The sequence below is a fragment of the Microbulbifer maximicatervae (SeqCode) genome (assembly GCF_052467325.1).
In genome coordinates this window covers 2,884,616-2,942,286 of sequence record NZ_CP174310.1, presented here as the reverse complement: position 1 = coordinate 2,942,286, position 57,671 = coordinate 2,884,616, and the positions used below count along the sequence as shown (strand labels likewise).

Here is a 57,671-nt window from a genome sequence, read left to right as displayed (position 1 = left end):
ACCTCGATAATGGAAACCAGTGAAGTAATGGCGGCAACCAGCACCAGGAAGAAGAAGACAGCTGCTACAGCGCTGGCGCCTATGTAACCGATTCCATCTTGCAAAGCGAGGAAAATCTTCGGCAGGAACAGGAAGATCATACCGGCGGAGGAGTCGCTGAGTTCTGCCGGATCAATTTGTGGATTAAAGTGGAAAATACTCGGCAAAATCAGTAGGCCAGCAGTAAAGGCTACCAATGTGTCAGTAATCGCTACGGCGCGGGAAGAGCCGGGAATGGAGTCCTTCTTCTTCATATAGGAGCCGTAGGTAATCATGATGCCCATTCCCAGAGACAGGGAGAAGAAGGCCTGGGCCATGGCTTTACTGATTACGTTGCCATCAATCTTGCTGAAGTCGGGTACCAGGTAGTACTGCAAACCGAGGGCGGCGTTATCCAAAGTCAGTACAAAGAACACCAGTCCCAGTAACATCACAAACAGCATGGGCATCAGGGTTTTTGCGGCCCGCTCAATACCGTCTTTAACACCCATAGCGAGAATGGCATTAATGATCAGCATCAGGATGACCAGGTAAATAAATACCGTGGGAGTATTGATAAAGTGGATAAAGAAATCCGGGGTGGCGAGCTTATCCAGGTTGCCGGAGAAGATTTCTACCAGGTATCCCATTACCCAAACGGTGACTACCAGATAAAAAACCGCGATCATAAATGGCGTGATCAGGGCCAGCCAACCGGGAATACTCCACAGCGTGGAGCCCTTGGAAATCTCGCGATAGGCCCCGACAGGGTCTTTGTCTGAGCGGCGACCCATAGCGAGTTCAGCCATCATCACCGGCAGGCAGATCAGGAATACGAAGAGAGCGTAGACCAGTAAGAAGGCGCCGCCCCCGCTTTTGGTGGCTGCTACAGGGAATGCGACCAGGTTGCCAATACCGACGGCGGAACCTGCGGCGGCCAGGATAAAGCCCAGCCTTGACCCAAAATGCTCTCTCACTGCGGTCATAAGTACTCTCGCTATTATTTTTTGAATGCTTGTAGTTTTGTTACTGCGGCTGGGGCTAAGTGTGGCCCACCGGTAAAAAATGCGATTGTTACAGGAATTGTCTTGCTTGAGTAGCGCCGACTGGCAAAATTAGCCGTTCAACGGTAATCCCAGGTAATTTTGCCTGATGGACTGGATTAGACAGTAGGAATGACTGAAATAGAACGCAGTGCGCTGGTGATGTACAGCGCAGAACAAATGTTTGATCTGGTCAACGATGTGGCCAGCTACCCGCAATTTTTGCCCGGCTGTCGCGCTGCGGAGATTATTCACAGCGATGACACCACTTTAGAGGCGCGCCTGGATTTGTCGCGCGCGGGTATAAAGCAGAGCTTTGTGACTCGAAATCAGTTGGTGCGTCCCAAGTCGATGACACTCAAACTGGTGGATGGCCCCTTCGAGCAGTTTGAAGGGCTGTGGGAATTTACTCCACTGGCTGAAAATGCCTGTAAGGTGAGTTTCACCCTTTCGTTTTCGATGAAAAATCGATTGATCGCGGCGGCTGCGGGAAAAATTTTCAGTGACCTGGCTAACCAGATGGTTGCAGTTATGTGTGAGCGCGCTGAAGAAGTTTATGGGAAACCCCAATGACAGAAGAGAAAACAATCTCGGTGGAGGTGGTGTACGCACTGCCCCATGAACAGCGATTGATGCGTTTGTTGGTGTCTGAGGGCACCACTGCGCGGGAGGCGCTAATTCGCTCGGGAATTCCCAAGGAGTATCCTGAAGTTGATCCGGATACTGCAAAGATGGGCATTTTTGCCCAGGTGCTGGGGAGTAAGGGGCTGCCGCCGGCAGAAAGTTATGTCCTGCAACCCGGGGACCGGGTTGAGGTGTATCGCCCTTTGATCGCCGATCCCAAAGAGGCGCGCAAGCAGCGCGCCGAGAAAGCCAAGCGTATGGCTGAGAAGAAGAAAGGCGCCGCGGGGGCGTCCTCTTAGGGCCAGCCTGTGGGCTGCCAGTCGCCGCTGGTGGCTACCAGGGAGTCTTCGTCAAAGTAAACGCTAAAGGTCTTTTGGGTGATATTGCCTTTCTTGTCGCGAAGGCGATTGACGTAATCCCAGCGGTTGGGATTGTAGGTATCTTCCAGCAGCGGAGTGCCCAAGACAAACTGTACCTGGCGTCGAGTCATCCCTGGCTTCAGCTGATCCACCATCTCCTGGGTAATGATATTGCCCTGCTGCACTTCAATACGGTGTACGCCGGGGAATTTTACGAGTGTGCAGGCTCCCAGCAAGCTGCAGAAGAAGGCGATGGTGAGAAATCTCAGACTAGGCGGCATTCATTGCTCCATTATTCGGTTTCAAACGGCAGCGCTCACGCTGATTTCTTACAAACAGTCAGTTTAGTCCCAAGTGGAGAAAAAAAGTTCCTCCACCCACCAGTTCTGCCCTAAGTGAGCAGTACGGGGTTTCTCTGACTCCGTAGGGCATGGGATAATACCTGAAGAGTTGGCTCGCTGACAGACGGGACTCCAGGGTCGGAATCCTTTATAAATGGCCGCTGTGGGTTTGGGCAACTTCGGATAACTTTTAAAATCCTGCCGGGAAATATTGATACATGTCGAATGAAAACCAGGAATTGCGCAAGGCTGGCCTCAAGGTCACTCTGCCGCGGGTAAAAATTCTGCAATTGCTCGAAAGCACCAGTGAGCAGCATTTGAGTGCTGAGGATGTCTATAAGCTATTGCTGGAAGCGGGAGAGGATGTTGGCCTAGCTACTGTGTACCGGGTGTTAACCCAGTTTGAGAGCGCGGGCCTGGTTGTGCGCCACAATTTCGATGGTGGCCACTCTGTATTTGAGTTGGACCGTGGTGATCACCACGATCACATGGTGTGCACCGATACCGGTAAGGTTATCGAGTTCCACAATGAAGAGATTGAGGAGCTACAACGCCAGATCGCTGAAGAGCACGGCTATGAGCTGACTGGCCACAGCCTGGTTCTGTATGTGACAGAAAAAGAGAAGTAATTCTTCCGGGTGCGGTATTCACCGCACCCTTCAAATGCTTATCCTGAGTGTTACGACTGGCAGGGTGGAGTGTAAAGCTCTGGGAACTTGCCAATTTTATCCGCGTAAAATTCCTTGAGCTTCAACAGCTCGGCTTCCAGGTTTTCACCGAATTGAGCTATCGGGCCGATGCCCACTTCTTTTTTGGGGAAGCTGATATAGCCCAGTACCACCGGGACCCTGGCGTTGCGGGCGATATGGTAAAAGCCGGTCTTCCAGCGTTCCGCCAAACCGCGAGTGCCCTCGGGGGGGATAGCGATAACCAGTTCTTTGCGCAGTTTGAATTGCCTGGCGGTGGCATCCACCAGGTTGTTGGCTTTGCTGCGGTCTACGGCGATACCGCCGAACCAGCGCATGGGGCCACCCAGGGGGAAAGTAAATAGCTTGTCTTTGCCCATCCACTGCGGGGTCATCTTCAGTTTGAGTGCGGCGAGGATAAAGTAATAGCCATCCCAGTTAGTGGTATGGGGGGCGCCGATCAAAACATACTGCTTTAGTTTGAGAGACTGCTCGTCAGCTTTGACACGCCAGCCGTGCAACTTCAGTAGCACCCGTGCAACCAAGCGGAGGATTGGGGTGACAATGGGGGTGTTGAAAATCGTTCTCTGCATAACCTCGGCCGGGACTACTCATACATCGAAAAATAAGCCGCCAAGTATATGGTGACTTTACCTGCCACTCCCAGTCATATTTGTTCGTTTGTCCTAAATCGGCACATATATCCGACGAAAGGGGTGGTTTACCGGATTGTGTGGCGGTCAATTATTGATCTACGGTATAAGATTGCTTACCAAAATGCACCATTTTTGACCTTTGGTGACGCTTGGTGCTGGTACCGTATGGAGGGAGCGAGGCTGACTCTATAGCCAGCCCGAGAGAGGAATTTGGAGAGTTAAATTCTCCCCAGCATTTCCTCGGCATGGGCCAGGGATTGGGCGGTGGGAGCGCCGCCGAGCATGCGCGCCACTTCTTCGCGGCGCTCGCCGTTGGTGAGTTCGCGCAGGGCCACAAAAACACTTTCCCCATCGCTGTGCTTCTCCACCAGGTATTGTCGGTGAGCTCGCGCCGCTACCTGGGCCAGGTGAGTCACACAGATCACCTGGCCGCTGCAGCCATTGCGGGTTTCCCCCAGTTGGCGCAGCAGGCGGCCCACCACATCACCGGTGGCACCGCCAATACCCACATCCACCTCGTCGAATACCAGGGTGGGGGTGCGGGAGGTTTGCGCAGTTACCACCTGGATTGCCAGGCTGACCCGGGAGAGCTCACCGCCGGAGGCAATCTTGCCTAGGGGGCGAGGCGGTTGGCCTGGGTTGGTGGATATTAAAATTTCCGCTTCCTCGAGTCCCTGGCTATTAGGGGTATCCAGCTTTTGAAGTGATAGCTCTACTCGAGCGTGAGGCATGGCCAAATCGGCCAGCTGGTCGTTCACGGCTTCTGCCAGTGAAGTTGCTGCTTTGCTGCGCAGTTTGCTGAGCTTGCCGGCAACTTTTCTGTACTGCCTTTCCAGTTCTTCACAATCTGCGGCTAGGCGCTCCAGGGCATCTGGGCTGCCGATATCGTCCAGCTCTGCCTGTAACTGTTGCTGTAGTGCCGGCAGCTCCTGCGGTTGGACTCGGTGTTTGCGCGCCGCCTGGTAGATGGCGCTGAGCCTGTCTTCAACCTCGGAGAGTCGCTCCGGGTCCATCTCGAAGCGGTCGATATGTCGGGAGAGGGTGGCTGCGGCTTCATCCACCTGGATGCGCGCGCTGTCGAGCATCTGCGCCACTTCCACTAACGCCGGAGCCTGCCCGGGCATGGAGGACAGCAGTTGCAGGGCGCGGTGCAGCTGTTCGGCGATATCGCCCTCACCGCCGGACAGAAAAGCGGCCAGCTGGTAGCTGCCGCTGAGGATTTCCCCGGCATTGGCCAGCTGTTGCTGCTCGCTCTCGAGGGACTCTATTTCCCCTTCGCTCAAGCCCAGCTGGTCCAGCTCTTTAAGCTGGTATTCCAGCAAGTGGCGGCGGGCTTCGGCTTCCTCAGCGCTGTCGGCCAGGGTGCGATAACGGCGATAGTGATCCCGCCAGGTTTTGAAGCGGCTGCGGGTCTCTGCGGCGAGTTCCTGGGCCTGGGCGTATTCATCCAGCAGGCGCAGGTGCGTTTCTCTCTTCAGCAGGGATTGGTGTTCGTGCTGGCTGTGGATATCGATTAGCTGCTCGCCCAGAGCGCGTAGCTGCAGAAGGGTGACCGGTTGGCCGTTGATATAGGCGCGGGAGCGGCCGTCGGCGCCGATGGTGCGGCGCAGAATGACTTCCTGCCCGGCGTCCAGCTCCTGGGACTCGAGCCAACTGGCGGCGCTGGGGTGCTCGGCGATATCAAATGTGGCGCTGATATCGGCGCGATTGGCGCCGGTGCGCACAAGCTCAGCGCTGCCGCGACCGCCCAGCGCCAGGCCGAGGGCATCCAGGGTGATTGACTTACCCGCGCCGGTCTCACCGGTCAGGGTGCTGGTACCGGGACCAAACTCCAACTCCAGTTGGTCCACCAGGGTGAATTGGCTGATAGACAGATGCAGCAGCATAGAGATCGCTTGTGTCCTTGCTAATCGGCGGGCGCCCGGCCCAATTAGTGGTTATTTATACAGTATTCGCTCCCGCTTAGCTATAGGGGTGGGGCCACATTACTCTGAGGATGTGCGCTAGCGCGAAAAACCACTTGAACTGTGCGGGGATGTCCCCATATAGGCTCCAGTGCCCGCGAGACGGGCTCAACTCACATTACTGACAGAGTCGACGCGACGGAGAAAGCAGTGGCCAGAGAGCGCAGCGAAGAAGATCAGATTAAAGAGGGGGCGGAGCACGCACCAGCTACAGACGAGGGTGTTTCAGCAGAGATTGAAGATCCTTCCTCTATAGAAAGCGAACTTGCCGAGGAAGCCCTGCGGGAAGAGGCCGAAGGTGCCGATGCCCTGCACGAGGAAATTATCAAGTTGCAGGAGCAACTGGCAGCGCACAAGGATATGGCCCTGCGCGCCCAGGCGGAAGAGCAGAATGCCCGCCGCCGCGCGCAACAGGATATCGAACGCGCGCGCAAATTTGCGGTAGAGAAGTTGCTGCAGGACTTGCTGCCTGTAGTGGACAACCTCGAGCGCGCACTGGCGACGATCGATACGGCTGACGAAGCCAACAAGGCCTTGGTAGAGGGTATCGAGCTGACTCACAAATCTTTCGTTGAAACCCTGACGAAAAATGCTGTGGAAGTTGTCGATCCAGCGGGAGAGCCCTTCGATCCGGAATTGCACCAGGCCATGACCCAGGTGCCCAACGGCGAGGTGGAGCCGAACACGGTTCTGGATGTGTTTCAGAAAGGTTATCGCCTCAATGGCCGCCTGGTTCGCCCGGCCATGGTGGTGGTCAGCAAAGCGCCGTAACGGCAGAAGTGTAAAGCGGCCTTGAAATTTTTCGGCCGGCACCAATATAGCTGACATCAAGAATTATTCGCGCGATGCAAATAGAACAGAGCTGGCAGCGCGCATCAAAAGAGGATTTTACAGATGGGAAAAATTATCGGCATCGACCTGGGTACCACTAACAGCTGTGTAGCGGTACTGGATGGTGACAAAGCGCGTGTAATCGAAAACGCCGAAGGCGATCGCACTACACCTTCTATTGTTGCCTTCACTGACGACAACGAAATTCTGGTAGGTCAGTCTGCCAAGCGTCAGGCGGTGACCAATCCCCAAAATACTCTGTTTGCGGTTAAGCGTTTGATCGGCCGTAAATTCAAAGACGACGTTGTCCAGAAAGATATCAAGATGGTTCCTTACACCATCACTGAAGCTGACAACGGCGACGCTTGGGTAGAAGTGAAAGGCGATAAAAAAGCTCCGCCGCAGATCTCTGCCGAAGTCCTGAAGAAAATGAAAAAGACTGCAGAAGATTTCCTCGGTGAGAAAGTTGAAGCTGCAGTAATTACCGTACCGGCTTACTTCAACGACTCCCAGCGTCAGGCCACTAAAGACGCCGGCCGCATCGCGGGCCTGGACGTTAAGCGTATTATCAACGAGCCGACTGCCGCTGCACTGGCATACGGCCTGGACAAGCAGGGCGGTGACCGCACTGTAGCGGTATACGACCTGGGTGGTGGTACCTTCGATATCTCCATCATCGAAATTGCCGACGTCGATGGCGAGAAGCAGTTCGAAGTACTGTCCACCAACGGTGACACTTTCCTCGGTGGTGAAGACTTCGACCTGCGCCTGATCGAATACCTCGCAGACGAGTTCAAGAAAGACCAGGGCATCGACCTGAAAGGTGACCCCCTGGCAATGCAGCGCCTGAAAGAAGCTGCAGAAAAAGCCAAGATCGAGCTGTCCTCCAGCCAGCAGACCGAAGTCAACCTGCCGTACATCACTGCAGACGCTACAGGTCCCAAGCACTTAGTGGTTAAACTGACCCGCGCCAAGCTGGAAAGCCTGGTAGAAGAGCTGGTTACCCGTTCCCTGGAGCCGGTAAAAATCGCTCTGCAAGACGCTGACCTGTCCGCTTCCGGTGTAGACGAAGTGATCCTGGTAGGCGGTCAGACCCGTATGCCAATGGTTCAACAGAAAGTCACCGAGTTCTTCGGCAAAGAGCCGCGCAAAGACGTTAACCCCGACGAAGCCGTTGCCATGGGTGCTGCTATCCAGGGCGCCGTACTGTCCGGTGACGTTAAAGACGTACTGCTGCTGGACGTAACTCCTCTGACCCTGGGTATCGAAACCATGGGTGGCGTTGCGACTCCGCTGATCGACAAGAACACCACTATCCCCACCAAGAAGTCCCAGGTTTTCTCCACTGCGGATGACAACCAGACAGCGGTAACCATTCACGTGGTTCAGGGTGAGCGCAAGCAGGCTGCACAGAACAAATCCCTGGGTCGTTTCGACCTGGCCGATATCCCACCGGCACCGCGCGGCATGCCGCAGATCGAAGTAACCTTCGACATCGATGCCAACGGTATCCTGCACGTACACGCGAAGGACAAGGCCACTGGTAAAGAGCAGTCCATCGTGATCCAGGCTTCCTCCGGTCTGTCCGAGGACGAGATCGATAAGATGGTTCAGGACGCTGAGGCCAATGCCGAAGCGGACAAGCAGTTCGAAGAGCTGGTGCAGACTCGCAACACGCTCGACGGCCTGATTTCTGCGACCAAGAAGACTCTGGAAGAAGCTGGCGACAAAGCTACCGCTGAAGAGAAAGCAGCTATTGAAGCGGCTGTTACCGAAGCGGAAGAAGCCGTTAAAGGCAATGACAAGGCCGCTATGGAAGCTGCAACTACCAAGCTGACTGAGGCTTCCGGTCCGGTTGCTCAGAAGATGTACGCCGAGCAGGCTCAAGCCGCTGGTGCTGAAGGTGCCGCTGGCGCTGGTGCCCAGGGCGAGCAGCAGTCCTCCGCTGGCGACGACGCGGTAGACGCAGAGTTCGAAGAAGTTAAGGACGACAAAAAAGAAGGTAAGTAAGCGTTCGCTTGCAATTCCGGTGGCAGCTTTTAAAGTGGCCGCCGGAGAACTTCAGGGGCGCGGCGCCTTACTTTCAGAGGCCCGCGCCCTGTGTTGTTTCAGGTATCTGCCAATATTTGCCGAGTTTTCGCAGTTTTGGTGGTGCTCCGTTCGCGGGGCTTAGTTAGAAACCGAGAAGTAGAAAGAGAGTTTGGCCGTTCTTGATGCCGGACCAGAGAACATAGTTTTATGTCGAAACGCGATTATTACGAAGTCCTCGGCGTCGAGCGCGGCGCTTCGGATGCAGAGCTGAAAAAAGCTTACCGCCGGGTGGCAATGAAGTTTCACCCGGACCGTAACCCCGATGACAAGGAATCTGAGAACAAATTCAAGGAGGCCAATGAGGCCTACGAGGTTTTGTCGGATTCCGAGAAGCGCGCAGCTTATGACCAGTTTGGCCACGCCGGTGTGGAAGGCCAGATGGGCGGTGGCGGCGCCGGTGGATTCGGTGGCTTCTCCGATATTTTCGGCGATGTGTTCGGTGATATCTTCGGTGGTGGCGGCGGTGGCCGTCGCGGCGGCCCTGCTCGCGGTTCCGATCTGCGCTATGACCTGGAATTGGACCTGGAAGACGCAGTGCGCGGCACCACGGTCAAGATTCGCGTTCCGACTCTGGCAGCCTGTGGTACCTGTAGCGGTTCCGGTGCCAAGCCCGGTTCCTCTCCGCAAACCTGTGGCACCTGTGGTGGTGCTGGCCAGGTGCGTATGCAGCAGGGTTTCTTCTCTGTTCAGCAAACCTGCCCCAACTGTCGCGGTCGCGGTACCACTATCTCCGATCCCTGTGGCAGCTGTCACGGTCGCGGTCGCGTAGAGGAAACCAAAACTCTGTCCGTTAAGGTACCGCCCGGTGTGGATACCGGCGATCGCATTCGTCTGTCCGGTGAAGGTGAAGCCGGGCCCGACGGCGGCCCCGCTGGTGACCTCTATGTACAGGTAGTGGTGAAAGAGCACGACCTGTTCCAGCGCGATGGCAAGAACCTTTACTGCGAAGTGCCGATCAGCTTTGTTTCCGCTGCCCTCGGTGGCGAGCTGGAAGTGCCGACTCTCGACGGTAAAGTGAAGCTGAAGATTCCTGCGGAAAGCCAGACCGGCAAACTGTTCCGCCTGCGCGGCAAAGGTGTTTCCCCGGTTCGCGGTGGAGCAACCGGCGACCTGCTGTGTCGCGTTGTGGTAGAAACTCCAGTGAACCTGTCCGGCAAGCAAAAAGACTTGCTGCAAGAGTTCTCTAATACCCTCAGCGAAAAGAAAAATTCACCGCGTCAGACCGGTTGGTTTGAAGGGGTGAAAAACTTCTTTGGTGATATGAAGCTTTAATCGCTGTTAGCACCGGCAAAACTTTAAATTGTTTTGCGGGTTGCCTATTTAAAAAGGCTCGGGAGCATTAGCTTTCGAGCCTTTTTTATTTCCAGGCGAGTATTATTCCTTCAATAGAACGCCTTCTATTGGGAAGTTTTGGTTCTCAAGCGGGCTGCGAATTCACTCAGGAATTCCTGTTGGATTTTTTGCGCTTTGCGCAGTTGCTCCTTATTTAAAATACCTTCCAATTCTTTGTGTGTTTCCAGACTGATAGCTGCGAATTGAGCGCCAATTTCGCCGCGTTGCTTGGGGGTTAGGGCGACCTTTTCACCACTGAGTAAACCGTATTTTTCCAGCACCGCTTTTTTCTCTGCGAAGCTTTTTTGCATAATGGGTAATACGGTTTTTTCCTGTCCCGGGGTGAGCTGCAAACGCAGCGTCACCCAATCGGTAATATCATCATATTTCTCCCAAAAGTCTGGATTGGCATTTTGCTGCTGGGCAGATGCCGGCGTGCTGCCAAAAGCCAGGCTCAGAGAGATCACTACCACCATGATGTGTGGTAGATGGTTGGACAGGATCATCAGTCGCATATTGGCGCTCCATTTACCCCTCACAGTAAAGCGTAGCAGTGGCCGCTGATATCGCGTTTTGCGCAAGTATCCTCTTGGCAATTTAAAAATATGTGGATATTTCTTTTTGTTTTACTTTTGCGGAGTGACTAGCGATTTTTAGACACGCTAATACTGGCTTACTGGTATCTATGCGCTCTACCGGGTGCGTTGTAGAATCCAGAACCTTATAGATTTGGACTGGAGTACTGTGATGGCGGTAAAAGTGGCGGTGACGGGATTTGGTGGTCGAATGGGGCGAGCGTTGGCGGAGGCTTTGTCCCTGTCTGATAAGGCCGAACTGTCAGCGGCTATAGTGCGGCCTGGCTCCAGCTTGGTCGGCGCCGATGCCGGCGAAGTTGCCGGTCTGGGCCGCAGCGGCCTCGCTATTGTGGACAGCCTCGATAAGGCAGACTTTGATGTACTTATTGATTTCACTGCTCCTAAAGCGACCGTGGAAAATACTGCCTATTGTGCGGAGAAAAACCTCCCCATTGTAATCGGCACCACGGGCTTCGATAGCGAGCAAAAAAATAAAGTATTGGCTTATGCGGATCAGGTGCCGCTGTGCCTCGCCAGTAATTTTTCCACCGGGGTAAACCTGTGCTTTAAATTGTTGGAAACTGCTGCGCGGGTAATGGCGGAAGAGGCTGATATCGAGATTGTCGAAGCCCATCATCGCCACAAAGTGGATGCACCTTCCGGCACGGCACTGAGTATGGGAGAAGTGATCGCGGAAACTCTGGGGCGCGACCTGGATAAAGTGGCAGTTTACGGCCGCGAAGGTCAAACCGGTGCCCGCGATCGGGATACTATCGGTTTTGCCACAGTGCGCGGTGGTGATGTGGTAGGTGAACATTCGGTGATGTTCCTGGCGGAAGGTGAGCGGGTCGAAATTAGTCATCGAGCCAGCAGCAGGCTCTCTTTTGCTCGCGGTGCTGTGCGCGCGGCACTGTGGATGATGGGAGAGGAAGGGAGTGCGCGGGCACCGGGGCACTACGATATGCGCGATGTGCTCGGCCTTAACTAATCTTACTTAGAGTAAATAAATTCAGCGCCTGCAGGGGCGCTGTGAAAGAAATTTTCGATTTTCATTTGCCCGCCATTTTTGCGGGTAAAACTAAAAGGCCGGCAACATTCGTTCGACCGGTCACCCTGTAACCTTCCTTTGAGGAATCTCGATTGGAAAGAAAGTTGATTGTCGGCAGCGAAGAGTGGTGCGGACTTCCCGCACTCGGCGTCCCGGCGATTAAGGTGCGTGTGGACTCCGGGGCTAAAACTTCCTGTTTGCACGCTTACAACATCCATACCTTCAAGCGCGATGGCGAACCCTGGGTGAGTTTTGAGGCGCATCCATTGCAGCACCAGCGCCGCCCTTCAGTGCGCTGTGAGGCGCGGCTTTTGGATAAAAGGCTGGTGCGTAGCTCCTCCGGAGAAAGCGAAAAACGCCCGGTAATTCGTACCTCTATTTCCATTGGTGGCAGTGTCTGGGATATCGAACTGACCCTGACCAATCGGGACAGCATGGGCTATCGCATGTTGTTGGGGCGCGAAGCCATGATTGGGCGAATGCTGGTGGATCCGGCTGAGAGCTTCTGTATTGGCGATATCCCGAAAAGCCAGTTGGATGAATATTATCGGGATGAGCACCATATTGCCGGTACCGGTCTGCGCATCGGGCTGCTGGCATCGAACCCGGATCTCTATAGCAACCGGCGCATTATGGAAGCGGGGGCCGAGCGCGGACATCGCATGAGTTTTCTCGATATCCGCCAGTGCTACATGAAGCTCGACCCTGATGAGCCGGAAGTACACTACCGGGATGGCCGCATACTCAATAGCCTGGATGCGGTGATTCCCCGTATTCGCCCCAGCCAGACTTTTTACGGTTGTGCGCTGACGCGGCACTTTGAGAGCCTGGATATTTTTGCCCTGAATGGCTCTGCCGCTATCAGTCAGTCGCGGGATAAATTATTTTCCCTGCAGTTGCTGCAACAAAGTGGACTAAATATCCCAACCTCTGGGTTTGCCAATTCCCCAGTGGATACCAATGAGCTGATCGAAATGGTGGGCGGTGCGCCACTGGTGGTGAAGTTGCTGGAGGGAACCCAGGGGCGCGGTGTCGTTCTGGCGGAAACCCGTAAGGCTGGGGAATCGGTGATTAATGCGTTTAAGTCCCTCAAGGCCAATCTTCTGGTGCAGGAGTTTATTCGCGAAGCGGAGGGAAAGGATCTTCGTTTGTTTGTTATCGATGGTCGTGTGGTGGCCTCGATTCAGCGCGAGGCGGCACCGGGGGAATTTCGTGCCAATATTCACCAGGGCGGTACGGCTTCAGTAGTGAAGGTCACCGCCGAGGAGAAGCGCCTGGCGGTCAAGGCTGCCAAGGTGTTGGGGCTCAAGGTGGCGGGTGTGGATATTATTCGCTCCCGCAAGGGGCCGCTGTTATTGGAGGTCAATTCCTCGCCGGGACTTGAAGGCATCGAGAGCGCTACGCGCAAGGATGTGGCGGGGGCCATGATCATATCTATCGAAAAGGCGTTGAAGTGGCGCCCGATATTGCCGGGGGAGGATCTTTAGGCGCTGTAACTCTGGTCCCGGCGGGGGCCTTTGCGTTGGGCTAACCTGAGTAGGTGGCCGGGCTTTTCGCTGGCGCGCAAATAGAGCCGCAGCGAGCTTTGGCCGCTGCGGGTAACAGCCCACCGCAGCTTCCTTTCGGGAGGTGCAAACCGCAGGGTTTGAGCTTCTATGACGATATCCAGCCCAGGTTCACTTCACACTATTCCCGCCCTGATACTTCTCCTGACCGTACTTTTCACCGGTGTGGGTGCCCAGGCTGCGGTGCAGCTCTCCGATACGCCTTTGGGGCGGCGGGTAATGGTGGATTACATAGTGCACTTCGCCTACCACCTGCAGTGGCCGGTCAATGCCTTTGCCAACAGCGGTGCCCCGTTCAAGGTGTGCCTGATGGGTGGGGATTCTCTCGGTGAGCCACTGGCGGCCCGGTTCAAGAATCAGCGTATTGATGGGCGGGATGTGGAGCTTGAAAAGATCGAAGTCAAGGAGATGCTGCGGGCGCGCAAGTGCCAGATTGTGGTGCTGAGTACCCTGGATCGCCCCACACTGCTCAAGGCGTTGGTGGCACTGGAGTTTTTCCCGGTACTGACGGTTAGCGATGCCGAGCGCTTTGCCGCCACTGGCGGTATGATCGAGTTTGCCGACAGCGGCCGGGAGGTGGCCCTGCGTATGAATAAGACCATGCTGGAGAAGGCGGAGCTGAAAATGGGCAGCAGTCTTTTCCGGTTGGGACGCAAGCCGGAGTGAGATTTTCAGGGAAAGTAGCCTGGCGTATTTTTGCACTAGCGTCCAGAGGTGAATTCGCGTAGAATCTGCGCCCGATTTGGGCCGGTGCCGCGAAGCTGAATCGCGCAGCGTGAGCCTACTAAAAAGCTGGCGGCAACCGTCGGCCACTTTGTGAGAATCACGCGTGAACAGATTTTTAAAGCGAGATGAAGCTGCGATGTTTCATCTCGCTTTTTTATGCGCGCACCAGTCAGGAGCCCGCGTGCTCCGAAGCCCGCAAACCCCGCCCGGAAGCAGTTCTGAAGATTGGAGTTCAATTTGACTAAAGCTGTCCCTACGTCGGAGGCTTTCATGCCCCACAACTTTATGCAGAGTACAACTCCCGCGCTGCTGGTGCTCGCAGATGGTAGTGTCTTTGAAGGACGCGCAATCGGTGCCCATGGCAGTTCTGTTGGCGAGGTCGTGTTCAACACATCCATGACCGGCTACCAGGAGATCCTCACCGATCCCTCCTACGCCCGCCAGATTGTGACTCTGACCTACCCGCACATCGGCAACACTGGCACCAACCAGGAAGACGAAGAGTGCGCTGATATCTGGGCCGCCGGCCTGGTAATCCGCGACCTGCCGCTGCTGGCCAGCAGCTTCCGCAACGAGCAGTCCCTGGAGGACTACCTGCGCGAGCGCAATATCGTTGGTATCGCCGATATCGACACTCGTCGCCTGACCCGTCTGCTGCGCGACAAAGGTGCGCAGAGCGGTTGCATCGTTGCCGGTGACAATATTGACCGCGAAGAAGCCCTGGCCAAGGCCAAGGAATTTGCCGGTCTGAAAGGGATGGACCTGGCCAAGGTCGTGAGCACCAAGGAAGCCTATCCCTTTAGCGAGGGTACCTGGGAACTGGGCGAAGGCCACAAGGCTGCGCCGGAACAGCCCTTCAAAGTAGTGGCTTACGACTTCGGTGTGAAGCGCAATATCCTGCGTATGCTGGTGGATCGCGGCTGTGACATCACCGTAGTACCGGCGGAGACTCCGGCTTCCGAAGTACTGGCGATGAATCCCAACGGTGTATTCCTGTCCAATGGCCCCGGCGACCCCGAGCCCTGTGAATACGCGATCGCCGCTATTCGCGAAATCCTGGACGCTGGCATCCCCACCTACGGCATCTGCCTGGGCCACCAGTTGTTGGGCCTGGCGGTGGGCGGTAAAACTGCCAAGATGAAGTTCGGTCACCACGGTGGTAACCACCCGGTACAAGACCTGAACAGCACCAAGGTGATGATCACCGCGCAGAACCACGGTTTCGAAGTGGACGCCGACAGCCTGCCGGACAATGTGGAAGTTACCCACAAGTCCCTGTTCGACGGTACCTTGCAGGGTATTCACCTGAAGGACAAGCCGGCCTTCAGCTTCCAGGGACACCCGGAAGCAAGCCCGGGCCCACACGATGTGGCGCCGTTGTTCGACCACTTTATCGATTTGATGAAAGAGCGCGCCTAAGGGCGTAGCCGCCCAGGGTAGGGCAATTAACCGCCGCTTTTGCGGCGGTTTTAAGGAGACTCTGAATAACGCCGTAATACCTCTGCGGGTCCTTGAAGGCTGCAGATGTTAGGCGCAGCTCGCCGCGAATGGCCATAGTCCTTGGCAAGAGCTGCAACGCAGCAGCTGTGGCCTTCAAGGACCGCCCTTCGGGGCTTGCAGAGCGATTCACACTCCGCGTTGCGACTTCTTGAAAGGTCTAGACATTCCTGCGAAGCCGCGCCTTGATTGTGAACCGCTCTGCAAGCCAGAGGCATCACGGAGTTGTTTAGAGTCTCCTTAACAAAAAACGAATGAAATTTAGCGCAGCCGGCCTTTGCCGGTAGTAGAACGGAAGAAAGATGCCAAAACGCACAGATATCCAAAGCATTCTGATTATCGGCGCAGGCCCCATCGTGATCGGCCAGGCGTGCGAATTTGACTACTCCGGCGCCCAGGCCTGTAAGGCGCTGCGCGAAGAGGGTTACCGGGTGATCCTGGTGAACTCCAACCCGGCCACCATCATGACCGACCCGGCCATGGCCGATGCCACTTACATCGAGCCGGTGGAGTGGCGTACCGTTGCCAAGATTATTGAGCAGGAGCGTCCCGACGCCATCCTGCCCACCATGGGTGGCCAGACAGCACTGAACTGCGCCCTGGACCTGGACAAGCACGGTGTCCTGAAGGAGTTCAATGTCGAGCTGATCGGTGCAGACAAAGACGCTATCGAGAAAGCGGAAGACCGCGACCTGTTCGACAAGGCGATGAAGGCGATCGGCCTGGAAACTCCGCGCGCCAAGATCGTCCACTCCATGGAAGAGGCGAAGAAAGTACCGGAAGAGTTCGGCTTCCCGGTAATTATCCGTCCGTCCTTCACCATGGGTGGTTCCGGTGGTGGTGTGGCCTACAACTGGCCGGAGTTTGAAGAGATCTGTAAGCGCGGACTCGACCTCTCCCCCACCAACGAGTTGCTGATCGACGAATCCCTGCTCGGCTGGAAAGAGTACGAGATGGAAGTGGTTCGCGATAAGAACGACAACTGCATCATCGTATGTTCCATCGAGAACTTCGACCCGATGGGCGTACACACCGGTGACTCCATCACCGTTGCCCCGGCGCAGACGCTGACCGACAAGGAATACCAGCTGATGCGCAACGCTTCTATCGCGGTACTGCGCGAGATCGGCGTTGAGACTGGCGGCTCCAACGTACAGTTCGGCGTCTGTCCGAAGACGGGCCGCGTGGTTGTGATCGAGATGAACCCCCGCGTATCCCGCTCCTCCGCACTGGCCTCCAAGGCCACCGGTTTCCCGATCGCCAAGGTCGCGGCCAAGCTGGCAGTGGGTTACACCCTGGACGAGCTGCAAAACGATATCACCGGCGGTGCGACCCCGGCGTCCTTCGAGCCGTCCATCGACTATGTTGTCACCAAGATTCCGCGCTTCACTTTTGAGAAATTTGGTGAAGCCGATGCGCGCCTGACCACCCAGATGAAGTCTGTGGGTGAAGTGATGGCGATCGGCCGTACCTTCCAGGAGTCCATGCAGAAAGCCCTGCGCGGTCTGGAAGTGGGCAGCTTCGGCCTGGAAAGCAAGATTGACCCGAGCAAAGACGGCGCTGAGACCCGCCTGCGCAGCGAACTCTCCGTTCCAGGTGCCGAGCGCATCTGGTACGTGGGCGACGCCTTCCGTATGGGCATGAGCGTCGGCGAAGTTTACGACCTGTCCGGTATCGATCCCTGGTTCCTGGTACAGATCGAAGAGCTGATCAAAATCGAAGAGCCGCTCAAGTCACTGCCTACCTCGGCGCTGACTACTGAGCAAATGCGCTTCCTCAAGCGCAAAGGCTTCTCCGATCGCCGCCTGGCGGACCTGCTGGGGGTGAGCCAGAAGACTGTGCGCGAATTCCGCCACAAGCTGGGCGTATTCCCGTCTTACAAGCGCGTGGATACCTGTGCTGCTGAGTTCAGCACCTCCACTGCTTACATGTACTCCACCTACGATGAGGAGTGCGAAGCGCAGCCGTCCGACAAGAAGAAAATCATGGTACTCGGCGGTGGCCCCAACCGTATCGGCCAGGGCATCGAATTCGATTACTGCTGTGTACACGCCGCTCTGGCGATGCGCGAAGACGGTTACGAGACCATCATGGTCAACTGTAACCCCGAGACAGTTTCCACCGACTACGACACTTCCGACCGCCTCTACTTCGAGCCGGTAACCCTGGAAGACGTGCTGGAAATTGTTGCCAAAGAGAAGCCGGAAGGCGTGATCGTACAGTTCGGCGGCCAGACTCCTCTGAACCTGGCGCGCTACCTGGCCAACGAAGGTGTGCCGATTATCGGTACCACCCCAGAGCAGATCGACCGCGCCGAAGACCGCGAGCGCTTCCAGCAGATGATCATGCGTCTCGGCCTCAAGCAGCCGAAGAACGCCATCGTGCGCTCTGTCTCCGAAGCCATCCAGGCGGCGAAAGACGTGGGTTATCCTCTGGTTGTGCGCCCGTCTTACGTACTGGGTGGCCGCGCGATGGAGATCGTCTACAAAGAAGACGAGCTGCTCACTTATATGAAAGAAGCGGTACAGGTTTCCGACGAAGCACCGGTACTGCTGGACCACTTCCTCAACGCCGCTATTGAGGTGGATATCGATGCGGTATCCGATGGCAAGGATGTTGTGATCGGCGCCATCATGCAGCACATTGAACAGTGTGGTGTTCACTCCGGTGACTCCGCCTGCTCCCTGCCGCCTTACAGCCTGCCGGCGGATGTGCAGGACCGTATGCGCGAAGAAGTGAAAGCCATGGCTCGCGAGCTGGGCGTAGTTGGCCTGATGAACACCCAGCTGGCCTACCAGGACGGCGAGATCTACGTGATCGAGGTGAACCCGCGCGCTTCCCGAACTGTACCTTTCGTCTCCAAGTGCATTGGCACTTCACTGGCGAAAGTGGCTGCGCGCTGTCAGGCGGGTATCAGCCTTCAGGAGCAGGGCTTTACCGAAGAGATCGTACCGGACTACTACTCAGTTAAAGAGTCTGTATTCCCGTTCAACAAGTTCCCGAAAGTGGACCCGATTCTCGGTCCCGAGATGAAATCCACCGGCGAAGTGATGGGCGTAGGCGCTACCTTCGCAGAAGCCTTCGACAAGGGACTGGTTGCCGCTGGCGACCGCCTGCCGGAGTCCGGACGCGCATTTATCTCTGTGCGTGACTTCGACAAGGCCGACGCAGTGGGCGTAGCTCGCGATCTGGTAGAGCTTGGCTTCGAAGTAATTGCCAGCCGCGGCACCGCCAAGGTCTTGCAAGAAAACAATATTCCCGTTACAACCGTCAACAAGATGAGTGAAGGTCGTCCGCATATCGTCGACATGATTAAGAACGACGAGATTGCACTGGTGGTGAATACCACCGAAGGGCGCCAGGCGATTCGCGACTCTGCGGATATTCGTCGCAGTGCTGAGAACCACCAGGTGTGTTACACCACCACCCTGGCAGCGGCCCAGGCCATGGCGATGGCCATGCGTCAGGAGCAGCCGCTACAGGTTCGCCGCCTGCAAGACCTTCACCAGCGTGTCGTAAAGCTGTCTTAATAGCTTTAAAACCAACTTGTGAAATCCAACCGGGCCCAGTGATATCACTGGGCCCGGTTTCGTCGTAACAATAATGGAGGTCCCACATTGAACCGGGTACCAATGACCGTTGAAGGCGCAGAAGCGCTGCGCTCAGAGCTGGACAATCTGAAAAAAGTTGAACGCCCTACCGTTGTACAGGCGATTGCTGAAGCGCGCGAACACGGTGATTTGAAGGAAAATGCCGAATACCACGCGGCGCGGGAAAAACAGGGCTTTATCGAAGGCCGTATTCAGGAAATCGAAAGTAAGCTTTCCCACTCTCTGGTCATTGATGTGAAAAGCATCGAGCCCAGCGACAAGGTGATTTTCGGAACTACGGTAACGATTATTCACTTGGATGATGATAAGGAAGTCACATACAAAATTGTGGGTGACGACGAGGCCGATGTTAAAAAGCATAAAATCTCGGTGAACTCTCCGATTGCCCGTGCACTGATTGGAAAGGAAGTAGGTGATGTGGTGGTAGTCCAAACACCTTCCGGTGCGGTGGAGTACGAAATCGATGCAGTGGAGCACCTGTAAACTACAGGTGATAAAAAAAGGGCGGCCCATGGCCGCCCTTTTTTGTTGTTGCCAGCTCTACTGGAAAACGTAACTCTGGTTAGCATGGCCAGACTGCATTACCGTGGCAGTTTCGTAGAGGCCAAATTGTCCAACCAGGCTATTGTTGTTGTGTCCTGATTGACGTGCCATAGCGGTATGCCCGACACCAACCTGTCCTAAATACACATCATTGTGGTGGCCTCTCTGGCGAGTACGTCCGCTGTGATCGAACCCGGCCTGGGAAATATCTGCTTCTTGGTTGTGGCCGCGCTGGCGCATACGAGCGTAGTGGTCACCACCTAGCTGACGGATATCACCATCGTTGGATTCACCAGACTGGCGCATGCCTGCATCATGGCCGAATCCGCTCTGGTAGGTATCTGCGTTATGCAACTCCCCTCTCTGGCGGATAACTGTCTCAGAACCAACACTTAAAACCTGGGTAGCGGTTGCGGTGTTGTGGCTGTCATTCTGAATAATTACTGCGGAGTTACCAGCACCGACAAACTGATAGGTGAGGGCGTAGTGGTTGTCGCCGGATTGCTGGTGGGCGGAATAGCTGCCGAGCTGCCCGATTTGGTATGTCTCCGAAACATTGGTTTCGCCAGACTGAAAGCTGAACGACTCATTTCCGGCGCCGCCGGTTTGCAGTAATTCCGCTGAGTGGTGATCACCCTCTTGGTACTGGTAGCCATAGCTACCGAGCTCAATGCTATGAGTGATCTCTGCGTCATTACCATGGCCGTGCTGTTCCTGCATGGCGTTGTTATCCCATGTCAGCGGTCCGGTTTGATCGATGGTGGCATTGTTGTGGCCGCCATTCTGGTCCTGAGTGGCAGTGTTGCCGCCCGCGTAAGCGGTTCCACTGATGGCCAGGGTTAGGGCTACAGCGATAGGGGTCAAAGTCTTCATGAGTGTCTCCATTACTACAAACTTCAATGAGCATCACATGGTGAAATACCAGCCTAAATGGCTGAAAGGGGGTGGCACGTCATCCTGCGCCGAGGGTTTTACAGCAGGTGCACCTAGCCTGGGGGGCAGGTATCACTGTAAAGAGGGGGAGCAGCGTTGCCACAAAGGCATTGCCGCCAATCAAACAGGTAAGTGGGAGAGTAGGACTGATACATTTTGATGGCTTCCCTGATACTGCTTAGGAGTCCAAAATTTCGTTCCGTCCCCAATATTCTTGCTGGGAATTGAGGCAGTCGCTATAGGAGAGAAGTTGTAAATCCTTGAGAAGAAAGTTCTATTGCAGAGTGCCGAATTTAGCTTTTCTCTCTCTATAGCTTTTGCCCGTAGTTATGAATAGCGCAGAGGTTTAAGTCGGATTTCTCGATTGGCAATTTTGCTACGAGCCTATTTACTGGGAAATATGGCTGCTGTTGGAAATGCCGATCTGTAGGGTGTTGCTGGATGCTCCCGCTCTCATCTGGCTGGCTTGGACCTGGTTAAATAAGCCAATCTGGGTACTGCTGGCCATCTGGTTAAGGCCCTGTTGAGAAAATGAGACAGTATTTTCAAGCCCAATTTGGTTTGATTGGTTGGTATTACTTACACCAGCTTGCAGAGAATTTGCTGAATTCAATAAACCCTCTTGTGAAGCTGATGATGAATTTCCCGTGCCCAGCTGCTCCATTTCGGAAAAGTTAAGTGCGCCTGTCTGGGTAATTGAAGATTCATGAGCGATGCCGGTTTGCTCACTGATACCTAAATTAAGCAAACCCGCCTGTGAGATTGAGGCATTACCCGTAAAACTGAATACTTGTGCCACGGCGGCGACATTGGCTCTATCTGTCTGCTCAATATTGACGCTGTTATTGGCCCCGGAAATTTGTACCGTGGTGGCAACCTGCCCCTGGCCATCCTGAGTATGCAGGGAGAAACCGTTTATTTGGTTAACTTGCCGGGTGAGCGATCTGCTATTAGAGCCAATCTGTACGCTCTGTCCCGCATTGTCGCTCCCTGTAGATTGGGAGACTCTGGAAAAATGATTGCGGCCAGTTTGAAATTGGGAAATTGTGCTGTTGATTTCTATGGATTGAATGCCGGTGGCGTCATTAAAAAAGCCAATTTGCTCTTGCAGGATTAAGTTGCCCTCATTAAGTGGAAACCTCTGGTTGGCAACAGCATTGTTGCCAATACCAATTTGTATCTGCTCTACGGTTTGGTCATTTCCAAAAGCGGAATTGGCAGAAAGAAATGCGATAAATGTGACTACCGGCGAGTAAATAACTTTTTTCACGAATACCTCCACGACTACATAACAAGGAGCATGAAAATTACGGCTTTTAAGTGCGGTATCGGCAAGCAAGCATAGGGAAATTACTATCGGAAATTAAATCCTGGACAGTAATTTTTAAGAGTGCTAAAGGCGAATTGATCCAATTACCGCTATTTTCATTGTTGATGGCGGTATAGTAAGTTGCTATAGGGCTTTATTCTCAATTTAATGAGAAATAAGTATCAAGAAATGAGTGCTTTTACTTCAGGAATCCAGTCGGAATAAGTTGATCTTACTCCGACCGGTAATAACTCCGTTACTGTAAAACCACTGCCGTATTACCGGTACCGGTTTGGGTAATATTGGCGGATTGGGAGAAACCATTTTGAATCACAGTTGCGTCATTCATACTGCCAGACTGATTGACGATCACCATATGGCCACCGCCTAGTCCGCCGTTACCGGCTTGCATAATGTTGGCGGAATTCAAGAAACCATCCTGGGTGACAAAAGCACTGTTATACCAGGATACTTGTACGATGGTGGCCATGTTGCCCTCGCCATCCTGATAGAGGTCCAGTTCGTTGTACATATCGGACTGGGCAACATCTGCACTATTGGCAGCGCCGATTTGCTGAATGCTGGCGTAGTGTCCAGTACCTTCCTGACTGATCATGGCCTCGTGGCTTGAGCCTTGCTGGAATATCAACGCATCGGAATTAAAGCTTGCGTATTGACCAATCAATGCGCCGTGGAGTTCGCCCATTTGCTCAATAACAGAGACATTATCGCTACCTAGGTGTTGTTGGATTTCTGCTTCATTACCCGATCCCACCTGCCGTATTGTTGATTGCCCATGCTGTGTGGCCAATTGGTAACTATTGGCACGATTATTAGAGCCCGACTGGAATATTTCTACGCTATTTGCGATCCCATCCATTTGCAGGCTATAGGCGTCGTTAAGACTGCCTTCTTGTATTTGGATGATTGAGCTTTCAATTTCGTTTTGCTGTACGGCCTCTGCAATATGAGCAGAGCCGTCTTGACTGATCTCCAGGTGATTGTCGATAGCGCTTGGATCAGTTTGATCTGCTACAGCTGAGTTACTGGAGCCACTTTGGGTGATTAATGTAGTATTTTCTGCAGCATAACCCAAGCTGGTGGCAGATATCGCCAATACCAGTGGAATTACGGTAATCTTCTGCACGGCTAACTCCTGTGTATTACCGTCTAGTGGTAAATCCGGTCGTTAAAACTTTTGCCTGTGTTACCTCTGAAGTGAGTAACGTCAAAATGTGAGAAATCGTTTACATGGAAAACTGTAGACGAAGAATTTTGAAACCTCTGCTACGTAAGAAAATATTGATGCAGTATTTTTATCAGCTAAGGAAAGAATGCCATTCTTTGGGTAGCTCTGTGAGTGACTCATAAATTAAAGCTGGCATTGAAAAATGCATTCTTTCCTCTATCTACATTGAAAATATAATAACCTTCAGCTGGAACGAATATGCCGCTACTGTATGATAAATCCTTGGTTTAACACACCATTCTGAATGCCAACGGCCGTTTGATTGTCAACGCTCTGGGTAATAGTGTGAAGATTAGTTGTTCCTATCTGGGTACTGCTTGCTGATTGCATTGCTCCAGCTTGATCCACGATGGACATATTGCCAATACCATCTTGTAGCGTAGAAACCAACAAAATATCTCCCGTCTGGGTCTGGGTACTAATGTTTCCATCTCCTATCTGGGTACTTGTTGCTACCAGGATGTCACCCGTTTGTATAGAAAAATAAGTATTCAGATTGCCCGTTTGCGAGGAGGTCAATAGATTATCAAACCCTGTTTGTTCGGCATCTGCGCTATTTTGATCACCCGTTTGAGACACATTTAGGCTGTTAAACGTGGTGGTAGTTTGAGTCACTAACATCTGGTTATCAAAACCAGACTGATAGAGGTTGACTGTATCGAAACTACTGTCTGTTTGGGAGAAAATGATGTCATTTGCAGAATTGAACTGAGAAATGTCAACAAAGCTGGAAGAAGTACTGTCCTGTAAAGTAGAGGCGAAATTTCCAGCGCCCTCCTGATAGATATTTACCTCTGCATCATCTGAGAAATTAGTTTGAGTCGAGTCAGCTTCATTCCCCAGTGTTACCTGTTCATGTCTGATGATACTCAAGTTGGTTGAAGTGTCTTGCAGGCTATTGCTTACCTGTGCTTCATCTGCCTGAATAACCTCAATGAGGTTGTTAGTTGCTGTTGGGTCTACTTGGTTTGCAGTCACCTGGTGATTGTTACCCGTTTGTTCCACGGTAGTTGTATTTCCATCCGCATAAGCAATTGACCCGACAAGGCATAAACTGATGCCCACGGAAATTGGTGTCTGGATTCGCATCGATATCTCCGATTGAAGGTAAGGTGGATTTTTCTTATCCCCATGATTTCAGTTGCGGTGAAGCATCAAGCCTAGGAAGGACAAAAGACTCCATAGATAGGGTGTGGCATTTATTGCGCAAGGAGTTTGGCACACCTTGTTTTATTGCTATCCCTAATAGGTATTATCACTGGAGTACCTGATAATACCCTGATGCTGGTATGAGTTTTATCGTAAGCCTCAAGTATTGCTATGGGAAGTTAGTGCCTAAAAAATAGGAAAAACTTCTTTGTTGTTGTTTTTTGCGTTGCCTGGATGTGCCTGTAAAGGGATACGATAAACGGATTTAAGCGAAAGGTTTGTAGAGTTATAGAGAGGTTCAGATTGGGCTACCTGTTAGAGTAGCCCGTTAATAAACAACTAAACGTGATGTTATTGAAAAATAAAGCCCATATTATTGCTGCCATTTTGAGTGGCATTGGCTGTTTGGCTGATGCCATTCTGGCCGGTCTGGTGCGTGTTGTTTGTTCCTATTTGCAAGGTGGTTGCCAAGTTATTACTACCGCCTTGATTCATATTAATCATATTCATAGAGCCTATCTGAGTCGATGATCCGGTTGCAAATGTCCCGAACTGTCCATGAAAAGAGGTGTTATTGTCACCATCCTGCATAATGGTGATCGAACCCTGCTGACTACTTTGTACAGCACTGATTGTATTGGAGGTGCCAATCTGAGTGGCATCAATCAAGTGGGCCAGACCTGTCTGCGTATATCCAGCACCATTTGAATCTCCAGATTGTGAAGATATGGTGGTACTTGAGTCGCTATTTGCTTGGGTAACTGTAGCCAGGTTTTGAGTGCCAAATTGCTCAAAGTCGGCATTATCAGAAACGCTATTGACCTGGCTGATAGTGGCAGACTGAAGGGTTCCGAATTGCTCAACACTACCGCTGCTGGTTGTTGTATTAGTCTGGCTTGTAGTTACGCTGTGACTAACGCCGTCTTGGTAGACCATCGCTGTTGTATCAGTAGCTGCCGTTTGAGTTGAAAAAATGGAGTTGCTGTCTCCGAGTTGTTCCTGATCAATTCCATTAGAGGTGCTGTTTGTTATCTGCGTAGCATTAGCAGTATTTAGATTCCCGGTCTGAATTTGAGTAACTAAATTTCCAATAGCAGTAGGATCGCCCTGATCCACAGTGGCACTATTAGTTAATCCGCTTTGTAAAACTGTAGCGGTATTATTGGATGCGATAGCACTGTAGCTTGGGATACACAGTAAGAGTCCAATGGTTAACGTTTGGTAGCGTATCATTTTATCTCCGTGGGATTTTAATTTTGAATATAAAAGATCTTGAACAGCTTGAATGAAACGAAGAAGCTGATTATCTGGTAGATATAGTGATTTTTACTTCTTAAACACTATATATGCAGAACTATTGTAGAGTGTTCACCTATGGTGGCTATGAGAACTTAGTATGGATAAATTGAGATTAAAGTTTGTGAGATAATTTTTTCGTTAAAAAAAGGCCGACTTTAACAGTCGGCCTTTATCTTGATTACTGAATAATTACTGCCACATTACCATCGCCCACTTGTGCAGGAGCGGCTGCGTTGAAATCACCTACTTGGGTCACAGTTATGGTGTTGAAGTTGCCAACTTGTGATGATGTGGCGCTATTGAAATCGCCAGGTTGTGTCACGGTCAGGTTATTGAAAGTACCATCCTGAGCCGCCTGGGAGAAGTTATCGAAACCACTTTGGGTAACGACAGCAACATTAGTGAGTCCCACTTGTTCTGTGTATGCCCAGTGGTCACCGCCACTTTGGTTGTGGACCAAAGTCTGGGTAGTACCGTCTTGCAAGCCCTCACTGTAGTTTCCGTCATCAGTCTGGCTAAAGAACAAGGTGTTGAAAGAGCCATCCTGGAAGGAGAAAGTGGTGCTGTTGCTCGCAGATATTTGCTGGTGAGCGACAGTGTTAGTATCACCGGCCTGGATCATATTCATGGTGTTCTGCGTGCTATTACTTTGCGTTGCAGAAGCGGTGCCATTGGTGCCGGTTTGAGTAATAATTGCGCTATTCAGTGAAGTCAGGGTTTGAATGGCGACTGCCACATTACCGTCACCGGATTGATTAACTACGGCGGTGTCATTTGCACTGGTAGTCTGGGCAATAGTTGCATCTTGCGGGCCACCGCTTTGATTTATCACGGCAACACTGGTATCTACAAAGCTCTGAGTAGTCGATGCAAACTGGCCGTCATTTATCTGGGTGATAGTAGCCACTGGCACATTGGAATCGTTCTGGAATGATTCCGCGTAATTCATATCTCCTACTTGAGTTTGAGTAATTACTCCTGAATCATTATTGCTGGATTGCTCAGCATAAACTTCATTCGTATCACCAGTTTGAGTCTGGGTGATAACGTTGTTGGTTACCGTTGGATCACTCTGATCAGCGGTTGCCATGTTACCAGTACCGTTCTGATTGAGAATGGCGGTATTGTTCGTGGCGAGGGCTCCGGTGCTGGCAATCGCCAGAAGAACACTGGCGGCAATAGGTGTGTACTTGGTCATCTGTAACTCCATATAGATGTCAAATATCGCTGTACAGCTTTTACAAACAAAAAGAAAACAGCATCATTTGATATTGGAAGAGTCTCATCCTCAGGCATATTACAACTGTGTCTGAAGTATGTGAGGAAACTGGGATGAACCCGACTGCTTAATAACCTTCACATTCCTTGTGAAAACCTAGCAATATCATTTAAACAGCAGCTTGATGCTGATTAGAGTTTTGTCGTCTTCTGGAGTTACAGCCATAGGACGGAAGTGCCGAAACCTTAGGAATAAAGTTCTTTTTTGAACTAGCTATGGCAAATAATGTCAGCTGATTTGAGGGACGGCATTAAATGCATGAAATGGTTGTTTCATGCGAATTTAGGGGCTAGTAATAATAATTGAAGCTTGCACTTAGCCCACCAAGTTGAAAATAGGCCGGTATTTTAAGCCGGCCTATTCCCTTGATTATTGAATAATAACTGCGACGTTGAAATCACCTATCTGGGTAGGTGTAGCCATGTTGGTATCGGTTGCCTGGGTCACAGTAATCGTGTTGTTGTTACCTGTCTGCGAGGCAACAGTGGTATTGAAATCGCCGGGCTGGGTAACGGTTAAGCTATTGAATGTTCCATCCTGGTAGCCTTCAGAATAGTTATCAAAGCCTGTTTGGGAGATAACACCAATATTGGTGGTGCCCACTTGCTCAGTATAAGCCCAGTGATCATCTCCAACTTGAATATGAGTCAAGCCCTGAGTAGTACCATTTTGGAAGCCCTCGCTGTAGTTCCCATCACCTGCTGTCTGTGATGAAGTGAATGTGTTGGAAGTGCCATCCTGGAACGAAACTGAGGTGCTGTTGGTTACCAGATTTTGGATAAGTACTACAGAGTTTGTGGTACCTGCCTGGAGAGCATTAACAGTGCTCGATGTACTGGAAATTTGAGTAGAAGTTGCAGTATTGGTGGTTCCTGTTTGGGTTAATGTTGCGGTGTTAAATGAACCATTAGTTTGAATAACATTACCTACGTTACCGTCTCCGGACTGAGTCACTACAGCAGTGTCATTCGCACTGATAGTTTGAGTTACTGCTGCTGTTTGTGGACTACCACTTTGAGTGACAACAGCAACGCTGGTGTCTACAAAGCTTTGTGTAGTCGTTGCAAAGTGACCGTCGTTGATTTGGGTGATAGTAACAATCGCAGTACTGGAATCATTCTGGAAGGACTCTGCGTCATTCATATCCCCGGCTTGAGTTTGGGTAATTACACCGGAGTCATTAAAGCTGGTTTGCTCTGCATAAACTACGTTGTTGTCACCGGTTTGGGTTTGTGTGATCAGGTTGTTGGATACAGTGGCATCACTCTGATCAGCAGTGGCCATGTTGCCAGTGCCATTTTGGGTGAGAATGGCAGTATTGTTGGCCGCGAGGGCTCCGGTACTGGCGATCGCCAGAAGAACACTGGCGGCAATAGGTGTGTACTTAGTCATCAGTAACTCCATAGAGATGTCAAATATAGCTGTACAGCTTTTTACAAATAAAAAGAATTCAGCATCATTAGATATTGGGAGCGTTTTGTCTCAGGACACGATACCGCTGTGCCAGGCGTATGTGAGTTATCTGGAGTGAAACCGACAGCTTTTAACCTTCACATTCCTTGTGAAACATCTAGCAATATCATTTTTAACAGCAGCTTGATGCTGACTAGAGTTTTGTCGGCTTCGGGAGTTGCGGCTATAGGACGGAAGTGTCGAAATTTTAGGAATAAAGTTCTTTTTTAAGCCTTTGATGACAAATGTGAGCAGCTGGTTTTTTGAAATGACACAAAATTTGAGGAATTGTTGCTGCAGGCGATCCGGCTACTCAAATGGATAATTTAACTTTTGTAGTTGTGACTGTTGATAAATTAATCAGTAAAAATGTAGGACTGAATAAGTCGAGGTAATCGGTTTTTGGAGAATTGATATATGCTTTAAATATTAGTCATACTGACTTATTTGTGTTGTTATGGCAGTTCCGACAACGGTGACTGAAGTATGTAAGCCGTTCCCACTTTGGTAAATATTTACGTTATGAAAGCTGCCGATTTCTTCCACTTGTGCACTATTTTGTATTCCAATTTGAGATATGCCTGCTGTATTTCCAACTCCATACTGATCGATATCTATAAAATTCTCAAAGCCCACCTGTATTAATAATGCAAAGTTGTAATCTCCGACTTGGCTGGATGAGACTATATTGTCTTTGCCGGATTGGGTGACAGCTAAGTTATTTCTATTGCCGTCCTGATGGGCAGAAGTGTAGTTGCTGCTACCTGTTTGGTAGGTGTGGACTCTATTTCCCCCGCCCTCCTGATTTATGACGCTTAAATTTGAGATCGAATAAAGATTGGCTGCGCTCAATTCGCTGGCGACAGCCAATTCACTACTGCTATCCAAGTCTGAACAAAATCCTGTGCCAGGGAAGATTGCTACTGCCAGCAAAAAGGTGGCAGGGTAAGTGCTACTGATTTTATGGTACATCTTTTCAACCTTTCGAATTTCAGGATAGGCACAAAGTAAATTTTGAAGGCTTTAATTTCTACATAATGACGGTGCTGTCATTTAAGTAGTACTGCAATATTGGATTCTCAATTTCATCCGGGTTGGCGAGTGCCCAGGAGTTGTGGACAATGCCTTCACTGATCAAGTGAATTACAGCGGATTCCATCGCTGAAAGCATAGCAAGCTGTGCCGGTTCGTTATAGGTAGTACCTGCTTCCAATTCCAATAGGCGTCGATATTTAACATAGCGGAATACATCGGCACTAATTGCTTTTGAATAGACCGTTTTGGAGGTTAATACTGAGTGTAATACCCGCCCGGAGCGAATATCAATGGCTCTCAAGTTAACTGTTACCTGGTCCACACGGTATTGCTCATCAGCGCCAATACCAAAGTATCGAGCGCCTGCGCCACCGGTTTGAATATTTTGGTCGTAGGCAACAATGCCACCTTCCAATAAGACGTTCGCAGCTACGAGAGTGGGAAGTGGCACACTGTTGTTGACGGGAATATCCGGCTTGGTTAATCCTGCACGGATAATTTTCCGTTCAGTTAACAGATTTTGTAAGCCCTCACGCTCTAGCGGGATAAACCAGCCAGATTCATTGAGCACGTCCATCAGCATAGCCGCGCCACCCTGAGTAACCGCAGTCGAGAAACTACTATTCGGTGCGGGCTTATACTGACCGGTTTGGTCGCGGAAGCCATAAACCGCTACCAATATTTTACCTTTTGGTTCAGGAAGATTGATTAGGTCCCGGTAGGTATTTTTCCTAGGGGTGAGCATTGCATCTGTGATGCCCGGACCAAAAAGTGCATCGCCCACATCTTTGACTGCAGAGCAGCTGCTTAGCGTCATTAATGTTGTTACGATGGGCAAAGCTATCACTTTTTTTATTGCATTACGCATTGCCAAAGAATCCTTTGAAATTTAAAGGTTCATTAGTTTGTCGGGTTTAATCCGCTTACAACGATTTCGCTTTTATCTCCGGTACTTCGATCGGTGATAAGTACTGTTAGGACACCATCGTTATCAACAATTTGTACGATAAAGTCGTCGGTAATCAGCTCTCCACTATTGCCGTCACCAACATCGGTAAGGAGTTGGTTTAGTAGACGGGTTTCCAGTGAATCGCTGAATCTATCCAGGGCACTGGGCTGCTCATAGAGGCTGTCAACCTTGTCAGGGTCTTCGTGGGTATCTTGGGACTGTGCATTTTGCAGTAAGTAGGTGCCGTTGAGTGGGTTGCCACCAAAGTTAGGGTTTACCGGTTCATAGATTAATTCGGTGGCGGAGATATGGTGGTAGGAGACCGCTGCCAGAGAAAAGACGGCGGTTCCTAGTAATGACTTGATTTTCATTAGAATTCATCCTTACCCAAATCAAAGGTGTCTGTGAGTGAGCTGCGAACACGCGATTGCAGTACTTCCTGGTGAATATACTGAGCGGCCTCATCGGCCAAGCGATGTATATTGTTGGTGCTTGGACTGATAAAACGCCTAAAAACAATTTTGTCGTTATAGGTAACCCAAATTAGATTTCCCCATCGGGCCGACGGCCTTTCATAAATTGTTAAGTTGTACGTAGCATCTGGGTAATTGAGGTTTCTGTATTCGCTCATGAAGCGAGCAAAATCATGCCCGGTGCGAGTTATTGTTCGATCTATATTAAATCCGCTGATTTCATCTTCGAGTTTTCCAGAATCGGTATCTGCTGGAGGAACCTCTGTGTCATCCTGGCCAAAGGCCAGGGATGCACACAGTGTCAACATCAACAGGGTTAGTCTCATATCCTCTCTTCCTGGAGATTGAGCTTGGCCCAATTACTGGCCTGCAGCCGGTTTTTAACTCCAATTTTTCGGAAAATGTTGTACATGTGATTTTTCACAGTGTGTTCGCTAAGGTGCAATTTTGTTGCGATAACACTGTTGGGTTCACCGGTAGTGAGTTGTCCGAGTATTTCCTGTTCCCTGCGGGTAAGAGGGAGGGAGTTTTGTGGGCTGATATGTTGTCGCCCCTCGGCACTGTGAATCGCGGTATCCAATTTGTGAATAAGGTTTTCCTGACTGGTATTGCTGTCACAAAGCAGGTGAAAACCTTTCTGGCGTAACTTTTCCGATATATGAATGGGTAGGTTGGCTGGGAGATTAATCAGTAAAGCTTTTGCATGACTAATCTTCTTTAGATCTGAAAGAAACTGTTTTGAGTCAGAGCTCACACCAATTTGCCAGCAATCTATCACGATAGCCTGATAATGCTGCAGGCAGTTTTTTTGTTTTCCAATGCTAGATTTTTCCCAGGGTATGGGAATAGCTTGTGAAAACAGTGAAAATAATAGATCGCCTTGAAGGCCGGAGTTGCTAAAAAAAAGAACCGGCATATACCTCGTACCTCTCCTTGATACAGATAGATCTCTCTCGAAATAAGAGTTTGACCTTCCATCGACTCCTGTCGTTTAGGTTCCCAAAATTACCCCACGTTATCTGCCATGACGACGTGGGAGTCAGCGTAAAATCGTTTCTGCCATGTTAGGGAAAAACACTCACTCAATGAGAATTTAGTTTGGAGTGTAGACGTAGGAGGGATAAGTCTTAGGAAAAAATGTGCCTTATTTATTTGTAAATATTTTTAGTGTTTTTTTGCTGTAGTTTAAGATCGCTAAATAATTGCTTTTGTTCAGTTAGAATATCTGAAAATAAGCGTTCAATTTATTTTTTTGGCATTTTGTGTCTTGTGTTTGGTGCTGTTTTTTATTTGGCAAGTATTGCATTTAATTGATGCTTAATTGTACTCGTTAAAGACCTTTATTCGCTTTGCTCTGTCGCTGGAGTGCAATTAATTTTCTGCAGAAAAAGAGGTTTTCAGGTGCCTTTCCTATGTCACCTCTTATGCCTTTTTTTGTTGAGTTGTCGCAACTGCCTACTGCCTATGTCAGTTTTCCCTGTGTTTCCTATGATTGGAGCCGATTACAATGGTGAAACTGTCGTCATACTACTGTACAAATTGTGAACTTTTGGGCGGATGTGCTGTCCGCAGCTGTTAGGATAGAGGCCAATTGGGCTGATAATGAAGGGGGGAGAGATGAGTCAACTAATGCAAAGTTTACCACTTTGGCTTTGGGGCATCCTGGGTTTGATTGTATTGTTCCTGGCCCGAGAGCCTGTACACCGCACGGTATATGCTCTGGCGCGCCTGGGACATCGGGCTTTGCGGTTTATCGCCAGTAATATCGGTGTTGTGGAACAGAGGTTGGTCGAGCGCAATCGGGAAGTGCTTTTTGCCGAGGGTAGAGACACAGCCGAGCGCCATATTGAAAGAGAGTTTGAACGTATTGAGCAAACAGTACAGCGGGATTTGGCGTTGTATCCAACATTGCACCGAAAGCTCTGTGAGCAGCTCAGCAGCCTGGATGAAGACTATGTACGCAGTGCTGAAATAGCTCCGGAACCATCAAACTGGGCCCGGGCGATTCGCGCCGTTTCGGAAATTCCCGGCAAAGAAGACCCGGTGGTAGCTGATGTTCTCGACACTATTAACCAGTCAATGCGTAAAGCTGAGTCCAAAGCTCTGGAGTCTTATCGCGAGTCGACGCGGGAAAGGCATCAATTACTAAAACGTATGCTGCCTAGTTGGCGTGCAATGCTTTCAACTTTGGGGCGCATTAACAAAAATGTAGAGTCGGTTATTCGGCGGGCCAAAGCGCTGGATGGCCATATGGAGCGCTATGAAGAGATTCTTCAGGAATCGGATAAGAGTCTTCATTTGCTATCTTCTTCCTCTTTCAGCCGTTTTCTGACGGCTTCTTTGGTGTTAATGGTTGCCTTGGCTGGGGCCATGGTGAATTTTCAGTTACTGGCACAACCTATGGCAGCTGTACTGGGCACTGAAGCTTCACTTGGTGGCTATAGCCTCGCCAGTATTTCAGCTGCGGTGGTTATATTTTTACAGGTCACTGTCGGATTGGTGATTATGGAGTGCCTCCAGGTTACCCGAATGTTTCCTTCGGTAGGCTCCTTAGGGGAAAGTACGCGCAGGTTATTATTGGGAGTGGCTTTGGCACTCTTATTGATTTTGGCAGGTGTCGGTGGAAACCTGGCCTTTTCACGAGAGTTGATCCTGCAGCAGCAATTATTGGGTTCTGAACAGCTCTGGCCAATCCCACTGGCACAAATGGGGCTAGGGTTTGTACTTCCTCTGATTTTGGCTTTTCTGGCAATTCCCTTGGAGCAGTTTATCCGTTCAGCGCGAACGGTGATTGGTATTGGGGTGGGCTTATCCCTGCGAGGAATGACCTTAATACTGCGGTTTTTGGCGATGGCTTCACTGCACTTAGGTGTTTTGGTTAATCGTTTTTACGACATCGTTATTTTTGTTCCCCTCTGGTTACAGGCTTTGTATGTGCGTCAGAAACAGGGAATTGGCAATGAGCCTAAAGAACCGGCGGGGAAAGAAGAGTCCAAAAAGAGTGCCGTGCTTGCTGACACTGATTCTGTTGCCAAATTAGTGGAAGAGGCGTGATCGAAGCTAACACTATCCAGCTTGAAAACTGACAAAATAATAAGTGTGGTGAAGCATGTTTTGGTTGTCGTTCTTTTTAATTGCCCTAGTCGTCCTATTTCTTTATGCCCGGTCTGCACCGGGCAAACCTTGTCCTCTGTGGTTTCCTCAGGGGGAGGGGCCGATGGTGATCGCACATGGTAATGACTGCGGCAATGGCCTCTACCCAGGAAACACGGCGATTTACCTTGAAAAAATGGTGCAACTGGGCGTGGATGCTATTGAAGTGGATTTGTGGCTCACTGCCGATGGCCATTTAGTGTTGATTCACGACAGGGAGCTGGAAATGTTCTCTAATGGTGCGGGGTTTGTAGAGGATAAAACCTTAGAGCAGCTGCGTCAGTTAAATGTTGCCTATCTCTGGACTCGGGATGGAGAGCATTACCCCTATAGAGAAAAGCCCCTGCGAGTGTTGACTCTGGAAGAGGCGATGGCAATGGTAGGGGATATGCCTATGATACTGGAGATTAAGAGCCGCCAGTATCGCGCTGCAAAAGTGTTGAAGGATGTGCTGGCAAAGTGTGGAAAAGGCGAGCAGGTCGTCGTTTCCTCATTTCACCAAGGAGTGATTAATGAGTTTCGTCGACTCTGTCCGCAAGTAGCGACGGGCACGCCTACCGTAGAGGCGGTGGTATTTTATATTGCACAGTTACTTCGAGCAGAGAAACTGCTGCGTCCAAGCTATAGTGCGATGCAGCTACCGATGGAGCAAAAAGGTATTCCCGTAGTTACTGAAAGTATGGTGCGCGCCGCTAATAAGAAGAACGTCCACTTGGCGGTATGGACAGTGAATGGCACGGAAAACTACCGGCGCTATATTGATCTGGGCGTACACGGCATTGTGACTGACCGACCGGATCTGCTGTTGGAGATGTTGGCGCAGCAGCGAGAAACTTTATTGAAGCAGGCAGCCTGACTCGATTGATATAAGGAATAAGTCAACTGATGGAGATCGTAGTTTTTCTATTTACGACTATTTGTATTATTGGCTTCATTTCAGGTCTTACTACTGCCATTAGTATCTCTGTTTTGAGTAAGTATGCTGTTGGCGCGCCACGACTTCTTAAGTTGTCAGGGGTTTCGTTACTCTTTAAAAAGTACTATCCAAACCACAATAAACAGAGAAAAGTGACTCTCGCTCTAGAGGTTATTTGCGAGGCTTGTATCTTGCTTGCGTTTTTGGTGCTAATTATCTGTATTCCAGAGATGAGAGATCTGGTTTTTAAATCCATTGGTAGCCACAGTACTTTATAGGAGTAGGCAAGAACGTCTAGCCTTTCAGTTTGATTGGAGGGCTGACCAAAATATTTGGCATACTAAAAGCAACAGGCGCATTTTATGTTGTCAGATCAACTTCTGATAATTTTCGGAAAGAAATAATAACAACTGGGAGTTTTTATGAAGAACGTAGTAGGTTCCGTCGCCCTGGCAGTTTCTGTATTGGTTGCATCTTTTGCTTCCGCACAAGATCGGTTTGCCAATGTGGAAATTAGTAGTGAACTCGTGTCTGGCAATGTTTATATGCTCAAAGGGGCTGGGGGCAATATTGCGGTACTGGTGGGAGAGGACGGCACCTTTATGGTGGATGACCAATACGCGCCTTTGACCGCAAAAATTCAACAGGCAGTAGCTGAGTTAGCTAAGCAACCTTTGCGTTTTGTCATTAATACCCACTGGCATGGCGATCATACCGGCGGTAATGAAAACCTGGGTAAAAGCGGCGCCCTGATTGTGGCTCATGAGAATGTGCGCAAACGGGTAAGTACCGAGCAGTTTATTGAGGCGTTTAAGCGGAAGGTTGAGCCGTCTCCTCCAGAAGCATTACCGGTGATAACCTTTACCGATGCCACTACCTTTTACTGGAATGGCGATAGGGTAAAGGTCCAGCATGTGGGGCCGGCGCACACGGATGGTGACTCCATCGTGCATTTTGCCGAAGCCGATGTGATTCATATGGGGGATATTTATTTTAACGGCAACTATCCCTTTATAGACCTCTCTTCCGGCGGCTCGGTGGATGGCATGATCGCAGCTATGGACACCGCTCTGGCAATGGCGGGGGAAGATACAAAAATTATTCCCGGTCACGGTCCTCTCAGTAATCGGGCAGAACTGCAACAGCAGCGCAATATACTGGCAGGGCTTAGGGACAAAGTGAAAGCGATGGTGGATGAGGGTAAAACCCGGCAGGAAGTGATTTCTGCAAAGCCCACAGCGGAATTTGATGCGCAGTATGGCCAGGGTTTTATGACACCGGATATTTGGACCGGGATCGTTTACGACTCCCTGACACAATCTTAGGAAATAAAAAAAGGCGGCGCAGTGAGAACCTGCGCCGCCTTTTTTGTTGGATTACCCGGTGATTTTATTCTGTAGTGGCGCTCGGGGTCATGGGCCCGCCAAATTCAGGGTTATTTTCCACCGCCTCTTCATTGTGCTCTTCTCGCACTCGGAACCAAGCGGCATAGAGTGCTGGCAGGAACAGTAGGGTGAGTCCGGTTGCGACAATCAATCCGCCCATAATGGCGACTGCCATAGGGCCAAAGAAGTCACTGCGGGACAGTGGAATCATCGCCAATACCGCAGTCAGCGCTGTCAATACAATCGGCCTGAAGCGTCTTACCGTCGACTCGACAATTGCATCCCAGGGACTGAGGCCCTGACTGATATCCTGCTGTATCTGGTCCACCAAAATCACCGAGTTACGCATAATCATTCCCGCCAGGGCGATGGTGCCCAGCATGGCGACAAAACCAAAGGGTTTGCCAAACAGCAGCAGGAACAGGGTAACGCCGATCAGGCCCAGGGGAGCCGTGAGGAATACCATGGTGGATAGGGACATACTGCGCAATTGCAGCATCAGCAGGGTAAAGACCACCAGCACGAATAGCGGCATACCGGCATTGACCGATTTTTGCCCCCGCGCAGACTCTTCCACGGTACCACCCACTTCCAGCAAGTAGCCTGGCGGTAATTTATCGCGAATGGATTGAAGCTGAGGCCACACGGCATTGACGACGGTCGCCGGTAATTCGTCCCCATAAATATCAGCGCGCACGGTAACGGTGGGCAGGCGGTCCCGGTGCCAGATAATACCTTCCTCAAAACCGTATTCCAGGGTGGCAATCTGGTTCAACGGTACACTGCGGCCGCTGTCGGTTTGTACCGCGAGGTTACCCAACTGGCGCAGGGCATAGCGATCGTCTTCATTACCGCGCACACGCACGTCGATCAGCTCGTTATCCTCCCGGTATTGGCTCACAGTGATACCCGTTAAGGAGCTTTGCAGAGCCTGGGACAAGGTTGCACTGTTGACGCCCATGGCGCGAGCGCGGTCCTGGTCGATATTGAGGTTGATGGATTTACTGGGTTCTTCCCAGTCCAAGTGCACGTTGGTCACCTGTGGATTGTCCCGCAGGCGCTCAGCCACTTCCCGAGCCAGCCCGCGTACTTCGCGAATATGTTCGCCGGACAAGCGGAACTGCACCGGGTAGCCCACGGGTGGGCCGTTCTCCAGGCGGGACACACGGCTGCGCAGGGTGGGGAACTCCTCATTCATCGTATTGATCAGCCAGCTGCGCACTTGCTCGCGCTCTTCGACACTGCGGGTCATTACAACAAACTGGGCGAAGCTGGCAGCGGGCAGTTGCTGGTCCAAAGGCAGGTAGAAGCGCGGGGAGCCGGTGCCCACATAAGCCACGTAATTTTCCACCTGATTGTTTTGTGCCAGCAGGGTTTCCAATCTTTTGGCCTGGTGCTCGGTGGATTTCAGCGAGGCACCTTCGGCCAGCTTCAGGTCCACCATCAATTCGAGGCGTCCGGAAGAGGGGAAGAACTGTTGCGGAACCAGTTTGAACAAAGCGAGCGAGCCGACAAAAATTGCCAGGGTGGCCGCGATCACGGTTTTGCGATTGCGTAGGCACCAGGTAATAAAGCGGCGGAAGCGCTGGTAAAAGGGTTTCTGGTAGGGGTCTTTGACTTCACCGCCGTGGCCGTGTCGCGCCAGGTTTGGCAGCAGGTAGTGGCCCAGATAGGGTACAAAGACCACGGCGGCAATCCAGGAAACGATTAGCGACAGGGTGACTACCTGAAAAATAGATCGGGTGTATTCACCGGTACCGGATTGGGCGGTGGCAATCGGCAAAAAACCGGCGGCGGTAATTAGTGTACCGGTGAGCATGGGAAAGGCGGTGCTGGTCCAGGCGAAGCCGGCGGCTTTTAGCCGACTGAGCCCCTGCTCCATTTTTATCGCCATCATCTCCACCGCGATAATGGCATCGTCCACCATCAAGCCCAGGGCTAATACCAGTGCCCCCAGCGAGATCTTGTGCAGGCCGATATTGAAGTAGTGCATCAGCGCGAAGGTCATCGCCAATACCAATGGGATAGACAGCGCCACAATTAATCCGGGGCGGCTGCCGAGGGAGAAAAAACTCACCAGTAGTACGATACCCAGGGCTTCAGCCAGCACTTGCAGGAATTCGCCGACGCCGCGTTTTACAGCTGCCGGTTGGTCGGAGACCTTGCGCAGTTCCATACCTATGGGCAGGTCTTCCTGTAGTCGGGCAAAGGTTTCGTCGAGGGCTTTACCCAACTTTAAAATATCTCCCCCTTCCTTCATGGAAACGGCGAGGCCGATGGCGTCCTCTCCCATAAAGCGCATACGGGGCTGGGCCGGATCGCTAAAGCCTCGGTGGACCTGGGCAATATCTCCCAGGCGCTGGGTGCGGCCATCTGCGGTAATTGGAAACTGGCGTATTTCATTGACGGAGGTGAATTGTCCGCTCACACGGATGCGCACCCGGTCGCTGACGGTATCCACAAAGCCGCCATCGGTGACTTGGTTTTGTGCTTGCAGGGCGTTTTGAACTGCAGACAGGGGAATGCCCATGGAGGCCAATTTGGTGTTGGATATTTCCACCCAAATTTTTTCGTCCTGCAGTCCCAGTAACTCGACCTTGCCTACATCCTTAACTCGCTGAAGGGCCAGTTGCAGCCGCTCAGCGTAGTCCTTCATCAGTGCGTAATCGAAGCCACTGCCGGTGAGGGCATAAATATTGCCGAAGGTGGTGCCAAACTCATCGTTAAAAAATGGGCCCTGGATATCCGGCGGCAGGGTGTGGCGAATATCCCCCACCTTTTTGCGCACTTCATACCAGAGATCGGGAATGTCACGGGAGTGCATATCGTCCCGGGCAACAAACAATACCTGGGATTGCCCTGGACGGGAAAAAGAGGAGATACGCTGGTAGTCACCGGTCTCCAGTAATTTCTTTTCTATTCGTTCGGTAATTTGGCGGGACACATCCTCGGCACTGGCGCCGGGCCAGACGGTGTTGATCACCATCACCTTAAAGGTAAAGGGGGGATCTTCACTTTGCCCCAATTGGGTATAGGAGAAGGTTCCCAGCAGTCCCAGGACGATCATTGCGTAAAGCACCAGTGGGCGGTTTTTTAAGGCCCACTCGGAAAGGTTAAAACCCATGGCAGTTTCTCTGTTTCAAGGGCGGCTCTGCTGTTCGCGGCCGCACTTTGGAAATTGTTATCGAGGCTTTATTGGGAATTAATTTGCGCGGGCAGATTTATTGTTTCCGCGCCTTTAATTTATTCCTGATGGGCGAGAGACGGCCCCTGTTCGATGGGGCGGTTCATACGGTCCACAGGGCGCACCACCATACCTTCTTGCAATAAATGGGTACCTGCGGCGACGATCCAATCGTTGCGTTCCAACCCGGAAAATACCGAGACAAACTCCTCACCGTAGGGGCCCAGGCTGACCGGGGTTTTATGCAGCGTTTTTGTCTCTGGATTTAATACCCATACAAATGCGGCGCCATCGTCAGCACTGACTGCTGACATCGGAACTTGCAGTACATCAGTTGTTTCCGCCCTGGGGACAAATGCCCGTGCACTCTGGCCGATTTCTACACCGCTCACTTTATTTTCGAAAGCGACCCTGGCTTCAAAGGTGCGGGATATGGGATCGGCTGCCGGCGATAGTTCGCGGATGCGTGCGGGGAAAGATTGGCCCGGTTGGGACCAGAGTTCGACAGTTAGCGGTTGGCCCACTTTAAAGCGGCTGATGGATTGTTCCGGCAGGTCGATACGCACTTCCCGTTCACCATCGGCTGCCAGCTCAAAAATGCCTTGTCCTGCGGCAACGACCTGGCCGGCCTCGGCCATGCGGCGGGCGATCACGCCACTTTCCGGCGCCTTGAGTACGGCATAGGCAGCCTGGTTGCGGGCAACATCCAGCTGTGCCTTGGCCTGCTGTAGTCGCGCTTCGCTGGCTTCGAATTGGGTTTCTACGGTATCGAACTGGGAGAGGCTCACCAGCTGCTTTTCCAATAGCTTGCGGTGGCGCGAGAGTTCACTGCTAGCCAGGCGCTGGTCTGCCTCGGCGGAAGTATGGCTGGCGCGAGCTGAATCCAGTTGTAGCAGCAGGTCTTCAGTGTCCAGTTCCGCCAGGGGCTGGCCCTGTTCCACACGGTCGCCGACATTTACCAGGCGCCGCTGGATTTTCCCGCCGATACGGAAGGCCAGTGCCGGCTCGAAGCGGGCTCTTACCTCACCGGGATAGACATCGGTTTGGGCGCTGGCCAGGGTGGGGCGCACCATAACAGCGGGGCGCGGTTTGGTTTCTTGTTCCTGGGATTCAGAGGGGGCACAAGCGCTCAGCAAAAGGCTGAGTGAGAGCGCAGCGAGGATTAGCATTCGGTACATATTGGCTTCCTTCCCCGGCGCTGGCGCGTCGAGGCAGATCCGTGACTGGGTCAAGCATGGCCGGGCGGCCATCAATGTTATACTGGCGAGTATAGTATATTTAATGAACTAACGAGTCTAGTATATGGAGAGCTATGTCTGAGCAGACCCAGACGGCCGCCCAGCGCGGTCGCCCCAAGGATCCGGTGAAACGCCAAGCCATTCTGGATGCCGCCCGGGACCTGTTTTTATCCCACGGTTTTGCCGCTACCAGCGTGGATGCGGTGGCCTCGGCTGCGGGAGTATCCAAACTTACGGTCTACAGCCACTTCTCCGATAAGGAGACGCTCTTTAGCGCCGCTATTGCCTCTCGCTGCGAAATGATGATGCCCCTGCCCATCTTTGCTTTAGAAGAGGGGGAATCGGTAGAGCAGGTCCTGGAGCGTATTGGCGACGCTTTTATGGGGATGGTGGAGAGCGAGGATAGCGTGCGTCTGTTACGCCTTTTGTGTGCCCTGGCATCCCAGGAGTCGGAAATGGCCCAGCTATTTTTTGACGCAGGTCCCCAGCGGATTTTGGGGGAGATAGAGCAGCTACTGCGCAGAGCCACTCAGTTACAGATGTTGAAGGTGGATAATCCCGCCGTAGCGGCAGAAGATTTTATCGGCTTGTTGCTGGGTTGCCACCATATGCAGGTCTTGATCGGCTGCCGACAAATGTCGACACAGGAAGAGCGCCGTGAGCGCGTACAAAAAGCGGTGAGAACCTTTATGTGTGCCCACCACTAGCGCCGGGATTATTGCCTGTATTCTTGGGCTGCTCCGCCATCGCGGGGCACAGGACAATATCACTGGCTACCTGGAGCCACTCAGGTTTGTTGCGGCTGTAAACATAGCGCTCGGGATAAATAAATTCCGGTGCATCAAAGGCGCCGCCGCCAAAGCCCCGATATTCGGGTAGGAATTCCAGTGTCCAGGTGAGCGTGCTGCCGCAATTGGGGCAGAACTGGCTCTTTATCCAGCGACCGGCATCGGAGTAAAGAGTGTGGGTTTGCAAATGGCCCTGAAGAAAGGCTATTTGTTTCTTTTTGAAGTAGACCGATAAGCCGATGGGGCTACCGCTGCGCTTTCTGCACCACTGGCAAGAGCACAGGCTGACCCGGCGAGGGGAGCCGAGGGCGCGAAAGCGCAGTTGCCCGCAAACGCAGCCCCCTTCGTGATATTCCTCCACCATACTAAGTCCACCGCTGTACCGCCTTTACTAAGGTTGGCACAGCGGCGTGGGGGGAGGAATCAGGTTTTGATGCGGTATCCGGTGCGGAAAATCCACCAGACGGTGGTGAGACACAGCACCAGAAAGAGCAAAGTCATGCCGATACTCAGCCCCAGGTTAACATCGGCTACGCCGTAAAAAGCCCAGCGGAAGCCGCTGATCAAATAAACTACCGGGTTGAACAAGGTAATTTTTTGCCACATTTCCGGCAGCATACTGATCGAATAAAATGCACCGCCGAGAAAAGTGAGCGGCGTAATAATCATCAGCGGAATAACTTGCAGCTTCTGAAAGTCATCGGCCCAAACTCCGATAATAAATCCGAACAGGCTAAAAGTGACGGCAGTCAGCGCGAGGAATGTCAGCATCCACCAGGGGTGTACAATTTCGTAATCCACAAAAAAGCGAGCGGTCAGCAATATCAACAGCCCCAATAAAATGGACTTTGTCGCTGCGGCACCCACATATCCGGTGACGATTTCGAAGGAGGATATGGGAGCGGACAGTACTTCATAAATGGTGCCGGAGAATTTAGGGAAAAATATTCCGAAAGAGGCGTTGGAAATACTCTCGCTGAGCAGCGCCAGCATTACCAATCCTGGAATAATAAAGGCCCCATAACTGACCCCGTCGATATCCCCCATACGCGATCCAATCGCCGCACCAAACACAATAAAATAGAGAGATGTGGAGAGCACCGGTGAGGCGATGCTCTGCATCAGGGTGCGCCAGGTGCGGGCCATCTCAAACTTATAGATGGCGCCAATTCCATACCAATTCATGCCTGTGCCTCCTTACTGAGCTGCTCTTCCCGTTCAAGGCGGGCACCGTGAACCAAGTTGACGAAAATTTCCTCCAGGGAGCTTTCCCGGGTGTGTAAATCGCGGAATTCAATATTGGCGGCATTTAAACGGCGCAGAAATTCCGCAAGACCAGTGTCTTCGCTTTTGATATCAAAGCGATACACCAGCTGGCTGCCATCGCTGCTGAGACTGAGTGGCAGGTCAGCAAGACTCTCTGGAATTTGTTGCAGTGGTGTGGGCAATTGCAGGCTGAGTTCTTTCTCCCCCATTTTCTTCATCAATGCATTTTTCTCCTCAACCAGAACCAGTTGGCCGTGATTGATAACACCGACACGATCGGCCATTTCCTCGGCCTCTTCGATATAGTGGGTGGTGAGGATAACGGTTACCCCCGACTCTTTCAGTTCGCGCACCATTTGCCACATATCCTGGCGTAGCTCCACATCGACCCCGGCAGTGGGTTCGTCGAGGAAGAGCACATTGGGCTCGTGGGATAGCGCCTTGGCGATCATCAGGCGGCGCTTCATTCCTCCTGAAAGCGTAATAATTTTGTTATCTTTTTTTTCCCACAGGGATAGCTGCCGTAGAATTTTCTCCAGGTAGGCGGGATTGGGAGCCTTGCCGAATAGACCGCGGCTGAATTTCACTGCCGCCCAAACGGTTTCAAAGGCATCGGTGGATATCTCCTGGGGCACCAGACCAATCTCATTGCGGGCATTGCGATAGTCCCGCTGAATATTGTAACCATTGACGGTGACCTCACCGCAGCTTGGATTTACGATGCCGCAGATAATGCTGATCATGGTTGTCTTGCCCGCACCATTGGGGCCGAGCAAGGCAAAGAGTTCTCCCCGCTGAATTTCCAGGTCGATATTCTTCAGGGCGGTAAACCCCTCGGCATAGGTTTTTCCCAAGCCTTTGATGGAAATAATCGATTCCACTTTTTCTCCTTGCCAAAATTACCGTACGGCTTTGGCTGTGTGTTGTCAGGTGGATTTATCGGGCAGAAAGGAGGAATACCTTTCCTGTCGGATCAGTTTCCCGATCCCAGCCCGGAAGTATATGCCAATGAGAATTCTTTTTTAATTTTAATGATGTATATCAAAGCTGCGCTGGAGGCGGCGAACATCAAAATTAAAGCCATGGATGAGAATGCACTGGAATATCCCATGTTATCAATCCAGGGCTGGCTGATGAAAGGCGAAATAAATTGCCCAAGAAAAATTCCAGTCGTCAGAAATCCCGCAGTTTTCCCTCTTTTTGACTCCGGAGCAGACTCGAGAGCCGTAGAAAAGATATGTGGTATCAGGGTACCCATTCCAAGTCCGTAGAGGGCAATAAAAGCAACTATTTCTGTCAGGTTTTGAGCGCCGGCGAGGAGCCCAAAGCTGGCGGCCATAATAGTAAAGCTTGCGACAAAAACGCCGAGCACTCCCAGTCGATTCCGGGCTCGCCGGTAAATCAATAATGAGGCGATGGCTCCCATAACATTACTGGAGGCGATAGCCATAGCAATAAGGCTGGGTGAAGAAATTTCTATCTCGCGCAAGTAAAAAGGGATCTGAGTTGGAATCAGGGTAAAAGCCAGGCTATTTAAAGTTGCCGCCGCCAGTAGTGCATAAAATGCAAGCGGGTTATCCTGCTTTTCTTTTTTGGGGTCTCTGTGCTTGAAAGGCCTTACTCGCATGGGCTCCCAAAGGAAAATTTTAACTGCTGGAACTAGTAGTAAGGCCAACAAGTAAATTGCGAAGGGGGCGCGCCAATGTAAGCTGGCCAGTAGTCCGCCCAGGGTTAGAAATACGACCCCACCGATACTGATAAAAGTACTCTGCTGGCTCAAATAAGTTAGGCGTTGCTCCCGGCTGAAATAATCCCCCACCAGGGCTGTTACCGAGGTCATTGTTCCGGCCACGGCAACTCCCAATAGTAAGCGGCTAGTCAGGATACCTGCGAGACTATCCTGAAATAGGGCTAGTAGACCGGATAGTCCATAGAGTACCAGGGCTGCTTTCAATAATTGCAGGCGGCCATGGCGATCAGCAATCCAGCCTGCTAATGGAGCGCAGAGGGCGATGCTCAAAGCGGGCAGGGTCACTACCAGTCGGCTCCACAAATCACTATTGGGTGTCCCTGAGAAATACTGCTGCAGTGCAGGTAGTGACGGGGCTACAGTGGCCCCCGACATGATAGTGAGTGCTGCCAGGCACAGTAATGTGATACGGCTCTGAGACGGTATCCCGCTGGTCGTGTGCTTCATGATTATTAGTCGCTGTTTCTAAGGAGCCACTGAATAACTCCGTGATACCTCTGGCTTGCAGAGCGGTTCACAATCAAGGCGCGGCTTCGCAGGAATGTCTAGACCTTTCAAGAGGTCGCAACGCGGAGTGTGAATCGCTCTGCAAGCCCCGAAGGGCGGGCCTTGAAGGCCACAGCTGCTGCGTTGCAGCTCTTGCAAAGGGCTACGGCCATTTGCGGCGAGCTGCGCCTAACATCTGCAGCCTTCAAGACCCGCAGAGGCATTACGGAGTTATTCAGTGGCTCCCTAGGTCCCTGGGTTTCTCTTCGCGGTATCTCCAGACTCGCGTATTTCAGTAGCAAATTTGGGGTTCAGGCTTGCAGCTGCCACTAGTAGTAAGAACAGGTTGGGGTTGGCTTGACCGGCTGGTTGCGCAACGCCGTTTGCTTGGTGCTTTTCCATCACTTTTCTCCCTCGCTTGCATTAGGTTGCGCAGCAGTGTAAAACCTCAACCAATGTTTAGGTCAATGGTTGGTGGGCGTTTTTATGGCAGCTGAAGAATCGGCCGAAAAAGGAGCGGTTAAGTCAAAGCAAATCAAGCGGGAGCTGACTGTTGGCGAAGTGGCCGAGCGCAGCGGCGTGGCAGTCAGCGCCCTGCATTTCTATGAAAGCAAAGGCCTGATTGCCAGCTGGCGGACCTCGGGAAATCAAAGGCGTTACTCGCGGGATGTGTTGCGCCGAGTGGCCATTATCAAGGTGGCACAGAGCACCGGTATTCCCCTGTCAGAAATACGCGAGGCCTTCGGGGAACTTCCTAATAAGCGCACTCCCAATGCGGGGGATTGGTCATCACTCTCTTCTCACTGGCGTGAAGAGTTGGATCAGCGTATCCAGCAGTTAACCAAGTTGCGCGATGACCTTGAGGGATGTATTGGCTGTGGTTGTTTGTCTATGCAGAAATGCCCTTTACGGAATCCCGGGGATGAAGCTGCGGAGCAGGGAGGGGGAGCTCGCTATTTGGATTTGACCGAGTAGGAAAGTGGTAGCAATACACGAGTACTGCTACCAACTCGCAAGGCGTACCTTTATCACTGCTAAAAAGGCTGATAGCGGTTTTCCGGCGCTCACTTCAGGAGAAAATCTTCTCGTAAAACGCCAGTGTTCCCCGCCAGGCGTCCTCAGCGGCTTCACGGTTATAGGCCAGCGGCAGGCCGAACTTTTCTCCCCGGTCTGTCGCACAAGGGTTGGTAAATCCGTGTAGGACTCCAGGGTAACTGACCAGAGTTAACTTTGCGTTGGACTCTTGCATCTCAGTTACAAACTGGCCGACCTGGTCCGGTGGGACCATCACATCGGCGCCACCGGTGTAGACTTGTATTTCGGGTTTGATAGGTTCGTTCTGTGCAGGCGTACTTCTAGCCAGGGCGCCGTGGTAACTGACAACGCCGCGCAAGTCTACTCCAATTCGAGCCATGGCGAGTACGACTCCGCCGCCAAAACAATAGCCCTGTGCTGCGATCTGGTCCGGGTCTGCTAGGGGCTGTTGCTGGAGCAGTGATAATGCTGTGCGAAAGCGCGCCTCGAGGGCCACCGGATCTTTCAGGGCTTCATCCCTGAACTGTTGTGCCTCCTGTGGATCATCGGTCTGTTTGCCTGCGCCAAACATATCTACCGCAAAAGCGAGGTAGCCGCAGTTGGCCAGTTTCTCCGCCTGCTCGCGGACAAAGGCATTGTGACCCCACCATTCGTGTACCAGTAAAACCCCCGGCCGTTTGTTACTGATATTTTCATCCCATGCGAGATATCCGCAAAAAGTGTCACCGTTTACGGTGTAGTCAATTACTTCCGCTTCCATAGTGAATCGCCTGGCTGATCGAGAAAGAGTCGTTGGGAAACCGGTAAGGGCCCGGCTACTCCGCAAGCGTGGCACAAACTTCAGTTGTTGCCAGTGGGTGGTCCTTTCAGCTCAATCACATTGTCCTCGGGATCTGAGATGTAAATTGACAGGCCAATTCCATCGGCGCCAAAGCGTTCTTCTGCTGGCGAAAACTTTACCTGTTCCTGCGCTAAAAAGGCTTGAATACTCTCCGGATTAAAGGGTTCAACCCGGAAGCAAAAATGATCCAGGTTCCGCCCTTCCTTTCCTGGTGCTGCTCCCCCTCTCTGGCCTATAGGTTTATCAACTGGCACTAAATCTATCATGCAAGTGCCTGCGCGGAGTTGGTAGAGGCCAATATCGTCCCGTTGGCGCACAATGCTGCATCCAAGAATATTTTGGTAAAAGTCGAGCATGGGTTTTAGAGATTGGACACGCAATACAATATGGTCAATATGGTGGAGCTTAATCATAGGCGGCCCAAGCTTAGTTTTTACTAAGACTAGGTGGACCCTAAGGTAGTTGTCGAGTGAATTAAATGTTAGAGATTTTCTAGTTAATCTGTAAAAGTCTGGCTGTAGAGAAGGTAGGTAGCGCAAATAATCAGAAGGCTCCCCATTGATTTGTTAAATATTTTGCGCCGGTATTGACTCTCTAATAGTAAGCGAGCCCGATCTCCGGCAATAGCCCAAGTACTTAATGATATGTAGCAAACCAGAAAGTAAATCAGGGTAAATGTGAGTAAATTGCTGTGGTTATCGCTGCTGGAGAAAATAGCCACTCCAGAAAGGCAGGCGATCCAGGCCTTTGGGTTAAACCATTGCAATAAAAACCCCTGGTAAAAGCGTGGCTCCTGTAACCGCTCAATATCTGCATGATTAGCAGGTGCAGCCGCTGTTTGGTAGCCGATAAAGGCCACATAAATTGATCCTGGTATCGCAACATATCGTAGTAACTGGGGATAAATTTCTATTACCTGATAGAGCCCAAGGCCCATAGCTGCAAGTAACAGTGTAAAGCCTATTGTGGCTCCTGATACAAAGGGCAAGGTGCGGATAAATCCATAATTCACCCCGGAGGAAATGATAACCATATTGACCGGCCCCGGTGTAATGGACATAGCCAGGGAAAACCCAAACATAGCAAGAAGTAGTGACATTCGCTGCTCCTGGCAGTTATCAATTGTTTGGAGACTTTAATGGCCTGGTAGGAAAATGATTAGATACTTAAAACTGAAATATATTGTTTATAAAAATTTACTTACTAAAAAGGGAGAAGGAAAGAATACATTGAACTCGGGACCCTATGAGGCATGGATGCCGATTAGGAGCTTACAGGGATGTATTCACTGCGTGTCTCGAGTACGGTGCATTCTTTCCTTTCACCCCAGTAGTAAGTATGGACGAGTGTGCTGCACGAGACTGGATGCCGATTAGGTGCTAACAGCAATATATTCACAGATCTTCGCAAGAGCGGTGTATCCTTTCCTGTTGACCCAGAAGTACCTTTAGAGAATTCATAGGGAGTTGCTATTGTGCTAAAGGATATTCGCTATTTACTGGTGTTTGCCAAGGTTGTGGAAAGCGGCTCTTTTAGAGGCGCTTCTTCGGAACTGGATATTTCTGTCGCCAGCGTTAGTTCCTATGTGGCGAGGTTAGAGGAAAGTCTTGGGGTTGCGTTCTTGTATCGCAATACCCGCAAGTTGTCCCTGACCGAAGATGGGGAAAAGATTTATAAAACGGCACAGAAGATATTGGATTTGTACGCCGATGGTCTCGGAGAATACAAAGCGCGAGAGGAACGCAGTATCAGTCGGCTTAAAATTGCAATCCCCGCCGTTTTGATCCACAGCCGCTTGCTGAGCAAAATAGTGGGCTTTGTCCGGCGGGATCTGGGTATTCATTTACAAATTCAATGCAGCGACCAGCACGAGGATGTAATTGGCGGTGGTTTTGACTTGGCAATTCGTCTGGGTAATATGCCTGACAGCAATTTGAAAGCGCGTAAGATATTTGAACTAGAGCGGGGGTTAATTGCCAGTGGCGATATGCTGGATCGTTATGGTTTTCCGAGTCATCCTCGCGACCTTGCAGTTTGGCCCTGGATTGGGCTGAAAATGCGGCCCAATCACCGGCGATTTCTGCATCGGCAGCAGGGCGAATATGAAGTTAGCTACGCTCCGGTAGCGACTGTCGACAGTGTTGAAGGGGCTTATCGATTAACGAGCTGCGGCCTGGGACTATCGGCGCCACCTAGATTTCTAATAAGTGCACAGGATGATGTACAAGAATTATTGCCAGACTGGCAGCTTCCGAATTTACCCGCCTATGCAGTTAGACCTTCAAACGGAGTCTCCGAAGGTCCTATACAGAAACTGATTGATTATTTGGCCGATAGTGATACCCAGCTTGCTGCCTGCCATCCTCGCGATTTAACGCAAAAGCTAGCTGCAGAAGCGGTTGATTGTCCCGGAAGGTTCTCAATAGCTCGGTAGAGGCCTCTGCCGTCAAGGTTGGTCACTTGCGGGCAGAGGTTCTTTTATTCATGGGGGAATTTAAAACCTTACTGCGGAATAAATTCCTGAACCATATTTATTTGGGCATTACTGCTTATTTCTACCGGATCTTGCTTTACCGGAGTTGACTCCATGGATGTGTCTTCAGAGGCGTTAACTGTGCGAATAATGCTGGAAATTTCTGGTTTGCAGGAACCGCAGCTGGTACCGCAGCCAAGGGTTTCTCCCAGTGCTTCGACAGTGTTAATGCCTTGGGCGATGGCCTCCTCTATCTGTGGCCGGGAAACCTGGAGGCAGGTACAAATCATCTTCACACCGGGCTTTATGGGATGAAGCAGTTGCCCCGGTGATTCAGGCAGGGGAGTGGCCAGGTAGTTTTCCAGGTGCTGTCGGCTGGGTAATTGGTGCCAGTTTCTACCAGAGAAAATCAGCAGTTTTAAGCTATTATCGTAGGCGATCCAGCGCTGACTTTTAGGGGTAACCAATTCCTGCCAGAACAATTGGGGCTGGTCGTTCATTATCTTGGATGCCAGATCCCGCCCGTGGATAAGTTGGTTCGCGGCAATTTCATAGCGAAAGCCATTTTCCAAGGGGACTCGATACCAGTGCAGGATACTGCTGTCGTTGGACTGCTGTAACCAATCCCATACTCTATCGGCAGTCTCTTCGGCACAGATCATTGTGGCAAAGTATTCAGCTGCCAGGGGACTGACACTAACGGGAACCTGTTTGAATTCAGGTTGACCGGAATAGGGATCAATACTGGAGTCCGCCAGGGCACTGGGCTTGGAATCCTGTGAGAAGGTTTCACTCCAGTGAATGGGGGCAAAGATCTCCCCTCTTTTTTGCCCGCCGTTGAGAGCGGCGCGGCCGACCATTTTAGATGAGGCGCTGTTTAACCGAACTAATTCCCCATCTTTAACCTGGAAGCGAGCGGCATCCTTGGGGTTTATTTGTATTTCCGGCAGTTCGCTGTGATCGAGTAATTTTCTTACCCGCCCGGTTCGGGTCATGGTATGCCACTGGTCGCGCATACGGCCGGTATTGAGCCATATAGGATACTCGCCACTGATCTGCTGTTCCGGAGGCTGCGGCGCTATGGGGATAAAGCGAGCACGCTTGTCCGGGGTAAAAAACTGTCCACTGGTGAATAAGCGTTTGCACCCGGCTGGATGCTCCTGGTTGACCGGCCACTGTACCGGGGCCAGTGCATCGTATTCACTGCGATTGATATTGGCGAGTGCGGAGATATCAAAAGCCCTGGAGCCGTGGTTTTCGAAGCCGGAAAGCTGGGCGTGCTCACGAAAAATATCGGCGGGGTGTGAATAATTAAACTGATCTCCATAACCCAGATGCTGGGCCAGTCCGCACAGGGCTTGCCAGTCGTGGCGAGCTTCTCCCGCTGGGGATAAAAATCCACGTTGCCGAGAGATACGTCGTTCTGCATTGGTGACAGTGCCGTTTTTTTCTCCCCAGCCCGTTGCGGGAAGTAGCAAATCGGCACAGCGAGCGGTATCGGTATTGGCAATGCAGTCGGAGACAATAACCAACGGGCATTTCTGTAGTGCGGCTTTGACTCTATCGGCTTCGGGCATACTGACGGCGGGGTTGGTAGCCATAATCCAAATGGCTTTAATTTTTCCGCTTTCTACCGCGCGGAACATATCCACAGCCTTCATTCCCGGCTTGGTAGCAATTTGATCGGAATTCCAGAATCGTGATACCCGGTCAATATCCTGCTCGTTAAACTCCATATGTGCGGCGAGGGTATTGGCAAGTCCGCCCACCTCGCGTCCACCCATCGCGTTGGGTTGGCCGGTAATAGAAAATGGTCCTGCACCAATTTTGCCCACGCGTCCGGTGGCTAAATGGCAGTTTATGATTGCGTTATTTTTATCAGTGCCGCTGCTGGACTGATTGATTCCCATGGAATAAAAACTAATGGTCTTTTCTGTTGCTGCAAATGCCTGAAAAAATTCCAATAGTTTTTCGATAGATATGCCACAGGTGGCCGCAGTTAATTCTGGTGACCAGTCTTGAGCCGCAGCTAAGGTATCGGCAAATCCCTGTGTATGATTTTTTATATAGCCGGTATCTAGATAATAGTGCCGGCTGAGAAAACGCAGTAGTCCATTGAATAGTGCCGCATCAGTGCCGGGTTTAATTGCCAGGTGCAGATCTGCCATTTCACTGGTAGCGCTGCCACGGGGGTCGATAACGACAAGCTTTGCAGCACCTGCCTGCATTCGCTGGAATAAGATCGGATGTGTCCAGGCTGCATTGGAACCGACAAGCACGATAAGTTCAGCCTGTTCCAGATCCTCATAGGAGCAGGGAACCGCATCGGCACCAAATGCGCGTTTATATCCCACCACCGCAGAGGCCATACAAAGTCGGGAATTGGTATCAATATTGGCAGAGCCAATAAATCCCTTCATTAACTTGTTGGCTACATAGTAGTCTTCGGTGAGAAGCTGACCGGACAGATAAAAAGCTACCGAGTCAGGGCCATGGTCGTGAATTGTCTGCTTAAAGGCATCGGCCATATAAGACAGTGCAGTATCCCAGTCACAATCTTTTCCGTGCAGGCGAGGGTGCAGGAGACGGCCGTGTTCGCCCAGCGTTTCGCCGAGCGCAGAACCTTTAACGCACAATTTGCCGAAATTTGAAGGGTGCTGGGAGTCGCCACTAACAGTAATCGCTGTAGTATTTGCGCGCTCTTCCCTGTTAACCGAAACCCCACAACCGACACCACAATAGGGGCAGGTAGTGCAGGAGCGGTGCGCGCTCAGAAATTCCTGTACTGCCATTACTGTAGCTTATTGTTGCCGATGTAAACCGTGTTCCCACTAAATGCCAGCGGGTAGGTGGCAAGCTTGATATCGCTGTCTTCCATGCAGACTCCATCGCTAAGGCGGAAATGGTTTTTATACATTGGGGAAGCAATGGTTAATTCCCCTTCCAACTCCGCAATAATTCCTCTTGCAATCACACCAGCTTGTGCGATTGGGTCCCAGTTGTCAACGGCATAAAGCTGTTGTTCCTGGTCGGGTAAAAAAAACAGGGCGATGCTTCTTTGATAGACAGTTTTAGTCACTGTATTCAAAGCCTTCGTTGGGTATACGGAGGTATCGCCCCAAAGCGCACATACCCCAGAGTTGGTGACCAAATCTGATCGCTGACAGATTGGAGACCATTGGGGGTGGGTTATGGCAACTGAATTTGGGGGAGTTTCTTGCAGGGCAGCCAGGCTCATAATAATTTCCTCACAATGGATGGAAAGGATTCAAAAGCAATTTATTAATAACGGTATAACTGGCGGCTTGCGCCGCCGGGTGAAGCTTTAGGCGGATTCGGCTGTTTCCACTAGCTCGTCAGTGGTCGCCGGACGCGGTTGTCCGCGCTCTTTAACGAAAACAATCTTTTCGTCGGTTTCGTTGCTATTAACGAATTGACGGAAGCGCTTGAGTTTTTCCGGATCGTTAATGGCTGTTTTCCATTCGCACTGGTAGGTGTCTACTACTCGGGCCATCTGGGCTTCCAGCTCAGCACAAATCCCCAGCTTGTCATCGATAATGACTTCGCGCAGGTAATCCAGGCCGCCGTCAAGATTTTCCAGCCACACAGATGTGCGCTGTAATTTATCGGCGGTGCGCACATAGAACATCAGGAAACGGTCGATATAGCGGATAAGGGTTTCGTCATCCAAGTCGGTGGCGAACAAATCTGCATGGCGGGGGCGCATGCCACCGTTGCCACAAACAAATAGATTCCAACCTTTTTCAGTGGCGATAACCCCGACATCTTTGCTTTGAGCCTCAGCGCATTCACGGGTACAGCCGGAAACGGCCATTTTTATTTTGTGTGGAGAGCGTAGTCCCTTGTAGCGGTTTTCTACTTGAAGGGCCATTGAAACGCTGTCCTGAACTCCAAAGCGACACCAGGTGCTACCAACACAAGACTTAACCGTGCGCAGGGATTTGCCGTAGGCATGGCCGGTTTCAAATCCTGCATCAATCAGCTCTCGCCAAATTTCCGGTAGCTGCTCCAGGCGCGCGCCAAACAAGTCGATACGCTGGCCACCGGTAATTTTGGTATAGAGGTTGTAGCGTTTGGCGACTTCGCCGATCACTATTAATTTTTCCGGTGTGATCTCGCCGCCGGGAATACGCGGAACTACGGAATAGCTGCCGTTTTTCTGCATATTCGCCATAAAAGTATCGTTGGTGTCCTGTAAGCCGACGTGAGTCTGCTCCAGAATATGTTCATTCCACAGGGAGGCAAATATGGATGCGGCCGCAGGTTTACAAATTTCACAGCCGCGCCCTGAACCGTGTTTACTTAATAATTCACTAAAGGTCTTTATTTCTTCCACCTGGATAATGTGGAATAACTCCTGGCGGGAGAAGGGGAAGTGCACGCATAAGTGATTGTTCACTTCCATGCCGAGCGCCGCCAGCTCTTCATCGACAATATTTTTCAGTAGCCCAGCACAACCACCGCAACCTGTAGATGCTTTTGTTACATCCTTAACATCAGCCAGTGAGTGGCAGCCACCGGCAACGGCGTCGATAATCTGGCCTTTACTTACATTGTGGCAGGAACACACGGTAGCCGAAGCGGGGAGTGCAGCAGCACCCAGCCCGGGAGTGGCGCCATCGGTTGCCGGTAAAATTAATTGTTCCGGATGTTCGGGCAGATCAATATCGTTGAGGTGATATTGCAGCAGGGTATCGTAGTCATCCGTATCTCCTACCATTACCGCGCCCAAGAGCTTTTTTCCCTCGCTATCGGTGATCATACGTTTGTAAACACCGCTCTGCTCATCTACAAAAGTAATAGCGGCAGCGCCGTTGGTGCGACCATGGGCATCGCCAATAGAACCGACCTGTACGCCCAGGAGTTTCAGCTTGGTGCTCATGTCAGCACCGTTAAAACTTTCCTCTCCACCGGTCAGTTGAGCGACAGCAGTACGCGCCATGCTGTAACCGGGTGCGACCAGGCCAAAAATTTTCTGATCGTAAAGCGCGCATTCGCCGATAGCGAAAATATTCGGGTCTGAAGTACGGCAGCAGCTGTCAATTACGATCCCGCCGCGTTCGCCAACTTCCAGCCCGCTGGATTTTGCCAGTTCATCCTGGGGGCGAATGCCTGCGGAGAAAACAATCATATCGGTAAGCAGCTCTTTATCTCCCTTGAACTGCATACGCAGGCGGCCGTCTACTTCTTCAATCAATTCCGTGGCGGTACTGGTGTGTACCTGAACCCCGAGTGCTTCAATTTTTGTTCTTAATAGGGCTGAACCACCTTCATCCAACTGAGTGGCCATAAGGCCTGGGGCGAACTCGACAACGTGGGCTTCAAGTCCCAGGGCTTTCAGGGCATTGGCAGCTTCCAGGCCCAGTAGGCCACCGCCGACAACTACACCACTTTTTGCACTGGCGGCAATCGAGCGAATGGAATCGAGATCTTCCAGGGTTCGATATACAAAGCAGCGCTGGTGTTGATGACCGGGTATTGGCGGAACAAAAGGGTAGGAGCCGGTGGCAAGTATTAATTGGTCGTAAGAGTGGCTGGCTCCACTTGCCGCAGTAATTGTTTTATTGTCCCGATCAATTTGCACCACCTTGTCATTGAGCAGGATATTAAAACCCCACTGCTGATACTGCTCCAAGTTTCCCATGGACAGGTCTTCAGCTGTGCGTCCGGCAAAGTATTCGGAAAGGTGGACCCGGTCATAAGCGGGACGGGGCTCTGCACAGAATATGGTGATATCAAACTGGTTGGCGTATTGATGGTTGGCGAGCTGTTCCAGGAAATGGTGCCCGACCATACCGTTGCCAATCACAATCAGCTTTTGAGGTTTAACATTTGCCTTCATTTACAATCCTGCCGTCTCAATTCGTTTTATTCGGCAGGAAGAGGGCCCGTCTGAAATGGCAAGGGCGTCTCCTCTTCTGCCGAAGAGTACAGGCGCCGTTGCCTCGTAATGGGGGAATAATTTGTTGGTAATTAAATACATTCAATCTCTATGCCAATTTTATTTTTAGTAATAAAGGGGGTTTGGCCTGATTGTCCACAATTTTTGCGACAAAGTGGTGCATTTAATTAATTTTCTGCGCTGTAAATGTGCTTATTCAAATCTTATGTATTAGCGCCAAAAGAAGTAGAGTAGATGAGAGAGCAGTAGAATTAAAGTTAGTAGCTGCCAGACAAGAACCGGATTTCTTTCTAGCAGGGGGCGGCTTTGGGGAGCTTTAAAATCTGGGCTGGGAGATTGCAGATCCTGGATAAATTCTGACAATGCGTTGTAGCGCTTTTTAGGGTCAGGAGCACAAGCCTTTTGTAGGGCGCTATCAATCCAGTAGGGAATATCTTTGCGGTGTGCGGATGCGCGAGCAAAGCGCATTTGGCTATAGCTCTTTAAACGGTAGTGGTAGCTACCAAAGCGTTCGGGGTAGGGATATTTTCCCGTGAGTAATTCATAAGCAATGATTCCCAGGGAAAAGATGTCTGATCGATGGCTGGCGCTATCCCCAAAAAAGAATTCCGGAGCTGCATAATTCTTACTGCCGGGTGCTGTTTCACCAGATAGATGTAATTGCTCTCTGAGCCCTGGGCCATCGGCACCACCGAGATCAATGATTACCAGGCGCCCGTCGTTGCGCATCATAATATTCTCTGGCTTGAGATCGCCGTGAACGATCTCCAACCGCTGTAAACTTCGCAACGCACTAACCAGTTGTCCCATTAGCTCCCGCACTTGGGGAATTTGAGGTTGTGGATGTAATTGCATCCACTGACGCAAAGTCTGTCCTTCGATATATTCGAGAATATGATAGAGGCAGTGCCTTTCAGAAGTCGGAGCAAAAACTTTAATAATTCCTGGGTGGGAGATTCGTCGCCCGGTCCACTCCTCAGCAATAAATCGTTCGATGTAGTGGGGGTCATCACAGAAATTAACCGAGGGAGTTTTTATCACCCGTAATACTTCGGTATTGAGGTCTCGGGCCAGATAGAGATGGCTGCGGCTGCTGGCATGTAATTCCTGTAAAACAAGAAAGTTGTCGAGCTTTTGGCCCGGGCGCAGGTCAGGTGCGAACGGGAGTTCGCGATTGCGCATAGCCAATTCATCGCACTGGGGCAGCCCTACATAATTTATCCGGCAAGTGACAGCAGTCAGGTTATCGGTGGAGCCCGCTGTCAGAGCAGCATCAATAAGCCCTTGTGGGGTTGAGCTGGAAAAATTAAGCAATAGCTCAATTAACTCTGTCTCAGGCAGAAAATCGTGAATCCCATCGCTACTCACCAGGAAAATATCCCCGGGTTGCAGTTCCTCACAGCGGTAGTCCACTTCAATATGGGCATCCATTCCCAGGGCGCGGCTCAAAAAGGTGCGTCCAGGTCCGAGGCTGTGGCTGTGATCGCTACTCAAGCACTCTAATTTTCTGTTGCGTAGTCGGTAGATCCGGGAGTCGCCGATGTGAACCAGGTGTGCGCTGGTGCCTTTGAAAATAACGGCAGAAAAAGTGGTCAACCAACCTCGTTTAATTTCGGCACTGCCGCCACTCTGTCGAAACAGCCAGCTATTGAGCGAGTGCAAAACCCGCGCAACAGAGTGCTTTGTCGACCAGGTTTGCGGGGTGCTGTAATAATCGGAAAAGAATCCATTGATGGCAGCGCGGGCTGCTTCACCGCCGGCTTCTGCATTGGCAACACCGTCGGCTACTGCGGCAAGGCTGCCGTGGCGCTGTAATTCAGCGCCTTCGGGAAGCCTCACTGCGCAGGCGTCGTCATTGTGTTGGCGAAGTCCAGCGCAGGAGGCAGTGAACAGTTGCAGGGCATCTTCTTTATCGCCCTGCGAACTGTCACTGGCAGCGAGCCCGGATTCTTCTGTGCTCGCTGCAGTGGGTAGATCGTTATTAGGCAACATCAATCATGGATACGCTGCCATCGGGGTGTACTTCTGCCATTTGTCCCTCCGGTTCTTCCAGTAGAAGCAGGGCGGCAAAGCCGAGCAATGCGGTAGCGCAGATTACCAGGAAAAAGACCTGGTAAGACACCATGCTGAGAACGGTGAGATAGAAAACGGCTCCGACATTGCCGTAGGCGCCAGTCATGCCGGCAATCTGCCCGGTTAGGCGGCGTTTGATCAAGGGCACCACTGCGAATACAGCGCCCTCACCAGCTTGCACAAAGAAGGAACAGGCCATGGCAGCGGCGACCGCCAGGTACAGGGGCCACTCGGCATCGATCATGCTCATAGTGAAGTAACCCAGAGCCAGGCCAGCGGTGAGGATCAGCAGGGTAGGTTTGCGGCCCCAGCGGTCGCTAATCAATCCGCCGGCAGGGCGTGACATGAGGTTCATAAAGGCATAGGCGGAGGCCAGCAAGCCAGCTTTTACCGGGTCCAGTGTAAAGGTCTCGGAGAAGAACAGGGGCAGCATGGAAACCACAGCCAATTCGGAACCGAAAGTCGCGAAGTAGAGCAGATTCAAAACTGCTACTTGCTTAAACTTATAGCGGTGTACCGGTGC

The 57,671-nt window shown here is 51.5% G+C and carries 51 protein-coding genes and 1 pseudogene (2 of these 52 running past the window's edge); 19 read left to right on the top strand and 33 right to left on the bottom strand.

From position 1 onward, the window contains the following. Positions 1 to 1,004 carry the 5' portion of a sodium-dependent transporter gene (locus ACJJIE_RS13220; RefSeq protein ID WP_444891983.1) on the bottom strand. It extends 415 nt beyond the left edge of the window, so 1,004 of the gene's 1,419 nt are visible here — the first part of the coding sequence; it begins with the start codon at positions 1,002 to 1,004; its stop codon lies beyond the left edge, outside the window. 189 nt (positions 1,005 to 1,193) lie between these two features. Here ACJJIE_RS13220 and ACJJIE_RS13215 point away from each other — a divergent pair, with 189 nt between their 5' ends. Beyond that, a complete protein-coding gene (locus ACJJIE_RS13215; RefSeq protein WP_413663280.1) occupies positions 1,194 to 1,634 on the top strand; it encodes a type II toxin-antitoxin system RatA family toxin in 441 nt (146 codons plus the stop codon). Beyond that, on the top strand, positions 1,631 to 1,984 hold the full coding sequence (locus ACJJIE_RS13210; protein ID WP_444891982.1) for an RnfH family protein: 354 nt from the start codon (positions 1,631 to 1,633) through the stop codon (positions 1,982 to 1,984). The genes ACJJIE_RS13215 and ACJJIE_RS13210 overlap by 4 nt, the downstream gene beginning before the upstream one ends. Here ACJJIE_RS13210 and ACJJIE_RS13205 read toward each other — a convergent pair. Next, positions 1,981 to 2,325 (bottom strand): outer membrane protein assembly factor BamE, encoded by a 345-nt coding sequence (locus tag ACJJIE_RS13205; RefSeq protein WP_282931308.1) that lies wholly within the window; start codon positions 2,323 to 2,325, stop codon positions 1,981 to 1,983. The two genes, ACJJIE_RS13210 and ACJJIE_RS13205, sit on opposite strands and share 4 nt — an antisense overlap. Before the next feature lie 278 nt (positions 2,326 to 2,603). Here ACJJIE_RS13205 and fur point away from each other — a divergent pair, with 278 nt between their 5' ends. Next, on the top strand, positions 2,604 to 3,014 hold the full coding sequence (gene fur / locus ACJJIE_RS13200; protein ID WP_282931309.1) for a ferric iron uptake transcriptional regulator: 411 nt from the start codon (positions 2,604 to 2,606) through the stop codon (positions 3,012 to 3,014). 50 nt (positions 3,015 to 3,064) lie between these two features. Here fur and ACJJIE_RS13195 read toward each other — a convergent pair whose 3' ends face one another. Beyond that, the gene (locus tag ACJJIE_RS13195) at positions 3,065 to 3,664 is read right to left on the bottom strand and encodes a 1-acyl-sn-glycerol-3-phosphate acyltransferase (RefSeq protein ID WP_282931310.1); all 600 of its coding nucleotides are present in this window, start codon (positions 3,662 to 3,664) and stop codon (positions 3,065 to 3,067) included. Between the two features lie 281 nt (positions 3,665 to 3,945). Next, positions 3,946 to 5,613: a DNA repair protein RecN gene (gene recN, locus ACJJIE_RS13190; RefSeq protein ID WP_282931311.1), complete on the bottom strand. Its 1,668-nt coding sequence runs from the start codon at positions 5,611 to 5,613 to the stop codon at positions 3,946 to 3,948. Between the two features lie 228 nt (positions 5,614 to 5,841). Between recN and grpE the strand changes: the two genes are divergently transcribed. The 3 genes from grpE to dnaJ all read left to right on the top strand — a co-directional run bounded on the left by grpE (position 5,842) and on the right by dnaJ (position 9,885). Next, positions 5,842 to 6,462, top strand: a complete 621-nt coding sequence (gene grpE / locus ACJJIE_RS13185) for a nucleotide exchange factor GrpE (protein WP_282931312.1) — start codon at positions 5,842 to 5,844, stop codon at positions 6,460 to 6,462. A 123-nt stretch (positions 6,463 to 6,585) separates the two neighbouring features. Then, complete coding sequence (gene dnaK, locus ACJJIE_RS13180; protein WP_282931313.1) at positions 6,586 to 8,532, top strand: molecular chaperone DnaK; 1,947 nt, start codon at positions 6,586 to 6,588, stop codon at positions 8,530 to 8,532. A 228-nt stretch (positions 8,533 to 8,760) separates the two neighbouring features. Beyond that, positions 8,761 to 9,885 (top strand): molecular chaperone DnaJ, encoded by a 1,125-nt coding sequence (gene dnaJ / locus ACJJIE_RS13175; protein WP_282931314.1) that lies wholly within the window; start codon positions 8,761 to 8,763, stop codon positions 9,883 to 9,885. Between the two features lie 125 nt (positions 9,886 to 10,010). Here the strand turns inward: dnaJ and ACJJIE_RS13170 are convergent, their stop codons facing one another. After that, on the bottom strand, positions 10,011 to 10,460 hold the full coding sequence (locus tag ACJJIE_RS13170) for a hypothetical protein (RefSeq protein WP_282931315.1): 450 nt from the start codon (positions 10,458 to 10,460) through the stop codon (positions 10,011 to 10,013). A 232-nt stretch (positions 10,461 to 10,692) separates the two neighbouring features. On the opposite strand from ACJJIE_RS13170, the gene dapB reads away from it, so the two are divergent. From dapB to carA, 5 genes and pseudogenes are all read left to right on the top strand, one after another. Beyond that, on the top strand, positions 10,693 to 11,508 hold the full coding sequence (dapB, locus tag ACJJIE_RS13165; RefSeq protein ID WP_444891981.1) for a 4-hydroxy-tetrahydrodipicolinate reductase: 816 nt from the start codon (positions 10,693 to 10,695) through the stop codon (positions 11,506 to 11,508). A 224-nt stretch (positions 11,509 to 11,732) separates the two neighbouring features. Next, positions 11,733 to 12,017, top strand: a pseudogene (locus ACJJIE_RS13160) (ATP-dependent zinc protease family protein); the annotation flags it as partial. A gap of 129 nt (positions 12,018 to 12,146) precedes the next feature. After that, positions 12,147 to 13,055, top strand: coding sequence for a 30S ribosomal protein S6--L-glutamate ligase (rimK, locus tag ACJJIE_RS13155; protein WP_413665891.1), 909 nt, complete (start codon positions 12,147 to 12,149; stop codon positions 13,053 to 13,055). Between the two features lie 168 nt (positions 13,056 to 13,223). Next, on the top strand, positions 13,224 to 13,799 hold the full coding sequence (locus tag ACJJIE_RS13150; RefSeq protein WP_444891980.1) for a YfiR family protein: 576 nt from the start codon (positions 13,224 to 13,226) through the stop codon (positions 13,797 to 13,799). A 330-nt stretch (positions 13,800 to 14,129) separates the two neighbouring features. Further along, positions 14,130 to 15,278, top strand: a complete 1,149-nt coding sequence (gene carA / locus ACJJIE_RS13145) for a glutamine-hydrolyzing carbamoyl-phosphate synthase small subunit (protein WP_444891979.1) — start codon at positions 14,130 to 14,132, stop codon at positions 15,276 to 15,278. On the opposite strand, the gene ACJJIE_RS13140 is transcribed toward carA, so the two are convergent. Continuing rightward, a complete protein-coding gene (locus ACJJIE_RS13140) occupies positions 15,250 to 15,489 on the bottom strand; it encodes a hypothetical protein (RefSeq protein WP_444891978.1) in 240 nt (79 codons plus the stop codon). The two genes, carA and ACJJIE_RS13140, sit on opposite strands and share 29 nt — an antisense overlap. A gap of 169 nt (positions 15,490 to 15,658) precedes the next feature. Here ACJJIE_RS13140 and carB point away from each other — a divergent pair, with 169 nt between their 5' ends. Both carB and greA read left to right on the top strand, forming a co-directional pair. Then, positions 15,659 to 18,886 (top strand): carbamoyl-phosphate synthase large subunit, encoded by a 3,228-nt coding sequence (gene carB, locus ACJJIE_RS13135; RefSeq protein ID WP_444891977.1) that lies wholly within the window; start codon positions 15,659 to 15,661, stop codon positions 18,884 to 18,886. 87 nt (positions 18,887 to 18,973) lie between these two features. Then, the gene (gene greA, locus ACJJIE_RS13130; protein WP_413663270.1) at positions 18,974 to 19,450 is read left to right on the top strand and encodes a transcription elongation factor GreA; all 477 of its coding nucleotides are present in this window, start codon (positions 18,974 to 18,976) and stop codon (positions 19,448 to 19,450) included. Between the two features lie 57 nt (positions 19,451 to 19,507). Here greA and ACJJIE_RS13125 read toward each other — a convergent pair whose 3' ends face one another. From ACJJIE_RS13125 to ACJJIE_RS13070, 12 genes are all read right to left on the bottom strand, one after another. Continuing rightward, positions 19,508 to 20,383: a hypothetical protein gene (locus ACJJIE_RS13125; RefSeq protein WP_282931321.1), complete on the bottom strand. Its 876-nt coding sequence runs from the start codon at positions 20,381 to 20,383 to the stop codon at positions 19,508 to 19,510. 448 nt (positions 20,384 to 20,831) lie between these two features. Further along, positions 20,832 to 21,713, bottom strand: a complete 882-nt coding sequence (locus ACJJIE_RS13120; RefSeq protein ID WP_444891976.1) for a hypothetical protein — start codon at positions 21,711 to 21,713, stop codon at positions 20,832 to 20,834. A 295-nt stretch (positions 21,714 to 22,008) separates the two neighbouring features. Further along, a complete protein-coding gene (locus ACJJIE_RS13115; protein ID WP_444891975.1) occupies positions 22,009 to 22,899 on the bottom strand; it encodes a hypothetical protein in 891 nt (296 codons plus the stop codon). A gap of 306 nt (positions 22,900 to 23,205) precedes the next feature. After that, positions 23,206 to 24,090: a hypothetical protein gene (locus tag ACJJIE_RS13110; RefSeq protein WP_444891974.1), complete on the bottom strand. Its 885-nt coding sequence runs from the start codon at positions 24,088 to 24,090 to the stop codon at positions 23,206 to 23,208. A gap of 411 nt (positions 24,091 to 24,501) precedes the next feature. Then, positions 24,502 to 25,383 carry a hypothetical protein gene (locus tag ACJJIE_RS13105; protein ID WP_444891973.1) on the bottom strand — a complete coding sequence of 294 codons (882 nt, stop codon included), beginning with the start codon at positions 25,381 to 25,383 and terminating at the stop codon, positions 24,502 to 24,504. Between the two features lie 244 nt (positions 25,384 to 25,627). Next, the gene (locus ACJJIE_RS13100) at positions 25,628 to 26,647 is read right to left on the bottom strand and encodes a hypothetical protein (RefSeq protein WP_282931326.1); all 1,020 of its coding nucleotides are present in this window, start codon (positions 26,645 to 26,647) and stop codon (positions 25,628 to 25,630) included. Positions 26,648 to 27,097: 450 nt separating this feature from the next. Then, positions 27,098 to 28,120 (bottom strand): hypothetical protein, encoded by a 1,023-nt coding sequence (locus tag ACJJIE_RS13095; RefSeq protein ID WP_282931327.1) that lies wholly within the window; start codon positions 28,118 to 28,120, stop codon positions 27,098 to 27,100. A 489-nt stretch (positions 28,121 to 28,609) separates the two neighbouring features. Beyond that, on the bottom strand, positions 28,610 to 29,152 hold the full coding sequence (locus ACJJIE_RS13090; RefSeq protein ID WP_282931328.1) for a hypothetical protein: 543 nt from the start codon (positions 29,150 to 29,152) through the stop codon (positions 28,610 to 28,612). A gap of 58 nt (positions 29,153 to 29,210) precedes the next feature. Continuing rightward, complete coding sequence (locus ACJJIE_RS13085) at positions 29,211 to 30,083, bottom strand: CsgG/HfaB family protein (protein WP_282931329.1); 873 nt, start codon at positions 30,081 to 30,083, stop codon at positions 29,211 to 29,213. 32 nt (positions 30,084 to 30,115) lie between these two features. Continuing rightward, on the bottom strand, positions 30,116 to 30,535 hold the full coding sequence (locus ACJJIE_RS13080) for a curli assembly protein CsgF (RefSeq protein ID WP_282931330.1): 420 nt from the start codon (positions 30,533 to 30,535) through the stop codon (positions 30,116 to 30,118). Continuing rightward, positions 30,535 to 30,963, bottom strand: a complete 429-nt coding sequence (locus ACJJIE_RS13075; protein WP_282931331.1) for a CsgE family curli-type amyloid fiber assembly protein — start codon at positions 30,961 to 30,963, stop codon at positions 30,535 to 30,537. Before ACJJIE_RS13075 ends, ACJJIE_RS13080 begins: the two co-directional genes overlap by 1 nt. Beyond that, a complete protein-coding gene (locus ACJJIE_RS13070) occupies positions 30,960 to 31,391 on the bottom strand; it encodes a response regulator transcription factor (RefSeq protein ID WP_282931332.1) in 432 nt (143 codons plus the stop codon). Before ACJJIE_RS13070 ends, ACJJIE_RS13075 begins: the two co-directional genes overlap by 4 nt. A gap of 863 nt (positions 31,392 to 32,254) precedes the next feature. Between ACJJIE_RS13070 and ACJJIE_RS13065 the strand changes: the two genes are divergently transcribed. From ACJJIE_RS13065 to ACJJIE_RS13055, 3 genes are all read left to right on the top strand, one after another. Then, a complete protein-coding gene (locus tag ACJJIE_RS13065) occupies positions 32,255 to 33,691 on the top strand; it encodes a hypothetical protein (protein ID WP_444891972.1) in 1,437 nt (478 codons plus the stop codon). 163 nt (positions 33,692 to 33,854) lie between these two features. Continuing rightward, positions 33,855 to 34,646 (top strand): glycerophosphodiester phosphodiesterase family protein, encoded by a 792-nt coding sequence (locus tag ACJJIE_RS13060; protein WP_444891971.1) that lies wholly within the window; start codon positions 33,855 to 33,857, stop codon positions 34,644 to 34,646. Between the two features lie 482 nt (positions 34,647 to 35,128). After that, a complete protein-coding gene (locus tag ACJJIE_RS13055) occupies positions 35,129 to 36,031 on the top strand; it encodes an MBL fold metallo-hydrolase (RefSeq protein ID WP_444891970.1) in 903 nt (300 codons plus the stop codon). Between the two features lie 64 nt (positions 36,032 to 36,095). On the opposite strand, the gene ACJJIE_RS13050 is transcribed toward ACJJIE_RS13055, so the two are convergent. Together ACJJIE_RS13050 and ACJJIE_RS13045 are read right to left on the bottom strand one after the other, a co-directional pair. Beyond that, positions 36,096 to 39,215: an efflux RND transporter permease subunit gene (locus ACJJIE_RS13050; protein WP_444891969.1), complete on the bottom strand. Its 3,120-nt coding sequence runs from the start codon at positions 39,213 to 39,215 to the stop codon at positions 36,096 to 36,098. A 119-nt stretch (positions 39,216 to 39,334) separates the two neighbouring features. Further along, entirely contained in the window at positions 39,335 to 40,453 is a 1,119-nt protein-coding gene (locus ACJJIE_RS13045; RefSeq protein ID WP_444891968.1) for an efflux RND transporter periplasmic adaptor subunit, read from the bottom strand. A 134-nt stretch (positions 40,454 to 40,587) separates the two neighbouring features. Between ACJJIE_RS13045 and ACJJIE_RS13040 the strand changes: the two genes are divergently transcribed. Continuing rightward, complete coding sequence (locus ACJJIE_RS13040) at positions 40,588 to 41,220, top strand: TetR/AcrR family transcriptional regulator (RefSeq protein WP_444891967.1); 633 nt, start codon at positions 40,588 to 40,590, stop codon at positions 41,218 to 41,220. Here ACJJIE_RS13040 and ACJJIE_RS13035 read toward each other — a convergent pair. The 5 genes from ACJJIE_RS13035 to ACJJIE_RS13015 all read right to left on the bottom strand — a co-directional run bounded on the left by ACJJIE_RS13035 (position 41,201) and on the right by ACJJIE_RS13015 (position 45,205). Beyond that, positions 41,201 to 41,665: a GFA family protein gene (locus tag ACJJIE_RS13035; protein WP_444891966.1), complete on the bottom strand. Its 465-nt coding sequence runs from the start codon at positions 41,663 to 41,665 to the stop codon at positions 41,201 to 41,203. The two genes, ACJJIE_RS13040 and ACJJIE_RS13035, sit on opposite strands and share 20 nt — an antisense overlap. A gap of 59 nt (positions 41,666 to 41,724) precedes the next feature. Further along, positions 41,725 to 42,486, bottom strand: a complete 762-nt coding sequence (locus ACJJIE_RS13030) for an ABC transporter permease (RefSeq protein WP_413663248.1) — start codon at positions 42,484 to 42,486, stop codon at positions 41,725 to 41,727. Then, positions 42,483 to 43,448, bottom strand: coding sequence for an ABC transporter ATP-binding protein (locus tag ACJJIE_RS13025; RefSeq protein ID WP_413663247.1), 966 nt, complete (start codon positions 43,446 to 43,448; stop codon positions 42,483 to 42,485). The genes ACJJIE_RS13030 and ACJJIE_RS13025 overlap by 4 nt, the downstream gene beginning before the upstream one ends. Positions 43,449 to 43,540: 92 nt before the next feature. Continuing rightward, positions 43,541 to 44,764 (bottom strand): MFS transporter, encoded by a 1,224-nt coding sequence (locus ACJJIE_RS13020; RefSeq protein WP_444891965.1) that lies wholly within the window; start codon positions 44,762 to 44,764, stop codon positions 43,541 to 43,543. Between the two features lie 285 nt (positions 44,765 to 45,049). Then, entirely contained in the window at positions 45,050 to 45,205 is a 156-nt protein-coding gene (locus tag ACJJIE_RS13015; RefSeq protein WP_444891964.1) for a hypothetical protein, read from the bottom strand. An 84-nt stretch (positions 45,206 to 45,289) separates the two neighbouring features. Between ACJJIE_RS13015 and soxR the strand changes: the two genes are divergently transcribed. Continuing rightward, on the top strand, positions 45,290 to 45,778 hold the full coding sequence (gene soxR, locus ACJJIE_RS13010; RefSeq protein ID WP_282931344.1) for a redox-sensitive transcriptional activator SoxR: 489 nt from the start codon (positions 45,290 to 45,292) through the stop codon (positions 45,776 to 45,778). Between the two features lie 94 nt (positions 45,779 to 45,872). Here the strand turns inward: soxR and ACJJIE_RS13005 are convergent, their stop codons facing one another. The 3 genes from ACJJIE_RS13005 to ACJJIE_RS12995 all read right to left on the bottom strand — a co-directional run bounded on the left by ACJJIE_RS13005 (position 45,873) and on the right by ACJJIE_RS12995 (position 47,778). After that, the gene (locus ACJJIE_RS13005; protein WP_282931345.1) at positions 45,873 to 46,598 is read right to left on the bottom strand and encodes a dienelactone hydrolase family protein; all 726 of its coding nucleotides are present in this window, start codon (positions 46,596 to 46,598) and stop codon (positions 45,873 to 45,875) included. A gap of 80 nt (positions 46,599 to 46,678) precedes the next feature. Then, the gene (locus ACJJIE_RS13000) at positions 46,679 to 47,092 is read right to left on the bottom strand and encodes a VOC family protein (protein WP_282931346.1); all 414 of its coding nucleotides are present in this window, start codon (positions 47,090 to 47,092) and stop codon (positions 46,679 to 46,681) included. Between the two features lie 83 nt (positions 47,093 to 47,175). Continuing rightward, complete coding sequence (locus ACJJIE_RS12995) at positions 47,176 to 47,778, bottom strand: LysE family translocator (protein WP_444891963.1); 603 nt, start codon at positions 47,776 to 47,778, stop codon at positions 47,176 to 47,178. Between the two features lie 375 nt (positions 47,779 to 48,153). Between ACJJIE_RS12995 and ACJJIE_RS12990 the strand changes: the two genes are divergently transcribed. Then, positions 48,154 to 49,113, top strand: coding sequence for a LysR family transcriptional regulator (locus ACJJIE_RS12990; RefSeq protein ID WP_444891962.1), 960 nt, complete (start codon positions 48,154 to 48,156; stop codon positions 49,111 to 49,113). 68 nt (positions 49,114 to 49,181) lie between these two features. Here ACJJIE_RS12990 and ACJJIE_RS12985 read toward each other — a convergent pair whose 3' ends face one another. The 5 genes from ACJJIE_RS12985 to ACJJIE_RS12965 form a co-directional block, all read right to left on the bottom strand. Continuing rightward, positions 49,182 to 51,944: a nitrate reductase gene (locus tag ACJJIE_RS12985; RefSeq protein ID WP_444891961.1), complete on the bottom strand. Its 2,763-nt coding sequence runs from the start codon at positions 51,942 to 51,944 to the stop codon at positions 49,182 to 49,184. Next, a complete protein-coding gene (nirD, locus tag ACJJIE_RS12980) occupies positions 51,944 to 52,390 on the bottom strand; it encodes a nitrite reductase small subunit NirD (RefSeq protein WP_413663240.1) in 447 nt (148 codons plus the stop codon). Before nirD ends, ACJJIE_RS12985 begins: the two co-directional genes overlap by 1 nt. Positions 52,391 to 52,477: 87 nt before the next feature. Continuing rightward, positions 52,478 to 55,015: a nitrite reductase large subunit NirB gene (gene nirB, locus ACJJIE_RS12975; RefSeq protein ID WP_444891960.1), complete on the bottom strand. Its 2,538-nt coding sequence runs from the start codon at positions 55,013 to 55,015 to the stop codon at positions 52,478 to 52,480. Positions 55,016 to 55,285: 270 nt separating this feature from the next. Next, positions 55,286 to 57,067 carry a bifunctional protein-serine/threonine kinase/phosphatase gene (locus ACJJIE_RS12970; protein WP_413663238.1) on the bottom strand — a complete coding sequence of 594 codons (1,782 nt, stop codon included), beginning with the start codon at positions 57,065 to 57,067 and terminating at the stop codon, positions 55,286 to 55,288. Beyond that, on the bottom strand, positions 57,057 to 57,671 hold the 3' end of the coding sequence (locus ACJJIE_RS12965) for a NarK family nitrate/nitrite MFS transporter (RefSeq protein WP_444891959.1). 849 nt of this gene lie beyond the right edge of the window; 615 of the gene's 1,464 nt are visible here — the last part of the coding sequence; its start codon lies off the right edge, out of view; it ends in the stop codon at positions 57,057 to 57,059. Before ACJJIE_RS12965 ends, ACJJIE_RS12970 begins: the two co-directional genes overlap by 11 nt.

Coding starts and splice junctions, on each gene's coding strand:
- dapB (WP_444891981.1), top strand. CDS start 10,693: ATGGCGGTAAAAGTGGCGGTGACGGGATTTGGTGGTCGAATGGGGCGA.
- ACJJIE_RS13020 (WP_444891965.1), bottom strand. CDS start 44,764: ATGAAGCACACGACCAGCGGGATACCGTCTCAGAGCCGTATCACATTA.
- ACJJIE_RS13105 (WP_444891973.1), bottom strand. CDS start 25,383: ATGATACGCTACCAAACGTTAACCATTGGACTCTTACTGTGTATCCCA.
- dnaK (WP_282931313.1), top strand. CDS start 6,586: ATGGGAAAAATTATCGGCATCGACCTGGGTACCACTAACAGCTGTGTA.
- ACJJIE_RS13045 (WP_444891968.1), bottom strand. CDS start 40,453: ATGTACCGAATGCTAATCCTCGCTGCGCTCTCACTCAGCCTTTTGCTG.
- ACJJIE_RS13125 (WP_282931321.1), bottom strand. CDS start 20,383: ATGAAGACTTTGACCCCTATCGCTGTAGCCCTAACCCTGGCCATCAGT.
- ACJJIE_RS13195 (WP_282931310.1), bottom strand. CDS start 3,664: ATGCAGAGAACGATTTTCAACACCCCCATTGTCACCCCAATCCTCCGC.
- ACJJIE_RS13015 (WP_444891964.1), bottom strand. CDS start 45,205: ATGGAAAAGCACCAAGCAAACGGCGTTGCGCAACCAGCCGGTCAAGCC.
- dnaJ (WP_282931314.1), top strand. CDS start 8,761: ATGTCGAAACGCGATTATTACGAAGTCCTCGGCGTCGAGCGCGGCGCT.
- ACJJIE_RS13040 (WP_444891967.1), top strand. CDS start 40,588: ATGTCTGAGCAGACCCAGACGGCCGCCCAGCGCGGTCGCCCCAAGGAT.
- ACJJIE_RS13035 (WP_444891966.1), bottom strand. CDS start 41,665: ATGGTGGAGGAATATCACGAAGGGGGCTGCGTTTGCGGGCAACTGCGC.
- ACJJIE_RS13005 (WP_282931345.1), bottom strand. CDS start 46,598: ATGGAAGCGGAAGTAATTGACTACACCGTAAACGGTGACACTTTTTGC.
- soxR (WP_282931344.1), top strand. CDS start 45,290: ATGGCAGCTGAAGAATCGGCCGAAAAAGGAGCGGTTAAGTCAAAGCAA.
- ACJJIE_RS13170 (WP_282931315.1), bottom strand. CDS start 10,460: ATGCGACTGATGATCCTGTCCAACCATCTACCACACATCATGGTGGTA.
- fur (WP_282931309.1), top strand. CDS start 2,604: ATGTCGAATGAAAACCAGGAATTGCGCAAGGCTGGCCTCAAGGTCACT.
- recN (WP_282931311.1), bottom strand. CDS start 5,613: ATGCTGCTGCATCTGTCTATCAGCCAATTCACCCTGGTGGACCAACTG.
- ACJJIE_RS13110 (WP_444891974.1), bottom strand. CDS start 24,090: ATGCGAATCCAGACACCAATTTCCGTGGGCATCAGTTTATGCCTTGTC.
- ACJJIE_RS13215 (WP_413663280.1), top strand. CDS start 1,194: ATGACTGAAATAGAACGCAGTGCGCTGGTGATGTACAGCGCAGAACAA.
- ACJJIE_RS13205 (WP_282931308.1), bottom strand. CDS start 2,325: ATGCCGCCTAGTCTGAGATTTCTCACCATCGCCTTCTTCTGCAGCTTG.
- ACJJIE_RS13085 (WP_282931329.1), bottom strand. CDS start 30,083: ATGCGTAATGCAATAAAAAAAGTGATAGCTTTGCCCATCGTAACAACA.
- ACJJIE_RS13080 (WP_282931330.1), bottom strand. CDS start 30,535: ATGAAAATCAAGTCATTACTAGGAACCGCCGTCTTTTCTCTGGCAGCG.
- nirB (WP_444891960.1), bottom strand. CDS start 55,015: ATGAAGGCAAATGTTAAACCTCAAAAGCTGATTGTGATTGGCAACGGT.
- ACJJIE_RS13095 (WP_282931327.1), bottom strand. CDS start 28,120: ATGACTAAGTACACACCTATTGCCGCCAGTGTTCTTCTGGCGATCGCC.
- ACJJIE_RS13000 (WP_282931346.1), bottom strand. CDS start 47,092: ATGATTAAGCTCCACCATATTGACCATATTGTATTGCGTGTCCAATCT.
- ACJJIE_RS13050 (WP_444891969.1), bottom strand. CDS start 39,215: ATGGGTTTTAACCTTTCCGAGTGGGCCTTAAAAAACCGCCCACTGGTG.
- ACJJIE_RS13090 (WP_282931328.1), bottom strand. CDS start 29,152: ATGTACCATAAAATCAGTAGCACTTACCCTGCCACCTTTTTGCTGGCA.
- ACJJIE_RS13210 (WP_444891982.1), top strand. CDS start 1,631: ATGACAGAAGAGAAAACAATCTCGGTGGAGGTGGTGTACGCACTGCCC.
- ACJJIE_RS12985 (WP_444891961.1), bottom strand. CDS start 51,944: ATGGCAGTACAGGAATTTCTGAGCGCGCACCGCTCCTGCACTACCTGC.
- ACJJIE_RS12970 (WP_413663238.1), bottom strand. CDS start 57,067: ATGTTGCCTAATAACGATCTACCCACTGCAGCGAGCACAGAAGAATCC.
- ACJJIE_RS13150 (WP_444891980.1), top strand. CDS start 13,224: ATGACGATATCCAGCCCAGGTTCACTTCACACTATTCCCGCCCTGATA.
- ACJJIE_RS13060 (WP_444891971.1), top strand. CDS start 33,855: ATGGTGATCGCACATGGTAATGACTGCGGCAATGGCCTCTACCCAGGA.
- carA (WP_444891979.1), top strand. CDS start 14,130: ATGCCCCACAACTTTATGCAGAGTACAACTCCCGCGCTGCTGGTGCTC.
- ACJJIE_RS13100 (WP_282931326.1), bottom strand. CDS start 26,647: ATGACCAAGTACACACCTATTGCCGCCAGTGTTCTTCTGGCGATTGCC.
- ACJJIE_RS12995 (WP_444891963.1), bottom strand. CDS start 47,778: ATGTCACTACTTCTTGCTATGTTTGGGTTTTCCCTGGCTATGTCCATT.
- ACJJIE_RS13075 (WP_282931331.1), bottom strand. CDS start 30,963: ATGAGACTAACCCTGTTGATGTTGACACTGTGTGCATCCCTGGCCTTT.
- ACJJIE_RS13055 (WP_444891970.1), top strand. CDS start 35,129: ATGAAGAACGTAGTAGGTTCCGTCGCCCTGGCAGTTTCTGTATTGGTT.
- ACJJIE_RS13065 (WP_444891972.1), top strand. CDS start 32,255: ATGAGTCAACTAATGCAAAGTTTACCACTTTGGCTTTGGGGCATCCTG.
- carB (WP_444891977.1), top strand. CDS start 15,659: ATGCCAAAACGCACAGATATCCAAAGCATTCTGATTATCGGCGCAGGC.
- nirD (WP_413663240.1), bottom strand. CDS start 52,390: ATGAGCCTGGCTGCCCTGCAAGAAACTCCCCCAAATTCAGTTGCCATA.
- ACJJIE_RS13030 (WP_413663248.1), bottom strand. CDS start 42,486: ATGAATTGGTATGGAATTGGCGCCATCTATAAGTTTGAGATGGCCCGC.